We start from the raw sequence: 48,868 nt of genomic DNA, 5'->3' as shown, positions 1-48,868 counted from the left end.
ACCCACTCGGGCGCCACACCGGTCAACCGGGCACCGAGACCGGCGACGACCCCCGCACAACCGACAACCGCAGCCAAGTCCTCACTGGGCGACTCGGTACGCACCAGCTCCTCGATGTCGTCCAGCATCCGCGGCAGCCCGGCCTCCAGAGCGGTGACGATCTCGGTCACGTCAGCCCACCTTGGGGGTGGCCCGGCCACCGTGGTGGATGTACGGGGTGCCGTCGGCGAGTGTGTAGAACACGACCGGGACCCAGAGCTCGAATCCGGGCCGCTGCACGACGAACAGCCCGGGTTCGACGGGGTGCAGTTCGTACTCGTTCTCCGTGTCGGGGGCCAGTTCGGCCAGGGGGCCGGTGATCCGGTCCAGCATCACCAGGCCGCCGTCCCGCTCCACGATCTCCACCCGGCTGGAGAGCCGCTGGTACACGCCGACGTAGTCGGCGGGGTCCACCGCCACCGGCTCCGTGGCGGGCTCGAGGGTGGTGCGCATCGTCACCCCGGCCAGGTCCTGGACGATCTCGGCGTACAGGTCCCGGTAGAGACCGGAGGTGTCGCCGCCGTTGGTGAGCAGGCAGATCGCCAGCTCGGCCTCGGGCAGGACCCGCAGGTAGGCGCTCTGCCCGATCGTGTTGCCGTCGTGCCCGTACACCCGTTGTCCGTCCCAGGTGTCGAGGAACCATCCGAGCCCCCAGGCGTTGCCCAGGATGTACGGGTCGGGCAGTTCGACCTGCGGGGTCTGCATGGCGGCGACGGACTCCTCCGAGAGGAGCTTGGTGCCGTCCGCGGCGACGCCCTTGTCGAGGTGCAGTCGGACGAACTCCAGCACCTCGCGCGGTGTGGAGCAGATCAGTCCGGCCGGCCCGGCCGAACGCATCAGCCCCCACATGGGGGCCTGCGCCGGCGGACTCCCCAGGTGCCCGATGGCGGCGCGGAAGCGCAGCACCTCCTCCGGCAGGGTCGCGGTGTGCGTCAGGCCGAGCGGCCGGTACAGGCGCTCGCGCATCAGCTCGTCCCACTGGACGCCGGTGACGACCTCCAGCACCCGGCCGAGCAGGGTGAAGCCCGCGTTGCAGTACGACATGGTGGCGCCGAGCGGGTGGTTGGGGGTGGTGTCGCCCAGCAGCGCCACGTACTTCTCCAGGCAGTCGTCGCCCCGGCCGGTGTCGGTGAAGAGGTCGCCGTCGATGCCGCTGGTGTGGGTCAGGAGGTGCCGGAGCGTCAGCCTCTCAGTCAACTCGTCGGTGGCGAGCCGCAGTTCGGGGAGTACGGAGGAGACGGGGGCGTCCAGTTCGAGGACGCCCTCGTCGACCAGGGCCATGGCCACCGTGGTGGTCCAGACTTTGGAGATCGAGCCGATCTGGAAGAGGGTGTCGGTGGTCGCCCCGATCCCGGCCTCCGGGTTGGCCATGCCGATGGCGGTCTCCGCGACCAGTTCGCCGCGGTGCAGGATGCCGAGCGAGGCGCCGGGCACGGAGTGACGGGCGGCGAGTTCGGTGAGGCGGGCGGCCCAGCGGGCTGACAGCTCGGTGGTGTCGGTCATGTCGTGCTCCGATTCCGTTTCGTTCAGCGGTTGGTGTGCGTGGTGACCCATTCGATCAGCCTGCGGGAGTAGTCCTCCCGGTGCGATGGCCGGCCGTCGAGGAGGAAGAGGTGCGAGCTGCCGGGGTAGACGACCAGCCGGGCCGGTACGTCCCTGGTGCGCAGGGCGTGGAACCACTGTTCGGCCTGGCCGACCGGGCAGGTGTCGTCCGCGCTGCCGTGCAGGATCAGGGTGGGCGCGCGCACCGCGTCGGCGTGGCTGAGCGGGGAGAGTTCCGCCAGCCGGGCCGGGTCGCCGATCTCGTGCTCGGCGATCAGGTGTCCTTCTTCGGAGGTGCCGGCCATGCTCTTCAGGTCGACCAGGACGCCGCCCGGGACGACGGCGGCGAACAGGTCGGTGCGGGCGGAGAGCCAGCAGGTCAGGTAGCCGCCGTAGCTGTAGCCCGTGAGCGCGATCCGGCCGGGGTCGACGAGCCCCTCGGCGACGAGGGCTGCGACCGGTTGCAGGACGTCCTGTTCGTCCGTCTCGCCCCAGGCGCCCACCGCACCGGTGTAGAACGCCTCGCCGTAGCCGTCGCTGGCGCGGACGTTCAGCGTCAGGATCGTCCAGCCCTGTGTGGCCAGTTCCTGGTGGTAGAGGTGGACCGGGTCGGAGTGCGGGGCCCAGGCGTTGTGCGGGCCGCCGTGCACGTCCACCAGCAGCGGGCCGCCCGGGGGAGTGTCCGCGGCCCGGGTGATCATGCCGTGCACGACGGTGCCGTCCGCGATGTCGAACTCGCGTTCGGCGACCGGGTGGAGGGCGATCTCCGGAAGTGACCGCGCCATGTGGTCGGTGAGCCGCGCGGGCTGCTGCCCGGACGTCCAGTCGTCGAGGTCGAGCAGCACGACCTCGGCGAAGCGTGCCGCGTCGGAGACCACGACCGCCGCCCGTCCGGCCTTCGCGGAGACCGAGCAGCCACTGACGCCGGTGCCGACGGACAGTGGGGAGGCACTGATCCCGGCCGCACCCACCCGGTAGAGGCGGGTGGCCCCCCGGTCGCGGGCGCAGAACATGATGTCGTCGCCGTGGAACTGCGGCAGCGCGCCCGGGTAGCCGGGCCCGCCGGGCAGGACGTTGCGGTCCAGGGCTGCGCTGACCGGGACCGGGGCGGAGCCGTCCAGCGGCTGGCGCAGCAGCTCGGAGTGGCCGACGCCGAACGTGGTGCGGCCGACGACGAGCAGCGCGGATCCGTCGGGGTACCAGCTCACCGGGCCGGCGAGACCGTCGGCGGGGCCGATCCGGCGGGGCTCGGGCGTGTCCGTCCCGACCTCCACGACGTGGGCGGCCGAGGGGCCGAGCACCGCCGAGTCCGGGCCGGTCTGCGCGGGGTAGGCGAGCCGGGTGCCGTCGGGCGACCAGCTCGGCGAGCCGACGTGCCGGTCGTCGTGCGTGAGCTGTACGACCTCGCCCGATTCCACGTCCACCACGAACAGCTGCGTGCGGACCGGGCCGATCAGGCCCGCCCCGTCCGCCTTCCAGCCGAGGGCGTCGATGACGACGGGTGCGCTGTCCGCGCGCCGGCTCTCGGGGGCGGCGAAGGCGATGCGCGTCCCGTCCGGGCTCCAGACCGGTACGCCCGCCCCGGCAGGGCACCGTTCGGGGGTGATGAGCGGTACGGCCTCTCCGCCCTCGGCGGACAGCAGATGGAGTCGGCCGGCGCGCAGGAAGGCCAGTCGCGCCCCGTCCGGGGACCAGCGCGGCGCGGTGTCCGCCGGGCCGTGGGTGAGGCGCCGGGCCGGGCCGCCTCCGGCGCGTACCTCCCAGATGGAGCGGAGCACCCGGTCGTTCCCGGCGTCCTGCGTGGTCAGGGTGTAGGCGACGCGTTCGCCGTCGGGCGACAGCGCGGGGTCGCCGGGGATCTCGAACCGGTACAGGTCTTCGATTGTCAGCGGTCGGGTCATGACGCCTCCTCGGCGAGGGCAAGGTCGGGTACGCAGGAGATGAGGTTGCGGGTCGTCGGGTGCTCCGGGTGGTCCAGCACCCGGTCGGTGGGGCCGCATTCGACCAGGTGTCCGCCGTCCAGGACGGCGACCTGGTCGCAGAGGTAGCGGACGACCGCGAGGTTGTGGGAGATGAAGAGCATCGCGAAGCCCAGTTCGCGCTGGAGCCGGCGGAGCAGGTTGAGCACCGCGCCCTGTACCGACACGTCGAGGGCCGAGGTGATCTCGTCCGCGATCAGCACGGCGGGCCGGGCGGCCAGGGCCCTGGCCAGGGCGACCCGTTGGCGCTGGCCGCCGGAGAGGGCGTCCGGGGTGAGGGCGGCCCGTGCGGGGTCCATGCCGACGAGCTCCAGGTAGCGCGCCACCTCGGCGTCGCGTGCGGCACGGCGTTCACGGGCCGGGGCCCGCCGTCCGCTCCGCGCCCCGCTCCCCGTGCCGTTCCCGCTTCCATTCCCGTTCCCGTTCCCGCTTCCGCCGGACAGTGCCTCGGCCACGGAGGCGCCGACGGTCATGCGGGGGTCGAGCGAGGCGTACGGGTTCTGGAACACCAGCTGTACGGGGCTTCGCCCGCGCCGGCGGGGAGCCTCGCTCCCGTCGATCAGTATCTGCCCGGACTGTTTCGGCGCCAGGCCGACGACGGCCTTGCCCAGGGTCGATTTCCCGGACCCCGACCCGCCGACCAGTCCGGTGACCGTGCCTTCCGGCACCAGCAGGTCGACGTTGTCCACGGCGGTGAAACGGCCGTAGCGGACCGTGATCCCGCGCAGTTCGAGTGAGCTCATGAGGTGGCCCTTGCCGTGTGTGCCGTGGACGCGACGGGTCGGCCCGCCGCTGCCGTACCGACCGGGTACCAGCAGGCGACCTGCCGTCCCGGCCCGAGGTCCGTCAGTTCGGGGGTGTCTTCGTGGCAGCGTTCCCGGGCCCGTTCGCAGCGCGCCGCGAACGGGCATCCCGCGCCGGTCTCCCCCGGCTCCGGCGGCCTGCCGGGAATGGTGGCCAGCTCCGTGCCGCGGTCCGTGGTCATGGTCGGGACCGCCCCGACCAGTGCCCGGGTGTACGGGTGGGCGGCGCCGCCGAGGAGCTCGGTGACCGGGAGGTTCTCGACGACCAGGCCCGCGTACATCACCAGGACCCGCTCGCAGACCTGGGCGACGACGGCGAGGTCGTGGGAGATCAGCAGCAGCGCGGCGCCGGTTTCCTCGCGCACCTCGGCGAGCAGGTCGAGCACCTGTTGCTGGACCGCCACGTCGAGCGCCGTGGTGGGCTCGTCGGCGATGATCAGTTTCGGCTTCCCCATCAGCCCCATCGCGATGACGGCGCGCTGCCGCATCCCGCCCGAGTACTCGTGCGGCCGCTGCCGGGCCCGGTGTCCGGGGGTGGCGATACGGACGGCGCCGAGCCGGTCGACGGCACGCGCCGTGGCCTCGGCGCGGCTCGCTCCCAGGTGTACCTCGGCCACCTCGGCGAGCTGCCGGCCCACCCGCAGGGCGGGGTTCAGCGAGGCCATCGGGTCCTGGAAGACCATGGCGAGTTCGGTGCCGAGCCGCGAGTCCGCCCGCAGGTCGTGCCCGTCGAAGCCGAGGGCTCCGGCCGAGACCCGGCCCGGATGCGGCACCAGGTCCGCGAGCGCCAGCGCGCTCAGGCTCTTGCCGGATCCGGATTCGCCGACCAGGCCGACGGCCTCGCCCTTGCCGATGTCCAGCGAGATCCCGCGTACCGCCTGCCGCCCGCCGGGGAACGTCACCCGCAGGTCGCGCGCCCGGACCAGGGCACCGCCGTCGTGCTCGGCGGCCGGTTCGTCCGGTGTCACCGGCTGCTCCTGCGGTGCCGTCTCCGGTGCCTGTGGCGCCCGTCGGCCACCGGCCTGTGCGAGCGCCTCGCCGACCAGCCCGAACATCAGCCCCGTCAGGACGACGGCCGCGCCGGGCGCCAGGGCGGCCGCCGGATTCACGAAGATGCGGTTCAGCTGTTCGTTGAGCAGCCGCCCCCAGTCGTACTGCGGCGGCTGTACGCCCAGCCCGAGGAAGGAGAGGCCGGAGAAGGCGACCAGGACGCCGCCGGTCGCCTGGGTGGCGAACAGCACCGACGGTTCGGCGATGTTGGGCAGCAGATGACGTACCACCATCCTGAACCGGCCCACGCCGAGGATCCGGGCGGCCGCGACGTAGTCGGAACCCGCGATCGACGCCGTCAGGTTCTGTACCAGCCGCGCCATGGGCGGAACCATGGCCAGCCCCACCGCGAACACCGCGCCGGTGCTGCCCACCCCGAAGACCGTGGCGAGGAAGAGCAGGAACAGCAGCCCCGGAAAGGCCACCAGCACGCCCACGGTCGCGGTGATCAGCCGTCCGAGGCGCCGGCCCACGACCGCCGGGGCGACACCCAGCAGCAGCCCGCCACCGACGCCGATCACGGCGGCCAGCAGGGTGAGCCCCAGGGTCAGCCGGGTCGCCACCACGACACGGGCGGCGATGTCCCGGCCGAGCTGGTCCGTGCCCAGCCAGTGGGCGGCGCTGCTGCCCTGGTTGATCGCGTCCGTGTCGACCTGAGCCGCCCGGTCGCCGAGCAGCACGGGACCGAGGACGGCGACCAGCGCGACCAGCAGGCAGGCGGTGAGCGCGGTGACGCCGATCGGTGTCCGGAGGGTACGCCCGAGCCGGTGCCGCAGCGAGCTGTCATGGTCGTGATGAGGCATCGTCAACTCCCGCGGACGGTGGACTGGGGGTCGGCGACGGCCACGGCCACGTCGACGACGAAGGTGATCAGCAGTGCGGCCGCCCCGTAGACCAGCACCACGCCCTGGACCAGCGGATAGTCCTTCTCGGTGATCGCCTGGACGATCGTGGTGCCGAGGCCTGGCCAGGCGAAGACGTTCTCGACCAGCACGGTGCCGGCGAGCAGCGAGCTGAAGAGCAGGCCGCCCAGGGTGAGCGAGGAGGTCAGCAGATTGGGCAGCGCGTGCCGCAGATAGCGCAGCCGGGCCGGAAGCCGCTTCGCCCGCGCGGTCCGCATGTAGTCCTCGCCGAGCACCCGCAGCGCCTCCACCCGGACGATGCGCGACAGGGAGGCCGCCGGTACGACGGTCAGGGCCAGCACCGGTAGTACGTAGGAGTCCACACCGCCCCGCGAGGCGACCGGGAAGAGCGGCCAGGCCACCGCGAACGCCGCGATCAGGCCCACCGCCAGCAGGAATTCGGGCACCGCGCCCAGAAATCCGGTGACCCCGGTGAAGGCGAGTTCACCGCGCCGCCTGCGGCCGTCCTTGGTCAGCACCGCGGCCGTCATGCCGACGGGTACAGCGATCAGCAGGATCAGCGCGAACGCCGGAACGGCGATCTGCAGGGTGGCCGGCAGCCGGCCGGAGATGATGTCGGAGACCGGCATCTGCGCGCCGATCGACTCCCCGAGCCTGCCCTGGAGGAGATTTCCGACGAAGTCGGCGTACTGCTTCAGCAGCGACTGGTCCAGGCCCAGCGACTCCCTGCGGGCCGCGACCATGGCCGGGTCGGCCGTGGTACCGAGAGCGGCCCGGACCGGGTCGCCCGGAATCAGGTGGATCATCGCGAACGCGGCCGTGACCAGCGCCGCGAGCGAGACCAGCAGTCGCCAGGTGCGGCGCAGGAGGAATCCGGCCCAGGGGCTGCGGAGCCTCGCCCCCAGGGCGTCCGGGGTGGTCGTCGCCATCAGCCGGCGCTCCGGCGCAGGGTGCTCGGCACGATGCCGCTGCCGTCCACCTCGAAGGTGACGCCCTTTCCGTAGTACCGGTTCGCCTTGCTGACGATCGGCGCGATGTCGACGTGCTTGACCAGGGCGGCGTCGGCCGCTTCCCACAGGGGGCAGCCGGAGTCGCCGGGCTTGGCGGCGGCCCGGGCGATGAGCCGGTGGTAGTCGGGGTTGACCACGGAGCCGAAGTTGTTGCCCTTCGGCGGCGGCGGACCGTCGTAGAACTGGGTGAGCTGGTCGGGAAGTGTGACTCCGATGGGCGCCCAGGCGATGTCCCAGTCGCCGCCACCGAGCGTGCTGATGATGCTGCCGGACCCGGTGGGTTTCGCCGTCGCCTTCACACCGAAGGACGTCCACTGCTGGACGGCCAGTTCGACCGCCGAGCCGACCTGGGGCCCCTGGTTGGTCGCGTAGCTGAGCCCGACGGCGAGCGGCTTGCCGTCCTTGGTCCAGGTACCGCCGCTCTTCTTCCAGCCGGCCGCGGTGAGTGCGGCGGCGGCCTGCGCCGTGTCGTGGGCGGGGAGGTTGCCCGTCACCGTGTCACCGGTGCAGGGGGTGGGGGCGATCTCGCCGATGCCGGTGGCCGGCTTGCCCTTCCCGCCGGTGGCGACGCTCCCCAGCTGCTTCAGGTCCAGTACGGAGACCAGGGCCTTGCGCACCGCGGGATCGGCGGTCGGACGGCCGGCGGCCTGGTTGAACAGGAACTGTCCGAACAGCGCCGTGGAACTGCGGTACTTCACCTCGGCCGCGTCCAGTCGGTCCTGGTCGGCGCCGTTGATGAGGGCGACATTGATCTGACCGGCCATCAGGAGATTGGCCGCGGTCGACTCGTTGGCGACCACCTTGACCACCACCTTGCCGGGCATGCCCGCACCGGTGGACCCGTGGGGCCCCCAGCTGTACTTGTCCCGCTTGACGTACGTGTAGTGGTCGCCCGGAACCGCTTCGGTCAGCCGGTAGGGGCCGCTCGCGTTGGTGGCCCTGGCCAGTGCGGCCGGTTTCGCCAGACTGTTCTTGCAGAGCAGCGGCAGCAGCCGGGCCATCTGCACGATGAACGGCGCGGGCTTCGTGGTGGTGACGGTGACCGTCCGGGTCGCTTTGTCGGCCTTCGCCACGGCGGTGACGGGGACCGAGAGGCCGAGCATCGGCGACTGGTTCTTCGGATCGGCGATGTGGTTGTACTCGGCCGCCACGTCCTCGGCGGTCAGCGGCGAGCCGTCCTCGCAGGTGACACCGGAACGGATGGTGAACTCCGCCGAGGTGGTCGTGGCGGACCACTTCTCCGCCACTCCCGGCACCAGCGAGCCGTCGGCGTCGATGTGCACGAGCGTGTCGTACGCGAAGGAGTTCATCGCCAACGCGGTACTGACCAGCGCTGTCGTGGGGCTGAGGCTGCCGGGGTCACCGGCGACGGCGACAACCACCGTCGACCCGTCTCCGCCACCGGCGGACGTGTCGCCGCCGCACGCGGCCGCAGTGCCGACCAGGCCGAGCACCGTGACCACCGCGGCCGCCGTCCGGTTCCTGCGGGCCGTTCTGCTGCTGGTCTCCGTGCCTGCGGTGCTGGCCATGGTCACCTCCGGGGGAGCGGCACCCTGCCGCCGAGTGAGGGAACAGTAGGCAGCGGCGAACCGTCTCCGAATGGTGGCGCCGCACAAAAAACCGGCTCTCCGACGGTGCTCCGCACCGAAGACATACGCCCGGGTACAAGGACGGAGAGGTTCCGTCGGATTCCCGGACAGGGGCCGACGCCCGAACCGGCGGTTGATCCCTCGGCCGCCCCGGCGGTCGATCCGGCGGCCGGGAGTCCCTGAGTACGGATTCGCTCGAACGGCTCCCGCGGGAGGCGTCACGCCGTTCAGCCTTTGCCGGGACCGCGCCGGGCGGCGGGGCGGGGCGGAATGGGGCGAGGCGTCCCCGGATGTCTCGCCCCTCATTCCGTCACAGGCCGGCGTCGCGGTGGGGGTGCAGCCGTCGACCACGGTGAGTCGGACGCCGGTCAGTCGGCCGGAGGGCCGCCGGTCCGGCCTTCGGCGGGCAGGCGCGGCACCTGTCCCGCCAGGGCGAGGTCAACCAGCTGCCGCACCGTGTCGTCATGCACGGGAGCGGGCCGGAAGGACCGCCGGTAGACGAAGAACCCGTTCCAGAGGTCGAGCAGCGCGTCGGCGTCGATGTCCGCGGGGAGGTCGCCGCGGGCGATCCCGCGCTGCATGACGGCCCGGACCTGGTCCCGGCGCCGCAGCACGACATCGAGGAAGGACCGGAGGACGCCCGCTTCGTCGACTGCCGCCTCGGTCAGACACAACCGTGTGAAGGTGTCCCGGGCGCGGGTGAATTCGTCGATGTGGTCGAAGACGACGTGCAGTTCGGCGCGGGTGTCACCGAGGTCGGGAACGGCGCGTACGTCGGCACGGGCGACGAGCGCCTCGGCGGTCACCGCCGCCTTGTGCGGCCACCACCGGTAGAGGGTCTTCTTCGACACCTTCGCGCGTACCGCGATCTCGTCCATGGTCATGCCGAGATAGCCGACCTCGGCGAGCAACTCGTCGGCCGCGCCGATGACCCGGTCCCGGACGTCCTCGCTGCGGGGCCGGCCGACCGGTCGCTGAGTGATCTTAGCCATGGCATTCCATTTCGGGGCATGCGGCGCCGCACGTCAATGGGAAACGAATGGTTTCCCCGAGACGATGCCTCCATTGCCACCTCCTGGCTATTCTCCGGACGAACGAGTAGACATGGGATCGCTTGAGGAAACGGATAGTTTCCATTTTCGCATGCCTACTTCAGTGGAGGGGATCCCCATGCCCGCAGCCGACTCATCGCTCCGCGACCGCGTCGCCGCCCGCCTCGGCACGTACGAGGACCGGCTTCTGGAGCTCAGCCACGCCCTGCACGACGATCCGGAGATCTCGTTCGCCGAGACCCGGGCCGCCGAACGGCTCGCGGTACTGCTGGAGGACGCCGGCTTCGCCGTGAATCGCGCGGTGTGCGACCTGCCGACCGCGCTGACCGCCGAGTACGGCAGTGGCGACCTGACGATCGGGGTGTGCGCGGAGTACGACGCGCTGCCCGAGATCGGCCATGCCTGCGGACACAACATCATCTGCGCCGCCGGTGCGGGCGCGGCGATCGCGCTCGCCTCGGTCGCCGACGAACTCGGCTTCCGGGTGAAGCTGCTCGGCACCCCGGCCGAGGAGGAGGGAGGCGGCAAGGTGCTGATGCTCGAACGCGGCGCCTTCGACGACGTGACGGTGGCGATGATGGTGCACCCCTTCCCCGTGGACATCACGGACCCACGCGGCTCCAGCAACGCGGTCGGTCGCTTCGAGGTCACCTTCACCGGCCGGGCCTCGCACGCCGCGGCGGCCCCCGAGGGCGGGCTCAACGCCGCCGACGCGGCAGTCATCGCCCAGGTCGCGGTGGGCCAGCTCCGCCAGCAGCTGCGGGACGGGTACCGGGTGTCCGGGATCGTCCGTCTCGGCGGGGAACGCACGAACATCATCCCCGAGCGGTCGGTGCTCGAGTACGAGGTGCGCACCCCCACCGGCGGGGAACTCACCGACCTGCGGGAGCGGGTGCTGAACTGCTTCCGCGGCGCCGCGCTCGCCACCGGAACGGCCGTGGCCGTACGGCAGATCCAGCCCGACTACCTCGATCTGCGCCATGACCCCGCGCTGATGGCCTCTTACGCCCGCAATCTGCGCGCGACCGGGCGGGAGGTACCCGAGCCCGGTCCGGTACCGCAGGGCACGGGCGGCTCCACGGACATGGGCAACGTCACCCACGCCCTGCCCGCCATCCACCCCGGCCTCGGGGTGCTGGGCGCCGGTGGCATGCCGCACACCCGGCAGTTCGCCGAAGAGACCGCGAGCCCGGCCGCGGACGACGCGGTGCTCGACGGAGCACTCGCGATGGCATGGACCGGCCTGGACCTGGCCTCCGATACCGAGTGGCGGGCCCGCTGCGCAACCGCTCGGCACGGCTGACGCACGCAGGGCCCGGGGCAGGATCCGGGTTGTGCCGGGGCGTGCGATGCCGGCGTCATGACCGGTCGGCCCGAGCGATCGGAGATCTCCGTTGTTTGCCGATCCGGTCGGGACATGTCCGACCGGGACGGACCGGCCGTACTGCTGACTGCGTACCATCTGCAGACTCAGGTCGAGAAGGCGAGGCCGTCGCCGACGCGGGTGGGCTGCCGGAATGGAGTTCCCCGGGGTCGGGACGGCTTGATGCGGGGGCGTACGGGTCCTGGAGGAAGCAGTCCAGGCAGTGGGTAGGAAGAGCGGCACGCGCAAGCGGTACACGGCCGAGTTCCGGAAGGATGCCGTCGAGTTGGTCTGTTCCTCCGGGCGGACGGTGACGGAAGTGGCCCGGGAGTTCGGGGCAGCTCACTTGCTGGAAGCGGCCACCGCATCGGCCCGGCGAGTGCCTGCTCGGCCAAGGCCGGGCCCATCGTGTTCACCGCGCCTTCGGCGGCCCGCCGAGCACGAGGCGGTCCTCGCCCTGGCCGACGGCCCGGGCGGTCCGGCGGCGGCGGGCGAGGTGGGCGTCCCGGCGCGGGTTGCCGACCGCGTCCAGCAGCGACTGGTGACGGTCACGGCCGAAGCGCCAGAACGCGGGCCCGGCCGGGCCGTGCTCGCGCAGCAGGTCCAGCGTGGTCGCCACGATCGGGATGCGGCGGTCGTAGGAGCGGTAGCGGTCCTCGGCGAGTGGTGCGAGAGAGCAGGAGGCCGGAGGCCGGTATCGGACCAGGAAGTGTGTCACTTCCTTGACACACTTCGACGCGTCGGGCAGTGTGTCATGGAGTTGATACACATCGAGAGGGAACGGGGTCGGCCATGTCTGCTGCCGCTGAAACGGAAAGAGCATGGCGGGCGAGGCTGGACACTCCTGTGCGATGGGTCGGTGCGGCGTCCGGTCTGGCCGTCAACGCCCTGGTCTCCTTCAGCCCCGAGCCCGATGTGGATCTGCTGTACGGGTTTCCCGTATTCGGTCTGTGCGTCATGGGCGGTGTGTTCGCAGCGGATGTGGTCACGCGCCCGAGTCCTGGCCGGCTGCGAGTGGCCGAAGTGGCGCCGCGCCGGATCCGGGACCACTTGCCCCGATTCCTGACTGCCGCACTGGTCACGCAGGCTGTTGTCCTGACGGTGCTCCTGATCGTCGCCGCCGCGACGGGCTCGGAGGACGCCGACGGCCGTGCGGGACGGGCTCTTTCCGTAGCGTGCCCGAAGGGCAACCAACTGCTCTCGCCCTGGCCCGGCCCCTACTACGCCTGGCCGACCCTCGGCGGTCTCGCCCTCGGCACCGTCGCCTGCGCGTTGCTTCTGCGCCACGTCACCGCGCGGCGCGGGAGCGACGACCAACGCCGCACGAGCGTCCGGGCGGCGGTCGGCGCCTGGGGAGTGGTGGTGACCGCCCCTCTTTTCGCCGTATCCTTGACGATGGGCGCTGCGGTACTGAGCATGTCCTGCGCGGGCGGGATGAAGAGCGTGGCCCTGTGGGGGCTGGCCGTCACCGCTCTCACCTCCGCACTGACCGCGTCTCACTGTCTGGGAGTCCTGCTGCTGCCGCAGGCATACATCAAGGCTCGACCATGACGACAAACGGCATCAGCGTCAACGTCAACCAGGCTTCGCCTGTCCCGCCGTACGAGCAACTCCGCGCACAACTGGCGGATCTGATCTCCGTCGGTCGGCTGAATCACGGGGACAGACTGCCGTCCGTGCGCCAGCTCGCCTCCGACCTCGGGCTGGCCAACAACACCGTGGTGCGGGCATACCGCGAGCTGGAGACCGCCGGTCTGGTCAAGAGCCGCCGCGGCTCCGGCACTCAGGTCGTCGCTCCTGCGGCCACTGCCGACATCAAGGTGAAACTCGCGGAACACGCGCGCAGTTACGCGGCCGTGGCCAGGCAGCTCAAGGCCACTGACGAGGAAGCCCTCGCGGCGATCCGACAGGCTCTCGCGTGCCGCGATACGCCGTGACCCCGGAGAGGTGACCCCGGAGAGGGCCGGGGTCGTGTTTCAAAAGTCCCGTCCGCCCGGCGGGTCACGTGCCGGGGCCGGTTTCTGCGGGAAAGAGGGCGTCGGGTCGCGGTGTCCCGATCCGCACCGTCGCTTCTGCGGTGCGGATCGCTTCCTCGGGCTTCGTCCATGTCTCCTGGACGGTATCCAGGGCCTCGTGGAACGCTTCCAGGCAGTCGTTCCCCCGGCCCGTCAGCTCGTCGAACACCTCCTGGGCCACGTAGTCGAGCTCCTCCCGTTCCGGCCACTCATCGTCACACCACTCGCGCGGATGCCGTCCCGCCGGGGCCCGCACCTCGGCGACGTCGGCGAGGGCACCCGGATCGGCAAGCACCGCCCTGTACGTCCCTCGCCCCTGGGCCACCAGCCTGAGCGCGAAGCAGTCGAAGCCGTCGTCGGAGCACAAACCACTCTCGATCCGGCGCACCGCCCGCCACAGTGCGTCCGTGGCGACCGCCTCGCACGCGGCCTCCAGATGTGCCTGGAACTCCACTGATTCCGCGGCCGGCCGGGCCCGCAACTCCCCGCGCAGCCACTCCAGCCGTTCGTGCCGGTCACCGGGGCGACGGCCCAGCTCATCCATGAGCGCCCAGAAGGTCTTCTCGTCCGTGCCGCCCAGGATCGCAACCACCACTGACACCCCCGAGAGCCCCGTGCGAAAACAGCAGTGGCGGATCACGGAGCCTCGGGCTGGGGCTCCTCACCGTCGTAGGCCGCCAGTGCGGCCTGGCGGTATTCCAGCAGGTCGCCGAGGCCCTCGTGGGCCACGTGCTCCCGGGTCAGCGTCACCATGGCCCTGGCCTCGACCGAGGCCCATGCGTGCCGGGCACGCTTGTTGGCGCGGCGCCTGGTGTCGCTGCGCAGGAAGCCCGCTCCCGCCGCGAACCCGGCAGCGGCCAGAGCGGCAAGGGCGGCGGGAACGCGCACGTCCGCCGAGGCCAGTCCTGCCGCTCCCGCCGTGCCCGCGAGCAGGGCTGCGGGGAAACCGAGGGCGATGTCCAACTTGGCCCAGGACTCGGCCCGGCGGACGTGAGCTTCCCACAACGTTGTGCCGCCAGCTCGTGCAGCCGATCTTGCCGATGTGCGGCGGCAGATGAACGGCACCGGGTTCGGTACCGCTCGATGACCAGCCGCACCCCGGTCGCATCACCCGACCGCCGGACCGAACCTTCTCCGGAACCGCGAGCCCGGGACGGCCTTCACCGAGATCACCGCCCAGGAGGAAATCCTCCGGGCCCGGCCCCGCCGCACCGGGCACGACGGAACACTGGAGTCCAGCATCCGCGCCGCCCAGTACCGGGCCCGTACCGGGTACGGCCAGGCGCCACCACCGTGCCGGACCGAGCCCGGCACACAACCGCGACGCAACCCCCGGCACCGACCACGGACGCCTGACGCGGAGTACGCATATGCCCAGCGCAGGGCGGCCCCCTCCGGCTCACAGTCCAGGCCCTGATGCGCCTGACCGGCGAAGGCCAGGCCGACCTCGCCACCGGCACCGGCCCCGGCGGGACACCGGTTGGTCGGTCCGCGCAATCCTGCCCGCCCCCGGCGAGGAGACCCGTTGAGTATCCGCGTCCTGCTCGCCGACGACCAGACGATGATCCGCAGCGGCCTGCGCCTCATCCTGGAGGACCAGGACGACATCACCGTGGTCGGCGAAGCCGCCGACGGCGCCGAAGCGGTCGAACTCGCCCGCCGACTGCGCCCGGACGTGGGCCTGGTCGACATCCGCATGCCCGGACTGGACGGCATCGACGTCACCCGTGCCCTGGCCGGCCCCGGAATCAACGACCCGCTCCGGGTGGTCATCGTCACCACCTTCGACCTGGACGAGTACGTCCACGGCGCACTGCACGCCGGGGCGGTCGGCTTCGTCCTCAAGGGCGCCGCCCCCGCCCTGCTCACCGAGGCCGTCCGGGCCGCACACGCCGGGGACGCCCTGATCTCCCCGTCCATCACCCTGCGCCTGCTCCGCGACCTCGCCCCGGCGCGGACGGCGGCCGCGGCCCGGCCCGCCCGGCGTTGAGGCGCTCCACTGCCCATGAGGGCCACGCCGCAGCCGTCTGCTGCTACGGGCGACTCCTCCGCTTCACCACACAGGATCTCTCACAGGTTCTTACGCATGGACATCGACGACACTTCGTAGCCGCTGTGGCGGTACATTGCGATGGCCGCCTCGTTGCCTCCGACGACATCCAGGGCGAGCGCTGTCCTGCCCTCGTGAGCGACGAGTTCCTCGGCGGCCGCGAGGACGGCGGATCCGTATCCACGGCGTCGGAACGGCTCGAAGACGTTGACGTCGTACAGCCAGGCGGAGTCGGCGGTGCCCGACGCCTGACCCGGGTCCGGACCGATCCACGCGTTCCCCACCACCTCGCCCGATCCGTTCTCCGCCATCACGAGATGATGACCGGCCGTGTCGACGCCGTCAGGGAGGAACGTGGCCGTGCCGTGCCGTACCCGCTCCCGCGCCGGTTCTTCCGGCATGAACTTCCCGAGCACACGAACCGACTCGGATTCACGATGCTCAGCCGTCGCGTGATACTCCGCCGACGTCGGGAAGGCGCTCCCCGTCCGCGCGGCGGCCGACGTGCTCCTCGACCCGCTCGGCAGCCCGAACACGGTCCCCGACCACGGGGTCGGTGTCGGGAAGACCGCCGAGCGGATCGGCGGAGTCCTCGGCTGTCAGCCCGGAGCGCCGTGGCTGCCGATGCCCGGTTCAGGGGGAGAGAGGCCCAAGTCGGTGCGTCGGCGTTCCTCAAGGAATTCGATGCGCCGGGCCTGTTCGTCATTGATCACATCGCACACCCAGTCCCAGTGCAGCGCCACCCGGTCGCCGGCGGAGAGCCCGTCGAGCAGCGTCAGACCACCGGCCGAGCAGCGTACGGTCTCCTCCCGCCACGAGCCGTCGGTCAGCCCCGCGCCGTCCCAGCACAGAGGGCGTGACCGCACGGTCGCGATGTCCCTGTCGGCGGCCACGACCACTCCCGTACGGACCCGGCACTGGTCGAGCACGGACAGGGCGGTCGGATGGCCCACCGACCGCAGCATCGGGGCCCACGGATACACCTCGAACACCTGGAAGCTGTGATGGGCCAGGGCGCGCCGCCCGGCGTCGCGCCAGGTGCCGCCGCGCTGTCCCCGGAACCGGTCGGTCATGCGCTCCACCAGGGCGGCGGGATCGGCCCGGTCCAGCAGCTCGTTGCCGATCCAGTACGCCTCGACCACCCGTACGTCGAGCGGGTCCGCCAGGCCGGCCGTCTCCGCGAGGAACTGGAGATAGCACCAGGCCCCCTCGAACTGCCGAGCCCGCCGCTCGATGTCGGCGGTCGCGTCACGGCGCAGAAGGGCCGACGCATCGGCGGGGCCGCAGTAGCCGAGCTCGTTGGGCGGGTAGGCGTATCGCGCGAACAGCAGGGCGCCCTCGGCACTCACTCAGCAGATCCTCGGTAGTTGTTCGCCGATCGGCAGCCCGATCACCCGGCTCCCGCCCAACCCCGTCTTCGCCACGACCATCCCGGCATGATCCGGAACACAACTGCCGATCCTGCAGGCGGACCTGCCCAGGGGATGGGCCCGCATGGCGGCCAGCACCCGGTCCGCGTCCTCCGCCGGGACGATCGCGATCAGTTTGCCCTCGTTGGCCACCTGGAGCGGGTCGAGCCCCAGCAGGCTGCACGCGTCGCGCACCGTGGGCGGCACGGGAAGCAGCCGCTCGACCAGTTCGATGCCCACGTCCGAGGCGCGGGCGATCTCGTTCAGCGAAGTCGAGACGCCCCCGCGCGTGGGATCCCGGAGCACATGGAGGTCGGTACCGGTGGCGAGCATGGCGGCGACCAGTCCGTGCAGCGCGGCGGTGTCGCTCTCCACCGTCGTGCCGAATTCGAGGCCCTCCCGGCAGCTCATGACGGCCACACCGTGCACGCCGATGTCGCCGCTGACGAGCACCGCGTCGCCGGGATGAGCCCGGCGCGCGTGGATGTCGACACCGGGAGGGATCACGCCGATGCCCGAGGTGTTGAGGTAGACGCCGTCACCACTGGCGTGCTCCACGACTTTCGTGTCCCCGGTGACCAGGCGTACGCCGGCGTCCTCGGCGGCCCGGCCCACGGCCTGTGCGATCCGGCCGACGTCGCTCAGCGCGGTGCCCTCCGCGAGAATGAAGGCGGTGGACAGGAACAGGGGCGTCGCACCCGACATGGCCAAGTCGTTGACCGTGCCGTTCACCGCCAGATCACCGATCGATCCTCCGGGGAAGAACATCGGCTTCACCACGAACGAGTCCGTGGAGAAGGCGAGGCGGGTGCCGGATCCGACCGTCAGGACGGCCGAGTCACCGAGGTCGGCGGAGGCCGCGGCACCGTACGCGGGCAGGAACAGGTGCTCGATCAGCTCACCGGACATCGCACCGCCGCCCCCGTGCCCCATGACGACGGACGGGATGTCCCGCAGCGGGACCGGGCAGGTCCACCCCTCGAATTCGAGGTCGGGCACGTCGTTCGCCACAACGGTCATGTCCTGCATCGCGTCAGTCACTTCGCATCGACCAGTTCCAGGCGGCGGTGGGTGTAGTACGCGGCACACGCGCCCTCGGACGACACCATGGTCGCGCCGAGCGGGTTCCTCGGCGTGCACTCCTTGCCGAACGCCGCGCACAGATGCGGCTTGATCAGGCCCTGGAGAACCTCGCCCGAGCGGCAGAGCGACGACTCGGCGGTGTGGATGCCCGTCACGTCGAACCGCTGCTCCGCATCGAACGCCCGGTACTTCCCGGAGAGCTTCCAGCCGCTGCGGGGAATCATTCCGATGCCGCGCCAGGTCCGGTCGGTCACCTCGAAGACATCGGCGAGCATCTCCATGGCGGGCACATTGCCCTCCGCGCGCACGGCCCTGGGGTAGGCGTTCTCCACCTCGTGCCGACCCGTCTCCAGTTGGACAACGGTTCGGCGGATCCCTTCGAGGATGTCCAGCGGCTCGAAGCCGGTCACCACGATCGGCACCTTGTACTTCCGGGCCAGCGGCGGGTACTCGGCCGTTCCCATCACACTGCACACGTGGCCCGCGGCGAGGAACGCCTGCACCCGGCAGGTCGAGGACTCCATGATCGCGGCGATCGCGGGCGGCACCAGCACGTGGGACACCAGCAGCGAGAAGTTCCGCACCCCGAACCGCTGGGCCTGGTACACCGTCATGGCGTTCGCGGGGGCGGTGGTCTCGAACCCGATCCCGAAGAAGACGACTTCGCGGTCGGGGTTCTCCCGGGCGATCCTCAGCGCGTCGAGCGGCGAGTACACCACGCGTACGTCGCCGCCGGCGCTCTTGACGGAGAAGAGGTCCTGGCTGCTGCCGGGCACGCGCAGCATGTCGCCGAACGAGCAGAAGATGACGCCGGGTCGGGCGGCGATCGCCAGCGCCCGGTCGATGGTCTCCAGCGGGGTGACGCAGACGGGACATCCCGGTCCGTGGATCATCTCCACGCTGTCCGGCAGCAGTTGATCGATGCCGTGCCGGATGATCGAGTGGGTCTGGCCGCCGCAGACCTCCATCAGCGCCCACTTCCGCGTGGTGGCCGCGTGGATCTGGTCGATCAGCTTCTTCGCGACATCGGGATCACTGAACTCGTCGAGGTACTTCACCGGTCGGCTCCTTCGGGAGAGGCACCCTGTCGGGCTGCGTATTCGAAGCCGTCTCCGAACTCCTCGGCCAGGATGCCGAGCCGCTCGAAGTCGGCGAGGGTGTCCAGGGCCGACCGTTCGTCGAGGCGCTGGATGGCGAATCCGACGTGCACGATGACGTACTCACCGACTGCCGCATCGGGGATGTACTGGAGGCACACCTCCTTGCGCACCCCGCCGAAATCGACCTCGGCCATCACCGTGCCGTCGACTTCGGCGGTGCTGAGGACACGCCCCGGAACAGCCAGACACATGGTCTCTCTCCTCTGTGGATCCCTCTTGAGGTACGGCGGTGCGGTCGTGCGGCGGCGTCATCCCGATGCGGCGATCATGAGCTGGCCGAGGGCGATCCCGCCGTCGTTCGGGGGAAGCAGGCGCGGCCGCAGGACGGTGAAGCCCCGCTCGGTCAGGCCGCGTTGCGTGGCTTCGAGCAGTACGGCGTTCTGGAAGACGCCGCCGCCCAGCGCCACAGTGCCGAGGCCGGTGCGCGAGCGGCAGAGGTCCGCGAGGCGGGTGGTCAGAGCGGCGACGGCGGTGTGGAAGCGCACGGCGATCAGCCCGGCCGGAACGCAGTCCCGCACGTCGGACACCACGGCCCGAATGACCGGACCCGGATCCGCGACGGCGGGTTCCTCCCCCTTCCCGGGCCGGATGCCGAAGCGGTAGCCGCCCTCCGGTGCCGCAGGACCGGCTGCCGCGGTACGGGCCAGCCCTTCCAGTTCCATGGCCGCCTCCGCCTCGTACGCCACCACGTGCCGGACGTCGGCCAGGGACGCGACCGCGTCGAAGAGCCGGCCCATGCCCGACGTGGGCACGCAGCCGAATCCGGTGGCGAACTGATGGGCCAGCACGTCGCGTTCGGCAGGCGGGCAGGCACGGACCGCAGGCATGTCGTCGGCCCAGGGGATGCCGGCCGCGTGCAGATGCGCGAGGGCCATCCGGTACGGCCGCAGCACACTCGCGTCGCCTCCGGCCAGCGGAACGTAACCCAGGTGCGCGGCCCTGCCGAACGACGCGTAGCCGGCCACCAGGACCTCACCGCCCCAGGCCGCCCCGTCGGTGCCGTGGCCGGTGCCGTCGAAGGCGATGCCGATCACGCGCTCGTCCGCGCCCAGGCCGTGCTCCGCCATCACGGACGCGATGTGCGCGTGGTGGTGCTGCACGGTGCGGACCGGCCGCCCGGCCGCGTGGGTGCGAGCCCAGCCGCCGGAGTGGTAGCCGGGGTGGCGGTCGGCCACCAGCCGGGTGGGCGCCACCCCGGTGAGGTCCTCCAGATGCTTCTCGGTCCGGGTCAGAGCGCCGACCGTGGAGAGGTCGTCCATGTCGCCGATGTGCTGGCTCAGCCAGGCGTAGCGGCCCTCGGCCAGCGCACAGGTGTTCTTCAGGTCGGCGCCCACGGCGAGTGTCGGGGGCACGTCGAAGGGCAGTGCGAGTGGCAGCGGGGCGTATCCGCGCGAGCGGCGCAGCGGCAGCTCGGCACCGGCGGCCCAGCGGCTGACCGAGTCGTCGCACGGCACATGAATGCGCCGGTCGTGCCGTAGCCAGGCATCGACCAGCGGTGCCAGAGCGGTCAGCGCGTCGCCGTCGTCGGTGACAATCGGCTCGCCCGACAGATTGGCCGACGTCATCACGAGCGCGTCCGGGCCCGGCGGGTCGTCACCGATCCCGAAGAGCAGGACGTGCAACGGGGTGTAGGGCAGCAGCAGTCCGAGGTGGGGGCTGCCGGGTGCCACGGCGTCGGACACCCCGGCCCCGGTGGCGAGACGGGGGAGGAGGACGATCGGCCGGCGCCCACCGCTCAGCAGCTCCTCCTCGTCAGCCGTAGGAGTCACCAGCCCACGCGCGACGTCGAGGTCCGGCACCATCACCGCGAACGGTTTGCCACCGCGCCGCTTGCGCCGGCGCAGCTCCGCCACGGCCGCGTCGTCGCGGGCGTCGCACACCAGGTGGTAGCCGCCGAGGCCCTTGACCGCGATGATCCCGCCCTCGGCGAGAAGCTTCCGCGCGGTCCGCAGCGCGTCCGCGTCGTGCGACGGGAGCACGCCCTCCTTGCCCACGAGTTCGAGCCGCGGTCCGCAGTCGGGACAGGCGATCGGCTGGGCGTGGAAGCGCCGGTCGTGCGGGTCCTCGTACTCTGCCCGGCAGGCCCCGCACATTTCGAAGTCCGCCATGGTGGTGGCGGCGCGGTCGTACGGAAGGCCGGTGACGATCGTGAACCGGGGGCCGCAGTGCGTGCAGGTGATGAACGGGTGGCGGTAGCGCCGGTTCGACGGGTCGCTCAGCTCCTCCAGGCAGTCGTCGCAGGTGGCGATGTCGGGCGAGACCAGCGTCCTGGCCCGGCCGGACGCGCTGGACCGCTCGATGGTGAAGCCCGTACCGCCGCGCGTCGGCTGTTCGCTCGTACGCACGTCCTCGACGACCGCGAGCGGTGGGGCGTCGGCGCGAAGGCGGCGACCGAACTCCTCCACGGCCCCGGCCGTTCCCTCGACCTCGGCGAGCACCCCGTCGCCGGTGTTCGTCACCGAGCCCGTGAGCAGCAGCTCCGAGGCGGCGACATAGACGAAGGGCCGGAAGCCCACCCCCTGCACGACACCGCGCACCTCGAATCTGCGCCGGATCCGCTGCTCCCGGCCGCGGCCCATCATCTCCAGTCCCGACAGGGCCTCCCGGGCCTTCGTCCGGTCGATGAGCTCGACGGCGAAGCCCATGTGGAGAAGCACCCAGTCGTCGCGACCGGGCGCCTCGTCGAGCATGCCGATGTTGACGCGGCGCCTGGCGCCCTCCACGTCCACCAGAGCCAGCTGGCCCGCATACCCGTCCACGATCTCCACGACGCGGCCAGGAATGCCTAGACACATGATCAGGATCTCCGGGGTTCGGCGCTGTTCACGGACGCGGTCGGTACGGCGGGCACGAGCTGCCGGACCAGGGTGTGCACTGCCTGCATCGCCTCGGGCACCGCGCTGTCGACGGCTTCGCTGAGCCCGATGCCCTCCTCTACCCCGGCGGGTGTGCAGCCGACGAGGTAGGTGAGCGGAAGCGTACCGCCCAGTTGGTCCAGATTTGCCAGCACAGAAACCGGATTCATCCCGTGGGCATCGAATTCACCCGAACCGAGGTCCTCCACACCGATGCGGAGCACCGTCACCTCCCCGGGGGCGCCGCCCCCCGGGTACGCGTCGACCAGAACGAGTGCGTCGTACCCGTCGAGCAGGTCGTACGCGAGGTGCATGCCGCGGATGCCGTAGTCCACCACCCGGACCCGCGGGGGCATCCCGCCGTCGCGGGCCAGTCGGCGCACGACCTCCGGGCCGAAGCCGTCGTCGCCGAGGAACAGATTGCCGATGCCCGCGACCAGCACCCGGGCGGTGGTGTCAGGTTCCTTCGCCATCCTCGGCTCAGCCGCCCCCGGACTGGAGGTCGGGTGATTCCGGATCCTGGGCCCTCTCCGGCTGCACGGAGGTGTCGGAGCGTTCGTCCGAGGTGCCCGAGGGGCGGTCGGCCGGCCCGCCCGAAGGCCGGTCCGAGCCGGTGCCGCGGGATCCCTTCGGGCCCCGTTCCTCCTGCGGCTCCTCCTGGACGTCGCTGCTCTTCTCCGGTGTGTCCGCCATGGGGTGCTCCTTCATCACTTCACTCGGATCGGAATTCACATCGAACGGATGCGCAGGTAGCGGCGGATGTCGGGGATCGATCTGATCCCCACCGCCACGGCGACGAGCGCCACGGCCGCGGCCGCTCCGGTGGTGATGATGCCCAGGGTCTTCACGATCGGTTCTCCTCACGGTGCTGCGCCGTTTCCTCGACGCTCAGGGGTGTCAGCTCGTCGGGCGCGAAGTAGAAGTAGCGGCCGTACCAGTCGTGCAGGTCCGACGCGGGGTCGTCGACGAGGACCAGGGCGATGTGCGTACCACCGTCCACGTCCGACAGAACCGCCGTCACCCGGGCCACCCGGCCGGCGAAGAACAGGTCCTGCGCGTCCGCCCTCCGGGAGGGGTGGACGCGGACCAGACTGTCCTTGGCCACCCGGACCCCGTCGATCACGACCGTGTCGCTCCCGGGCCGTACCGAGGCGTCGGCCGCCGGGTCCCACCAGGGGGCGCCCGCGGTGTCGAAGGCGGCGGGTTCCACATCCCGGACGTCGGCCGCCGGGCCCACGGAGGGCGCGGGCTGCGGCGGGTGCGAGTCGCGCAGCAGGCCGTGCAGCTGCTGGAGGTCGGCGGGCGACATGCCGTCGCACCGGTCGATGATCTCCCGGGCCCGGGGGTCGGTGGCCCTGGCCTCCGCCTTCTCCTCCTCCGTCATGGTCATCACGCGGAGGGTCAGGATCTCGTCGATCTCGGTGGAGTCGAAGAGCGCGCCGGGGCTCTGCTCGGCGACCTCCGGGTGGTCATACAGGATGATCGGCGCACCGAGCAGGGTGTCCGTCGTCCCCTTCGGTCCGGCCAGCACTGGCCAGCACCTGCGCTGCCGGCAGCGGCCGGCGGCCGCCGCCGCCCCGGCGGGCGGTTCGAGCAGCGAGACGAACTCGGCTTCGTGCGCCCGCAGCAGCAGATGCGCGCCGATCAGCGAGGACCGGATCGCGGCGTCCTTGGTGGCCGCGGACTCCGGATGCTCGTTGCGCACCACCACCGAGAGGCGCACATATCCGTTGTCGACGACGGCCCGCGTGCGCACCCGGACCGCCAACGGCAGCCGCCGTCGCACGATCCGGCCCACCACCACGCCCCGTGCGTCGGTCACCGGCTCGGTGTCCTCGCCACCCGGGACCTCGTGGACGGCGTCCGCCACCTCACCCAACGGCAGAGCGGTCAGCACGACTTCACGCTCGACGGCCTCGTCCCAGGACATCACCGGCACCCCGTCGACGACGAGCTGCTCGACCGGTGTGTCCGCCCCGTCCTCGCCCGTGCCGCGCACCTCGCGGACCTGGAGCTGGAGGAAACGCAGATGCACGGTGACGGCGGCCGGCCCGCCGTGCGGCGCCAGCAGGCACTGCATCTCCATCTCCGGCTCCTCGCCGAAACTCGCCGCCGTGGCGTGCGGCGGGCCGAGGACCCCGAACTGCCAGCGCGACCGGTTCTTGTGCGAGCTCGCCCGGTACGGGTACAGGAGGTACCCCTCGTACAGGACGGCGTCGGCGATCGAACGCACCTGGTCAAGACTCACCGGACCACCTCGTCGTGCTCGGCCAGGAGGGCCCGGACCGTCTCGTCCCAGCTGATCAGCCCGCGTCGGGCCCGGAAGTCCGCGAAGCGTGCCAGCACCTCGTGGTCCAGCCGGATCCATCCGGTGTTCGGGTAGTGCGCCGCCATCATGCGCCGCCACACCTCGACCGGCATCGGATGCCGGGCCTCGCAGTCCCACGGCACCTGCTCGACCCCGAAGCCCTTGCTGCCGCGGGTGAAGACCGTGCCGGAGAACATCAGGACGAGAGGCACCGAACCCTCGCCCAGGGCGTGCAGATAGCGGGAGCCGATCACGTCGAAGTCGTAGGTGCAGGGCAGGGCGAGATCGACCTCGGTCGCACCGCTGAACCCCTGCACAGTGGTGTCGCAGCTCATCCACTGGAACGGTTTGAGGGTGTCCGTCCAGCGGTTCCGGCAGCCGAACAGCGCCACCAGGCCGCTCTGTTCGGCCTCGTCGTAATGGCGCCGCTGCGGCTCGATGCGGACCTGGCAGTGCAGCGCGATGGCGTGGATCCGCCGGCCCGTCCGCTCCTCGATCCGCAGCCGCGCGGTCAGCTGCGGTGCGGCCGCGTACGGCTCGGCGACGACATCGAGCACGGAGAACGCGAAGTCGTTCACGGCGCCCCGATCCCCGCGGCGGGCCGGCTGCGCTCCGCCACCCGCGCGAAGAAGCCGTCCATCGCGGCACGGGCCTCGGTGCCACCGTCGAACCCGCGCCACAGCGAGCGCAGTTGTCCCACCAACTCGTAGCAGGCGTCGATCGGCACGAGATGGCATGAAGCATCGCTCCGGGCCGTACGCCGGATCAGCAGCGCCTCCACATCCGGACGCAGCACGGCGAGCTCCGGGCTCGACTCGACGACGGCCGCCCAGGCGTCCAGCGGCAGTTCCGACTCGGTGGCCCCGGCGGGCCCGGGATAGAACGCGACCATCCGGTCCTGGACGGAGTTGCGGAACAGGAAGGCGAGCCCCACGGGAATCTGCAGCTCGTCCCAGGCGCGACCGTCCACAGTCAGCCCGGCGAAGTGCAGATACCGCTCGGGGACCGACCGGTAGCGCAGCTTTGCGTTCTCGTCGGTGAACAGCAGGTAACAGGACCGACAGCAGCACATCAGGGCGCGGCTGTCGAGGTTCACCACATGGGAGTGGCTCTCGCCGATCGGTTCCGCACACATCTCGCAGCGCTCACCGGCGGGCGGCCTCGGCCGGTTGCGCCTGAGCCGCAGCAGGGTGGAGGCCGGCGAGGCGGAACGACCCGTGGCGATCACGGCGCCACCGCCGCGGGCACCGCCACCGAGACCGCGGCACCGTCGGACAGCAGGGGCAGCGGAGCCAGGTGCACACCGTCCCCGTCGAGGCAGATCCCGGCCCGCCGCACGTCGTAGTGCGCACGGCACCCGGCGCAGCGCAGGACCGCGTCCCCGGACCGTCCGCCCAGCCGCCGCGCCAGCGTGGCACCCTCGAACGGCCGCTCGCAGCGTGCGCACCGGTCCTCGAAGGCGAAGAGATCCGCGCCCACCCGACAGGCCACCACCGGCATCCTGCCGACATCGAACCGGGCCACGGCACCGGACTCCAGCCCCGACAGCTCCGGCACGACCTCCCACGAGGCGCCGTCGTCGCCGGCCGTCCCGGACTCCGCGTGCAGCCGGGCGAACAGCGAGTCCACCGGTACCAACGGCCCCGCCGCCCCGGCGTCCTCGTCGGCCGCGGTCTCGACCTCGATCGAGGTGATCTCCGGCGCCGCCGCCTCCACCGCACCCTGCACGGCCAGCCTGAGCGTGACCGAGGACGACGGGCAGCCGTCACAACTGCCCAGCAGCCTCAACCGGACGGTTCCCTCGTCGGTGACGGCGAGCAGCTCCACATCACCGCCGTGCGAACCCAGATACGGTCGTACGCTCTCCAGCGCCCGCTCGACCCGGGTCTCCACGCCGTACGGATGCAGCCCGTGGACCAGCAGGACGCCGGCCACCAGCTCGTCGTCGGCCAGGGCGGCCAGGACGTCGTCGTCCAGCCGCCCCTGTTCGTGCACCAGGTCGAGCAGCCGTTCCAGCCCGGCACCGTAGAAGTCGGTGACGAGCCGGACCAGTTCCTCGCTGCGCTCGCGGGCGACCGTGCCGCCCGAGCCGCTGGCGGCGATCAGGGTGTCGATGCGTTCACCGGTCGTCCGCCAGTCGGGCGCGGCCGTGGACTCCTCCCGCGCCATCACTCACTGCCCGCGGACTGGGTGGGGGAGTGCAGGAGCTCCAGCTTCTTGCCCTCGCCGAGATACATGTGCACACCGCAGGGCAGACAGGGGTCGAAGCTGCGCACCGTGCGCATGATGTCGATGCCCTTGAAGTGCTCCCGGTCGTTCTCCTCGAAGATCGGCTGGCCCTGCACGGCGTCCTCGTAGGGGCCGGGCGTGCCGTACGTGTCACGGGGGCTCGCGTTCCACGGAGTCGGCGGGTACGGGTGGTAGTTGGCGATCTTGCCGTCCCGGATCACCATGTGGTGGGAGAGGACACCGCGGACCGCCTCGGTGAACCCGCAGCCCACGCCCTCCTCGGGCACCTCGAACTTCTCCCAGGTCTTGGTGTTCCCGGAGCGGATCTCCGTGAGGGCCTTCTCCGCGAAGTGGAGCGCGCAGGCGGCCGCGTAGGCCTGGAAGTAGCTGCGAGCCCGGTTGCGCTCGATGGTGTTGCTCCACTTCGGGACGTGCCACTCCAGCTCCACCGGCCCCTTGAGGGCGGTCTTGGGGAGGTTGATCCTGACGCTGTGACCGGTGGCCCGGACGTAGCCGATGTCGACCAGACCGGCCAGCGCGGTGGTCCAAAGCCGTGCGAGCGGCCCGCCGCCCGTGTCGAGCGCCAGGTAGTCCTTGCCGTCGAACCACCGCGGTGACATGACCCAGCTGTACTTGTCGTCCAGGTCCCGCTTCTGCGGCTGCGGGTTGGTGTGCTGGTTCCACGGGTGGCGCCGGTCGACCGGATTGCCGAGCGGGTCGTGGGAGACGAAGGTCTCCTGTTCGTCCCAGTCGTTGTAGTACGACGAACCGAGCAGGATCCGGATGCCGAGGTTGATCTTCACCAGGTCGGTGGTGACCAGCTTCCCGTCGACGACGACACCGGGGGTGACGTACATCTTCCGGCCCCAGTCGGTCATGTCCTTGTACTCGAAGTTGCAGTGCTCCGGGTCCTGGAAGGAGCCCCAGCAGCCCAGCAGGATGCGCCGGTTGCCGACCTGCTCGTACCCCGGCAGGGCTTCGTAGAAGAAGTCGAAGAGATCGTCGTGCATCGGCACGACCTTCTTCATGAACTCGACGTACCGCTGGAGGCGGGTGATGTAGTCCGTCATCAGCTGGATGGTCGCCACGGTGCCGACCCCGCCGGGATAGAGCGTGGAGGGGTGCACGTGCCGGCCCTCCATCAGGCAGAACATCTCCCGGGTCATCCGGCTGACCTGGAGCGCCTCGCGGTAGAACTCGCCGGTGAACGGGTTCAGCGATCGCATGATGTCGCCGATCGTCCTGTATCCGTGCGCGTCGGCGTGCGGGGAGGGGGTGCGGTTGGCCTGTTCCAGTACACCGGGATTGGTCTCCGCGACCATCTTCTCGCAGTAGTCGACCCCTACCAGGTTCTCCTGGAAGATGTTGTGGTCGAACATGTACTCCGCGGCCTCGCCGAGATTCACGATCCATTCGCCGAGGTGCGGTGGCTTCACCCCGTACGCCATGTTCTGCGTGTAACAGGAACACGTGGCGTGGTTGTCACCGCAGATTCCGCAGATGCGACTCGTGATGAAGTGCGCGTCCCGGGGGTCCTTTCCCTTCATGAAGACCGAATAGCCCCGGAAGATGGAGCTGGTGCTGTGACACTCGGCGACCACCTTCTGCTTGAAGTCGATCTTCGTGTAGATGCCCAGGCTGCCGACGATCCGGGTAATGGGGTCCCATGCCATTTCGACCAGGTCGTTCTCTCCCCGGCCGCTCCCGGCACCCTTGTGCTGCGTCGCGGTCATTGCGCCGCCTCTGCTTTCTGTCCATTGCGGTGATGTACGCGGTCACTCACCAGGTGCGTGTGGCGCCGGTGGTGAGTTTCTTGCCGGGCTTTCGCCATTTCGGTTCGCGGTCCAGGGCGTGGGTGGTGAGATGGCGCAGCCGCCGTATCGTCGCCCCGTAGGGTCCGACCGCGTTGGTCGAGAGCTTTCCTCCGGGGGGCTCGTCCATGAACGGCATGAACTTGTCCGGGAACCCGGGCATGGTGCAGCCGATGCAGATGCCACCGACGTTGGGGCAGCCGCCGATGCCGTTCATCCAGCCGCGCTTGGGCACGTTGCACTTGACCGCGGGGCCCCAGCAGCCCAGCTTGACGATGCACTTCGGCGAGCCGTACTCCGTCGCGAAGTCGGCCTGCTCGTAGTACCCGGCCCGGTCGCAGCCCTCGTGGACCGTCGACCCGAACAGCCACGTCGGCCGCAGCGCGTCGTCGAGCGGGATCATCGGGGCCTGGTCGGTGGCCATGTAGAGCAGGTAGGTGAGCGTCTCCGAGAGGTTGTCCGGCTGGATCGGGCACCCGGGGACGCACACGATCGGGATGCCGGCTCTGGACTTCCAGTCCCAGCCCAGGTAGTCGGGAACCCCCATCGCGCCGGTCGGGTTGCCCGCCATGGCGTGGATGCCGCCGTACGTCGCGCAGGTGCCGACCGCGACGACCGCGGTCGCCTTCGGAGCCAGCCGGTCGAGCCATTCGCTGGTCGTCACGGGCTGGCCCGTGGCGGGATCATTGCCGAACCCGCACCAGTAACCCTCGTCGTGCAACCGCTCGTTCGGAATGGAACCCTCGACCACAAGAACGAACGGTTCAAGTTCTCCTCGATCGGCTTTGAAGAACCATTCGAGAAAATCATCGGCACCACCGTTCGGACCGCATTCGAAATCGATGAGCGGCCAGTGGACGGAGACCTGTGGAAGCCCTGGCAGGGCGCCGAGCGCGATTTCCTCGATACTCGGCTGCGTGGCTGCGGTCAGGGAGACGGAATCGCCGTCACAGCTCAGTCCTGCGTTGATCCACAGCACATGGATCAGTGTGTCCTCCGCCTTTACCGATTCCTCTGTCGGCATGGAAGTGCCGCCTTTCAGAATGACGGCCCACCGGCCATCGGCCCCCCACGGGCATGTATGCGCACATTGCTACCATCACGCCTCGAATCGCGGGCACCGGCAACAGGGGGATTCGCCGCCCCGCCACGTCATCGGGGCCCGAATGACGGCATACGGTGGGCCGCTCGGGTGGTCCGGGCGGGGGACCGGTCCTGTCGGGCGGCGCCATGGTCCTCCCGTGGCCCTACGGTCGGAGCCACCCGCGGAAGGTCGAGGCACCGGTGCACGAGCTGGCCATCACACAGAGCGTCGTCGACTCGGTGTGCGAACGCGCCGGGGGGCGTCCGGTCCGATCGGTCCGAGTCCGCGTCGGCGTGCTCACGGCCGTGGTGCCCGACTCGATGCGGTTCTGCTTCGGCCTGGTCACGGAGGGAACGGCCGCCGAGGGGGCGCAGTTGGAGATCGACCAGCCACCCGGCGCCGGCCGCTGCCGCACCTGTGCCGTCGAATTCACCTTGACCGACCTGATTCTGCTGTGTCCCTGCGGCAGCGCGGATGTGGAGATCACATCGGGACAGGAACTGCAGATCGTTTCCATGGAAGTGGGCTGAACCATGTGCGGTACCTGCGGCTGTGCCGAGGAGGCCGGTGGGACCAGGATCGTGATGCTGCGGGAGGATGGTGCACCGGACCACGCTCATCCGCATCCGGACCGGCACCCTCATCCGCACGAGTGCCGTCAGCCGGGTGGAGCGGGTGGGACCGTCACCATCGAGCAGAAGGTACTCGCCAAGAACGACCTGCTCGCGGAGCGCAACCGGACATGGATGACCGACCGCGGCGTCGTGGCCGTGAACATGATGAGCTCGCCGGGCGCAGGCAAGACAACCCTGCTGGAACGCACCGTCACCGACCTCGGCGGCCGTCGGCCGGTGGCCGTCATCGAGGGCGATCAGGAGACGAGGCTCGACGCCGACCGGATCAGGCGTACGGGCTGCGCCGTGGTGCAGGTGAACACGGGGGCGGGATGCCACCTCGACGCGGAGATGATGAGGGACGCCCTCACGGCGCTGTCCCCGGCCGAGGGATCGCTGCTCATGGTGGAGAACGTCGGAAACCTGGTGTGCCCCGCCCTGTTCGACCTGGGGGAGCGCAGCAAGGTCGTGATCATCTCGGTCACCGAGGGCACGGACAAGCCGTTGAAGTACCCGTACATGTTCGCCGCTGCCGACCTGATCCTGATCAACAAGTCCGATCTGCTGCCCCATGTCGACTTCGACGTCGAGCAGTGCGCGCAGCACGCGCGCTCGGTGAACCCGGACGTGCGCGTGCTGACGGTCTCGGCGACCACCGGCGAGGGCCTGGCCCACTGGTACGACTGGCTGGCGGAGCAGCGGTAGCCGCCCCGCCGCCGCACCGCGGTCAGCCCCGGGGGAACGGGGGCTGCGGGACCGCGGTGGCGGACGCCGGGCGTTCCTTGCGGACGAAGGCCCGGCGCAGCCCGTGGTACGGGTGGTGCGGGTCCGCGAAGATGCGATGCATGCGGACGAGTTCGGCCTCCCGGTACGGGGCCAGGTCGACCCGGTCCCGCTCCTCCTTCTTCGCGTGGATCCGGGACTGCGTCGCGGGCAGGGCCGCCAGGCGGGTCGCCAGGGCGCCGACCTCCGAGTCGAACGACTGGGGTGCGCACGGGATCACCCTGTCGACCAGCCCGAGCCGGTGCGCCGCGGCGGAACCGACCGGCAGGGCGTCCCGCATGAGCCGGTCGGCCGCCGCCGCCCCCACCCGTCGCGGCAGTGTGTACGTCCAGTACTCCGATCCGTACAGCCCCATCAGGCGGTAGTGCGGATTGAATACCGCACCCGCCCTGCACCACACCTCGTCGGCGGCGAGGGCCAGCATCACCCCGCCCGCCGCGGCGTTCCCGGCCAGGGCGGCGACGACGAGCCGGTCCGTGGTCGTCAGCACCGCCTCCACCAGGTCGTCCATGGCGTTGATGTTGGCCCAGGACTCGGCACCGGGATCGGCCGCCGCCTCGATCACGTTGAGGTGGATGCCGTTGGAGAAGAAGTCCCGGCCACCGCCGACGACCAGCACCGAGGTGGGCCGGGAGCAGGCGAACCGGTAGGCGCGCAGCAGGCGTCGGCACTGCTCCGTGCTCATCGCGCCGCTGCGGAACGAGAACGACAGGAAGCCGGTCCCGGCCTCCTCCCGGTAGCCGATCTCGGACCAGGCGTCGTCGTCCCCGGTCCGGTGCAGCGGAGCCGGCCGCTCGGGCACGGCGGACAGCCGCCCGGCCAGCGCCGAGGTGGCGGGGAGCTTGAAGGTGGCCGGACCTCCCGGCGCCCGCCGTGGCCGCAGCTCGGGGATCCACACCGCGCCGTCGGTGGTCGCCCGGCAGATCGCACCGTCCCGGGTGGCCACCACATCCCCCGGACGCCCGCTCAGCCGGGACTCGGGATGCCCGCCGTGCAAAAACCACTCGCCGCCCAGCAACTCGTCGAGCACACCGGGCCGGGAGTCCGCCGCCCTGAGTTTGCGGACCACCGTCGCGGTGGAGTCCGACCCCCAGTCGATGCGGCGCAGTGGCTGGCGGAACAGGGGGCGGCAGCCGCCGCCGGAGGCCTGCGGCACCGGGGTGTACGTCCCCGACGCGAAGCGTCCGACCGCCAGAAGCACCGCCTCCACGGCGGCGTCCGAAATCTCGTTTCGGTACAGGTCGCTCTTGCCCACCGGGGGCAGCGGACAGGTCGCGGACGCCCAGACGTCGCCCGCGTCCATCTCCGCGTTCGCCTGAAGCACGGTGACGCCCCAGCGTTCCGCTCCCTCGTGGACGGCCCAGTCCAGGGAGGAGGGACCGCGGTCGCCGACCGGCCCAGGATGGACGACGAGGCAGGTGTGGACCGACCAGACGTCCCTCGGGATCGCGGTCTTCAGGTACGGCGCCACGACAAGGTCCGGGTGCTCCCGGCGGACGGCTTCCCGGACCGGGTCTTCCTCGTGCGCGAGTTGCACGGCAACGCAGTGCCCGTGGTCCCTGAGCTCCGCCTGGACACGTTGGGTGAGACTGTTGAAGGCGCTTGCGACAAGCAGGATGTGCACGGCGATCTCCCGATGGCTATGGTCCGTCCTGAACGAGCGTGAGCGCGGGTTCTCGCCCGGAGGGGCTCACCCAGCGGGAACATGCCGGGAATTCACCCGAAGCGCACAGAGCGGATAGAGCGGACAGGGAGCCGACCCGCTGCTTCGCCTGCCGAGTTCACAGCGGCGGACCGGCCCGCTGTCCTGTCCGGGCGCCACGGGTGGTTGGCACCGCCGGCTCATGTCCGGCAGCGACACATCGGTTTTGCGGGTGTCACGCGCGCGGCACCGAGCCGGGCCGCTGAGGCTGATCCTTTGAAGCGGACACTCTGATAAAGGATCTTGATGGTCCGGGGAGAGGGTTCCAGGCGGGACGCAGATCTCCGTATCCGTCAGTTCTTCAGGACGGCTTCGCCCACTTGAAGAACTGGCGGATTCTCACCGAGCTCCGTACCGACCCCGACCGTGCCACCCACCTGTCTCGCGCGCTGCTCGTTCTGACGAACATCGAGGCCGCTACCGACGGTTGATCTCTACCGCGGGCAGTCCACGATCAGCACATGCCCCGGAACGGCGTCACCGGGCCGGGGTCGGCTGGGTGAGGTTCACCGCGTTGCCGTCGGGGTCCTGGATGTGGGCGACGCGCTGTCCCCACGGCATGTCGTCGGGGCCGCCGCGGACCGAGCCGCCCAGCGCCTCCACCCGGCCGAGCGTCTCGTCGACGTCGTCGACACCGATGCTGAGCAGGATCCGTGGCGCCGCCCCGGTCCCCGGGTTCGCCTTGACCACCAGCCCGAGGTCGGTGTCGCCGATGCGCAAGCCGATGTAGAAGGCAGGGCCTTCCGCCGGTACCCGGAAGATTTCCTCGGCGCCGAACAATTTCGTATAGAAGCCGAGCAGAACGTCCTGGTCGGCAGTAATGATCACCGGCTGGATGGTGGACATGGCACTCCTGTCGAGAACGGTCGTGTCGCCGGGTAGACCGTTCGAGGACGGTGAACTCATCGGCAAAACCACCCCGCCGGACGATCTGCAACACGGACTGCCGCCCACGACCAGCACGAGCACCCCGAAACGAGGCAACGCCACCCCGCTGACCAGCCACTTCAAGATGGCGGAGCTTCGATGGAGTCACCGGGGCGCGTCGTTTGCGGCGTGAGGTCGAGCGCGGGTTCTGGCGCGAGATCGCCAAGGGGCTCCTGGGCGAGGAGGGCGCTGCTGAGGGCGCAAGGAGCCGGAGTCCATGGGACAGGGTGTCGGCCGGGCCGTGCTCCGTCCACGATCTCCCGCGGCCTCCGCCGCAGCGCGGCGACCCGCGCGGGCAAGCCGGACTGCCGTGCCTCGGTCGCGCGGTGGAGAGCGGACCTGCCGGCGCTTCGTCCGAAGGAGGTGAAGCCCGTCGCGCATCAGCGACTGCGCGCACATGTGCAGGAGAAACCGTCGGGCCACGCGCACCGTCTGCGGAGCCCTTGGTGCAGGGGCCCGGGACGGAGCGTCGGAAGGGCCGCGACAAGCCGTATCGCAAGGACCGGGAGTGGAGGCCGGCTGCGCCGATGTGGTGTGCGTCAACGACGCCCGACAGGTGCCCGCGCACGGTGCCTGCCCGCGGCCGGGTACGGGCAGGCCTCGGCAACTGCCCGTCCGCAGTGGCACCCCGGTGACGGGGGAGGATGCCCGGCCAACCGCCGCTCCCGCTCGGGACCCGATCAGTGAGGCAGGGGCACACCTTCCCGCCGGCCCGCCATCCCGAGATCCTCGATTTCGGCCACGTGCCCGGCCTTCGGCGTCACCAGGAACGCTGCTTCCCCGACAGCCCCTCACCTTCGCTGCGCCGACCCGTGGTGCGCCAGGGCCCGTGCCACCAGGGCGGCGGGCTCGGGGCGCGCCTGCAGGGCCTTCAGGATCAGCATCCACCACCGGTGCAGCCGGTCGGGGAGATCCTCGTGCTCCGCCATCTCCTCGGTGAGGTCGTACAGCCCGAAGAACGAGCACACCAAGGTGGTGGCGGTGCCCGACGGCTCGACTTCGTCGGCCAGTTCGCCGTCGTCGCGCGCCTTGGCCAGAAGGCGAGTGGCGGCAGCCGTCCAGACGGCGAAGGGAGCGGGTATGGCGACGTCGATGGTGCGGCGCTCGGCCCACAGCCGCGCGCCGGCCCGGGTCATGACGTCGTCGCGCAGTGCCTTGGCGATATCGAAGCTGAGGGCGACCAGCTTCTCCAACGGCGGTATCCCGGGGGCGGTATAGCGGTCGTTCAAAATCGGCCAGGACGCGAACTGTTCGCGCACCACCGCCAGTGCGAGCTTCTCCTTGCTGGAGTAGTGGAAATAGACGGCCCCGCTGGTGCGCCCTGAAAGGTCACTGATCTCATTGATGCTTGTCCGTGCGTACCCTTGTTCAACGAAAAGGTGTGCTGCGGCTTCCAGTAGAGACCTTCGCGTTGCACGCGCCCTGTCCTGCATGCGTTTTCCGCCCTCGTTCGTCAGTTCGCATTTCCTTGACCAAGGAAAGTCGTGCGCCGTGGCGCACACACGGCGCTCCGCGCCGTTAATGCTTGGAGATTATTATTGTTCTCGGGTCGTACGTGAGTGCGGTCGATCCCGAAAATTCGTTCCCCGTCGTTGCTGCCTGTGTGGGCGCCCGTCTTCGTGGTTCAGAATCTACAGTCAACTCCCCTTGGTTCCGCTTGAGTTGGGGGGAGAGTTTCTGGCGCGCCCGTTATCGGTTGTCGCGCGCGCATCGCGAGTACTGGGTAATGGGTGTTCCGTCAAACACTCAAAATGATGATTGCGCCCACTTGGCCAAGGAATTAACGTAGTCATCACGATGTTTCTGGGGGTCATCCGGAGAAAATCGGACGACGTCCTTTGCCGGAGGACCCGGAGACGAGGCATCGGCCTTCACGCGTGGTCGAACGGGAGCTCGTTCGACAGTGCGCACTCTCTGCGGCCAGGCGCGCCTCTCCGCAGCGCCCTGCTTCCTACTGCGAGCACCAACGACGCGGGGTGGCGCGCTCTTTCGAGAAGGGCAGGTAAATGTCACCTCGTCGCATCTTCATCTGGTTCCCAGCCGCCATCGTCTTCGACTGTGACGGCACCCTCGTCGATACCGAACGACACTGGCAGGACGCGCGCAGCCGGGTCTTCGGAGAGTTCGGTCTGAAACCCCGCCCAGGCTTCGCTGATCGGGCCAGGGGCGTGCACTACGCCGAGTGCGGCAGCCTCATGGCCAGAGAGGCCGGAAAGCCGCAACTCGCCGACGACATGACGCACGCACTCCTGAGGCAATTCACGGCGCTCGTCGCCGAAGACCCCGTGACCATGCCGGGCGCGGCGGCACTGGTCCGCCTCGCCGCCCACCACATCCCGCTCGCGGTCGCCAGCAACTGCCCGTTGGACGTGGTCGAGTCCACCCTTGCCCGGGTCGGCCTGCTCAGCTACTTCGCCCATGTCGTCGTCGCGGGTGACGGGCTGCTGCCGAAACCCCATCCCGACGTCTACGCCACCGCGGTCCGCCTGTGCGGCGTGCGGCCCGAGGACGCGATGGCGGTGGAAGACTCGGTCACCGGGGCCGAGTCGGCCCGGAGAGCCGGTATGCGCGTGCTCGGCGTGGGACCTCGACCGGCCGCAGAAGAGGCTGACCAGGCCGACCTGTGGCTGCGTACTCTGGCTGATCCGGAACTCCAGGCATGGGCCCATGCCTGGAGCGGACGGGACGGCTGAGATGCCTTGAGCATCCTCCGGCCCGGCGGGGTGACGCGCGAGGAGCACCACGAGCCGTGCGCGCGGGTCGTCCCTGCCGAGCCGGAGAAGGCCATCACCGCGGTGGAACCGGCGCAGGAGCCGGGACATCGGGTGGGCGACTTCCTTCCCCTTTCCCTCACCGGCTTCCCAGTCCTCCTGTCCGCGCGGGCCGCACGGGCTCCTGCGCGGCTCGACCAGCGGGGGCGCGACCTCGTCATCGCCTCCTTGCCGGTGGAGGAGGGGCTGGGACTGATGGGCTGCTCGGGGCCTCCGACTGCGGCCCGGCGGTTCAGCCGGCCTCGCCGGGGCACTGGGGCCGGGCAGGCCGGGCCGACTGCGGCGCCGGTGCGTTCGTCTTGCGTACCGGCTGGAAGTAGTGGGTCAGCGCCCAGGTGCCCACGCGGTTGCCGGCCCGGCAGCCAACGATGTCCGCCGTACGGGAATGGATGCCTCCCCACACGCGGGCATTGATCATGTCCCTGTTGACGTCGTCAGCGGACTCGTAGAGCCGGGTGGTGCCGGTGATCTCGGAGGGAATGTAGAGGTCGGGACGTGAGGTGCCGAGGACGCCGGTCACGGCGCGCATCACTGCCGCGGCGACGGTCGTGTGGCCGGCGACGTAGTCGGGATGGGGCGGTGTGACGAGCAGTGGCTCCCAGGCCGGGTCCGCCGTCGTCGCGGGGTTGCCGTCGGTGTCGGCCAGGCGGATGCCGCTGATCGGCCTCCAGAAGGCGTAGTGCAGCTTCGCGTCCCATGCGGTGATGACGGCGTCGGTCGCCGACGCGTTCGCTGCGGCGAACAGCCGCGCCGTGGTGGCGGCGCCGAGCCCGTGCCGGGCGGCGTGGTCCCGCAAGGCCGTCTGGACCTGCACCACCAGGTTGCCGCTGAAGAAGAGGGCGGTCTCGGTCTGCTGCGGGGTTCTGCCCGAGCCGGTCTTCGACCCCATGGTCTTCAGCTCATTGACGTCGTGGGCGTACCGGGCCGAGGGGAGCGCGGGCGGCCTGCCGGGGCGGAACTGTTGCGGGGAGGTGAGCAGCAGCGGGCGGAGCTCGGCGAGCCAGGTGTCGATGAAGGGCTGATGGGCGGGCGGGGTGGGCCTCCAGACCCCGGGAGCGGGCGGCGCGGTGAAGGGCACATCCGCGAACCGGCCGTCGTTCTCGCGGAGTTCGACGATGTGGGCGGCGGCGCGCTTTCCGAAGGCGACACCCTGGTCCTTCGCAGGGCCCTCGGGAATCCCGGAGAGGGAGTCGGCGTAGGCGGCGTCGAGCTCGCTCTTGAAGGCGGAGAAGTAGGTGAGCAGCACGTCGTGAGCCGCCGTTGCGGCCGCCGCCGCGGAGGACGCGGTGGCGGGGCCGCGTTCCCGCCACTCGTACGGGGCGTAGCCACCCTCGATGCCGACCACGGCGTTGTAGACGGCGACGGAGACGAACCCGTGCCAGATGGCGCTCTGCCCGGAAGGGCGGGCGCCCAGGTCGGCGCGGATCGTCTCGGTGGCGATGGCGTTCCAGTCACGAACCACGGCCGCCGGGTCCGAAGCAGTTGCTCGGCGGGGGTCGGCGGCGCTCGGGCCGGTCATGGCCGTGAGCCCGACGAGGGCGAGCATCGCGACGGCGCCGATGACCTTCCGGATACGTGAACGCGGAGTAGGAGCAGGAGTAGAAGGAGGTGGAACAGGGTGGTTCTGCCGCACAGCGCACTCCCTTGGGTTGGTTCACCCGGATTAGCAGCGGGCGGGAGCGCGATCAAGATCAATTGCCGTGACCGGGGCGTAGCGAGCCGAAGGAGGCGGGCTGCGTAGTCTGTATTGCCCTGTGAGGTCGGGTGACACCGGGGTGGTTGCTGAGGTTTCAGGGTGGGGGGCGGTGGGCCGATGGCCAGGCCCGTGGCGGTGAGGCAGCCGTCGACCAGGTGGGGCCGGAGCCGGATTCTGCGTGACTCGCGGCGAAGAGCGAGGTCGAGGTCGTCGGGTGTGCTGAAGGCGGTGTGGCCATCGGTTACGGAACACCGAGTTCGAAAAGGCCGTAGCCCGCGTACGAGCCGGACGCCAGGGCCGCGATGCCGAGGAGCATGAGCTGGTGGGTCGGGCTGAGGCGGCGCAGGGCGAGGGCGACCGGAAGAAAGAGCGGGAAGAGGGGGAGCAGGTAGCGGGAGACGTTGCCGAATATCTGCTGGCTGCCAAGGACGAGGACAAGGGTGAGAACGGTGTAGACCACCAGGACGGCCGGGGGCCGCAGCCGGATCAGCAGCGGAAGCAGCGCGATCGCGAGCAGGACCACACCGACGCCGATCAGGTCCGCGAAGGGCCGGGCGGAGAGATAGTCGAAGTGGCCCACCGGGACGGATGTGAGGACGTCGAGGGTGTGTCGGCCGTAGTCCCACTCGTGGGCCCAGGCATCGGACTGAAGCCTGAAGTAGCCGCTGTAGTCACCCATTCGGTGTCCCACCCAGCCGAGATGGGCGAGGAGGCCGAGCGGGGCGACGGCCATCGCGGTCACCGGACGCAGGATGCCGTCCCGGCGGTGGTGGAGCGCGAGCAGGGCCGCGACGACGACGGCGCCGATCAGCGCCGCGGCGGTGGGCCGGTTGAGCCCGGCCATACAGGTGAGGAGACCGGCGGTGAGCCAGCGGCGACTCAGGACGGCATGGCAGGCCCAGACGGCCAGGGCCACGTAGAGGGAGTCGGAGTAGACCGCCCACTCCACACCGGAACCGGGCCAGACGGCCCAGAGTCCGGCCGCGGCCAGCCCGGCCCGTCTGCCGCCGAAACGTTCGGTGATGGCGTAGATGCCCAGGGCGGCGGTCAAGGAGGCGACGACGGAGACCAGCAGGCCGGCGCCGTACGGGCCGAGGCCGGTGAGCTCGGAGACCAGCCGCATCAGCGCCGGGTAGAGCGGGAAGAACGCCGCCGAGTTCTCTTCGAGGGTGATCGGGCCGGTGGCGCCGGGGATCGGGACCAGTCGGGGGTCGTACCCGTGCACGGCGATCTGCTGGTACCACCAGCCGTCCCAGCTGGCCAGGACGTCCCACGGGTGGGCACCGCCGCCGAAGCGCGGGTTCTTCGTGCGGTAATCCCCGGCGGAGTGCAGCAGCCACATGAAGACGGCGAAGCCGATCAGCTTCAGCGTGCCGTAGACGGCCAGTACGGGGCCGTAATGCTCGACTGCGCGACGCAGCCGGCTCCGGCGATCGGGGCCCGTCCCGGCGGACTGCTCGGACAGCCTCGCGTTCCAGCTCCGGCTGCTGGTCCCGGTCGTACGAACGACGGTCTTGATCATGCGCGGAACACCCGCGCCCGGAAGAGCAGGAACCGCAGCAGCACCGCGGCCAGGCCGGCGGCGAGGAGCACGGCGAGTTCGGCGGCCTGGCCGGCCGAAGGCATCGCGTGGTGCAAGGCGGTGAGCGACCCGCCGGTGATCGCCAGACCGACCAGGAGAACGGACAGCCCCCTGCCCTGGTGGCGCAGCACACCGCCGCGGCCATGGAGGCCGAAGGCGAGCCGTCCGTTCACGGCCGTGCTGGCGACGGCGCAGACCAGCAGCGCGAGTGCATTGGCGGCCTGGGAGCCGGCCACTGGGCGCAGCCATGCGTAGAGGAGCAGATGTACGAGGGTGCTGACGGCTCCTGCGGCGGCGAAGCACAGGAGTCGGGCGGCGAGCCCGCCCCGCGCGGCGGCGCCACCGCCGCGGAGCGATCCGCCGGGCGGCAGCGTGCCCCGCGCCAGTGCCCCGCCGATCCTGGCGACGCCGCGCAGGTCGGCCAGTGCCGTGGCGAGGATGTCGACCCGGGTGTCGGGATCGTCCACCCAGTCGACCGGCACCTCATGGATGCGCAGCCCGGCACGCTCGGCGATCACCAGCAGTTCGGTGTCGAAGAACCACTCCGAGTCCTGTACGAGGGGCAGCAGTTGCTCGGCCACATCACGCCGCACCGCCTTGAATCCGCACTGCGCGTCCGAGAAGCGCACGGCGAGGACGGAGCGCAGGAGGACGTTGTAGCAACGCGAGGTGATCTCTCGCTTGGGGCCGCGCACCACCCGGGAACCGGGAGCCAGGCGGGTGCCGATGGCGATGTCGGAGTGGCCGGAGAGCAGAGGGGCCACGAGCGGCAGCAACGCCGTCAGCTCCGTGGACAGGTCCACGTCCATGTACGCGAGCACGGGGGCCGACGAGAGCGACCAGGCCGTACGCAACGCCCGGCCGCGCCCCTTCTCGGCCAGTCGAAGCCACTGTGCTTCGGGCAGTTCGTCTGCCAGCCGGGCGGCGATCCGTGGGGTGCTGTCCGTACTGGCGTTGTCGGCGATGGTGATACGGAACGGGTAGGGGAAGGTCTCGCACAGGTGCGCGTGGAGCCGCCGTACGCTCGGCTCCAGATCTCTCTCCTCGTTGAACACGGGTATGACCATGTCCAGGACGGGCTCCGGACGGTGTGCCGCCACTGATGCGCGGTGCGGCAGCCGACTCAGGTTCTTCAGGGCGACTGGACCTTGACCGATCATGCTTGATCCTCTTTGTGACTTGGTACGGGGCAGGCCGAAGGCACTCGGGGCGACGGTGCGTCACGGGGTGACGAGCGAGGACGAGACGGTCAACGGCTGGTTCCGCGCGGTCGCCGTACCCGAAGGCGGGGCCGAGGTCGAGGGCGGCGGCGAGCCCTCCGTGCTTCCCGGCGCAGTCCCGGTGGCCGTGGCCGTGCTCCCGGTCGTGGCCGGCGGCGCGATCGTGGCGGTCCCGTCCGGCGGTGCGGGGGCGGTGGAGGTGCCCGAGGGAGAGGGCGTACTCGGGGACACGTCAGGTGTTGCGGGCGGGGCGGAGGTCGGCGGGCTCGTCGTGGGCCGTGGGCCGGGGTGGCCGGGCTCGACCCGGGTCGCATGGCCGGGCAGCAGGGACAGCCCGGCACTGAGGCCGACGACGGCCAGGACGGAGCCGACTGCCCTCCGCGCGGCGCGTCTCCGATGGCGGACACGCACCCTTGCCCAGAGACGTTCCCGGTGCTTCGGCTCGAACGGTGCGGGCGCCGTCTCGGTGTCGCGCATCATCTGGGCCAGCTGCCGTTCGAAGTGATCCATGGGGTTCTCCTTCACCGCACCGGCTCGTTCACGTTGCCCAGGAGCTGCCTCAGCCGAGCCACTCCGCGTGTGGCATGGGACCGAGCCGTGCCCACCGGGCACCCGAGCACCTCCGCCACCTGCCCCTCGGGCAGGTCCTGGTAATAGCGCAGCACCACCGCCACCCGCTGCTTCGGCGACAACTGGGCCAGCGCGGCCTCCAGCCGGGAACGCTCCACCACGTCCGCTGACACATCGCCGGCAACAGCCGTCTCGGGCAGCTGCTCGACGGGGCGTTCACCCCACCAATGCCGTTGTCCCGAGCGTGCCGCCGCACGCATCATCACCTTGCGGACGTACGGCTCCGGTGCCTCGTCCGCGACCTTGGGCCAGACGAACCAGAGCTTGACCAAGGACTCCTGCAACAGGTCCTCGGCCCGATGCCGATCGCCTCCGACGAGCAGACGCGCCAGGTGGATCAACACCGACCACCGGGCAGCCACGAACTCGTCGAACGCACGGGCTCGACTCTGCTCCATCCGCACTGTCCCTGTTCTCGCCGGTCGCCTACACCCTGTAGAAGGCACTGGGAGGCGGCCCACGATGCACCTGCGGACCATGATCTGGATCACAGTCACATCGACCGCAAGCGTCTCGGGCCGCAGCCGGTTCCCGTGTCTCCGGGTGGGAGGACGGCCCGGTAGGCGCCACCCGGCTCCGCAGCCACCCGCTTACGCAACCGCAGGTCACGATGGCGCTGCCTGGGACGACACACCGTGGAGCAGAATCTCGCCCGAGAACGGTCCCCGGGACTGCCGGCTCAGAACGAGTCGCCGTGCCAGTGGGTTGCTCCCGTGGCCTGCAGCGTGGCGCGTATCGACTCCGGCGGGGCGAGGAGCGGGCGGGCCATGCCCACCGTCCGCGTCCGCTCCCGGGCCTGATCCCGGGCGAGAAACCGGGGCAGGGCAGCGCGGACGGCCGGGTCCTCGGGGAGGTGGGACCGGCCGACTGCGGCGCCCGCCGCACGGGCCCGGCGGGCCACCGCGGCGAGCAACTCACCGAGGGCCGCCGGTGCGGCTTCCGCCACCGCGCACTCGCGGACCTCGACGGCCTCGCCGATGTGCCGGGCCACGGTGTAGCCGAGCGCCGTCCCCCCGTCGTCCTCGGCGATCAGCCACTCGGCGCCGGGGCCGTACCAGGCGGGCACGCGGTGGATCCAGTCGTCGGCCGTCCGCATCGCGGTGAGTGGGCGTGCGGCGTTGAATCCGGCGTGCAGTTCTGCCAGCCGCGGGGCGTCGGCCGGGGTGGCCGCACGGATGCGGAAGCGGGGCTCGGGTGGGCCAACAGTGGTGAGCGGGCCCTCGGTCCAGGAGGTGCGGAAGCCGGTCCACCCCGAGCGCTCGTAGACCCCGGGGGTGGCCGTGAACAGCAGGGACCATGCGCAGGATTCGGCGGTCATGGCCTCGGCGGCAAGGGCGAGCAGTCGGCGAACCAGGCCCTGGCCCCGTGCCTCGGGGCGGGTGGCGACATTGCCGATACCGCCCACCCGTTCGACCCGGCCTTGGGCGTCTCGGAGCTGCCGCGGCACGTAGCAGACGACGGCGTCGACCGTGTCACCGCGCGCGGCCACGAAGGTCCGCCGGTGGCGGTCGGGGTCCAGGGCGTGCAGCGCCGGGAGGTGCGGGGCGTCGAAGCAGATCGCCCATAGTGCGTGCACGGCTGCCTCGTCGGCCGGGGCGAGGGTGCGCAAGGTGTGTGTCATGACGTCAAGTTTCTTTCTGTGTCCACCCGGTCACCGAAGGGTGGCGGGGCTGAGCGTCGTACGCCGCGTACGCGGCGGGGCTGAGCGCCGCGTCGACGACACCGGGCCACGGCGTACGGTCGCCGTGGCCCGGTGTCCGTGCGTGGGTGTCACCCGCGCCTGGTGCGCTGAAGGCTCACCGCGTCGACGTATCCGGTCATGAGGTTCCACGCGGACGAGTACAGCGAGACGCGGACCGACGCCGTACCGGGCGGAGCCGTACCACTGGCCTGCGTGTCGATCCAGCGCCGCTGGTCCACGCCGCGGAGCGGTGCGCTCGCCATCCGGCCGACCGGCCGGCCGGCCCTGTCGAGGAAGCTCAGCAGCAGCACCGAGTCGTCGGTGCTTCCGTCCTCGATGTACACCTTGGCACGGGCCCGGTAGTACGCCCCCGCGGTGGCCGGCACCGGCTCACCGGTGAGCTCCGCCGACGCCTCGGGGCCGCTCCGGGCCGCATCGACGATCTTCATGCTGCGTCTGCCGGTGTACGCCCGTTCCTGGGAGAGGGTGAACAGGGTGCCACCGCCCTGCCACCCCGGGACGGCACCGCCGTCCAGCCGCGCCACCTCGAAGCCGGCGTTGTGGACGGCCACCGTGCCGACCGGGCCGCGGCGCACCGGGATCATCCGCAGCCGGGACTCCGCCGTCTTGCCGAGGAAGTAGATGTTCTCGTGGCCGTCGGAGTCCCGGGCCAGGGTCATGAAGGCGACCTCCTCGTCGTAGTCGCCGAGTGTCACGTGGTCCATGGTCCTGGGGTCCACAACGGTGAGCTTGCCGGCCAGGGTGGTGTACAGCAGGCCGTCGGCGCCCCAGCGGAGGTAGACCGGCCGCCACATGCCGTAGTTCTTCACCTCGGGGTAGACGTTCTCGTACTTGACGACCCGGAGGGTGTCCGGGTCCATCGCGAACAGGAATCCGTCGGCCGCGCCCCACAGCAGGCCGTCGCGGCCGAAGCCGAGACCGCTGATCATCTTCGGGCTGTCGAGGCCGGGGAGGTCGAGGGTGAGCTCCTTGACCTTGCGTTCGCCGGCGACATCCCAGACGAACATCTTGGCCTCGGACTCGGTGGCTTCGGTCCCCAGACCGCCGTGGACGGTGGTGGAGCCGTAGATCCGTCCGCCGCGCTGGGCGAGCCCGGCGACGCTCTGGTTGTGGACGATGTCGGGGTAGGTCTTCTTCTCCCCGTCGGCGGGGTCGTAGATGGTCAGCGCGCCGCCGAGCTTCCCGTAGTCGGGGATGGAGCCGATGAGCAGCTTGCCGTCATGGGCCTTCATCACGTACGGCCGGTCCTGTTCGGAGCCGAGACGGAACTTCTCGGAGACGGCCGGGGGCGCCGCGTCCAGCTTCGCCGAGGAGATGACGCCTCCGGGGTAGATGCCGAAGTACATCGTGTCGCCCAGGCCCGCCATGCCCTCGGCCTGGCCCATCGGGAAGCGGGTGGTGCGGCCGGTGCGCGGGTCGAAACGGGACCCGGTGCCGCCGGGGTAGCCGCTCATGAACAGCGTGCCGTCCGGCGCCGCCTCCAGGTTGTGCAGCGGGTTCGGCGCGCCCTGCATCACCGAGGGCAGAGCCTTGCTGCGCCGTGAGGCGATGTCGAAAGCGGTGATCCTGCCGCCCGACTGCAGGGTGACGAGCGAGGTCCCGGGGAGGTCCGGATCATTGAGCGGTATCCAGGCGGCACCGCGCAGCGAGGTACCGAAGGCGATTCGGGTCGAGCGGGACTCCAGCGTCGCCGTGTCGATCTCGTACAGCTCGCGGTTGTTGGTGACGTACACCTTCCCGTCCCGCGACTGAAGCTGGTTGAAGGAGAAGACCCCCGCGTCCGAAGGCGTGTTCTTGCCGACGGACTTGTCGCTCCACTTGCCGGCGCCGAGGTCGTAGAAGAGCAGCTTCATCTGCGGATCGGCGAACTTGACGAACAGCCAGCCGTCGACGACCGCCATGTCGTAGGCGAAGGGCACCTGTCGGGGCTCCACTCCGAGGAGCGCCGGGACCTGGTCGGAGATCTTCGTCTTCGTACCGGTGGCGGTGTCGAGCCGGATGACGTCACCGACGGAGCCCACGCCCGCGTAGACGGATCCGTCGTGGTAGGCGAGGGAGCGCACGTACTGCTGGCCGGGCACCATCTGCCCGTAGTCGTGGAAGGCCCTGCTCCGCGGGTCGTACCTGAACACCTTGCCGTTGGGGAAGGTGCCGATCCAGACGTTGCCCTCCGGGTCCGTGGCCATCGACCACAACGACTTCTCGCCCGGAACGGTGCCGAGTTTGCGCACTTCCTTGTCGGCCGGGCCGTAGCTCCACAGCTCTCCCGTCTGGCCGCCGGTGATGGCGGCGATGTAGACGGTGCCGTCGGGGCCGATCGCATGCCGCCAGGACTGCTGCACGCCGGGCAGCGTGAACGAGCGCAGCAGCCGGTTGTCCTGGACGTCGATGACGTTGAAGATCGCGTTCTCGGCGGAGACCGTCGCGTACATCGTGGGCCGGCCGTCCTCCGTGCCCACCACGGCGTCGTTGACGGAGACCGTCTCCTGCTGGACGCCGAGGTCGGCCTCGGGGCCGAACCACGTCCGGTCCAGTGCCGATTTGCCGGCGCCACCGCCCCGGGCCGCGGCCAAGGGCGCGGGACCCGCGATCAGGACGGTCAGGGCGAGCAGCAGGATGAAGAGCGGTCCAGGGGGTTTTCGGGGCACCGCGTCCCTCCAAGTTATGAGAGTCTTCCAAATAAGTGGTCGTTTTGTTCGCGAGTCCGAGCGGCATCTGCGCCATCTTGGCGCTTGACCGCCGCAATGTTTTCGTGGACTCTCTGATTAATCACGATGGCCGAAACGACGTCAAGAGGAGTACATGAACGCATCCCGACCCGCCGGCGGTGACTTGGCGCAGCTGCGTCGGCTCAACGCGTTCGGCGCGCTGCGGGCGCTGAGAAGCGCCGGCGCGCCGGTGACGCTGACCGAGCTGGCCACGCTCACCGGTCTCTCCCGCGCCTCGGCGGAGGACCTCGCCACCGAGCTGACCGACCAGGGGTGGGCGGCCGAAGTCCCGCCCGCGCCCGGCGCGGTGGGGCGGCCGGCCCGCCGTTACCGGTTCCGGGCAGAGTCCGGTCATGTCTTCGGGCTGGACATCGGTGCCCACAGCGTCCTCGCCGTGCTCGCCGACCTCTGCGGCACGGTCGTCACCACGGCCCGCCGAACGGTGCCGCCGGACATCCGGCGCGCCGACCGGCTCGCCGTCATCGGCGAGGTGATGACCGAGTGCCTGGACGACGCGGGGATCGACGCCCACCGGATCTGGACGATCAGCGCCGGCACCACCGGCGTCGTCGGCCCGGAGGGAGAGGTCGTACTCGCGGGAGCGGCCGCCGACTGGACCGGTGTACGGCTCGCCGAGCACCTGGACGAACGCTGCGCCGGGGCGGTCCTGGTGGACAACGACACCCGGCTGGCCGCACTCGCCGAGCAGCGCCTCGGTGCGGCACGGGACATCGAGGACGCCGTCTACATCCACGCCGGTCTCGGCCTCAGCGCGGCGCTGATCATCGGCGGCCGGGTGCACCGGGGATACAGCGGCGCGGCGGGCGAGATCGGCAGCTTCCCCGTCACCCCCTGGGCGACCGCCGCCACCCGCCTGGCGTGTTGTCCCGCCGTCCCGTCCGACGTACCCCCGCGGAACGCCGCCGCCCATGTGCTGGCCGCCGCCCGCCGGGGGGACACCGTCGCCGTGCGCGCCGTCGACCGCTACGCCAGCGACGTGGCCCTCGGCCTTGCGGCCATGGTGCTGACCGTCGACCCGCAACGGGTCGTGCTGGGCGGCGGACTGGCCCAGTCCGCCGACGTCCTGCTCCCTCGCCTCCGTAACCGTCTGGAGCCGCTGTGCATCCGGGTCCCCGATCTCCAGCCGTCCTCGCTCGGCGACGACCGGGTCGCGCTCGGTGCGATCTGGCGAGCCGTCGAGCACATCGAGACGACATATCTCGCGCACAACCGGCGGCCCACGGCGGCGCGCCCGTGAACGGCCGTTCCGGACCTCCCGCCATCACCCGGGCAGCCCGTGCTCCGGATCGCGGAGACCACCGCGAGGTCCGCCCTCCGGCTTTCGGGCGGCCCCGGCACGCACCGTACGCATCAGCAGCCGGCCCCTGTCGGTTCTCCGTACCCGGCAACCGTTGACGGCTTCGCGTCCAGGCATCGCCGCGGGAGACGTCTCCCGGCCCCACCGCACGCCTTGCCGGTCGCGTGCCTTTCCTCCACCTCCAGGGAGCTCTTGGGAATGTCCATGCACCTTCCGATATCCGATCGGCCCGTCCGCGTGGCCCTCGTCGGCGCCGGCAACCGCGGCCTCACCTATGCCGCGTGGATCAAGGCCCACCCCGAACGCGCCCGCCTCGTGGCCGTGGCCGATCCCCGGCCGGCGGCCCGCGCCGCAGCCGGGGCGGAGCTCGAGTTCGACGACTGGCGGCCGCTCGTCGAGGGGGACGCCGTCGCCGACGCCGTCATCGTCGCCACCCAGGACCGCAATCACGTCGAGCCCGTCCTGGCACTGGCGCGGGCCGGGTACGCGATCCTCGCCGAGAAGCCACTGGCACCCAGCGAGGCCGAGACCCGCACCCTCATCGAGGGCGTGGAGAAGGCGGGCGTACTCTTCGCCGTCTGCCATGTCCTGCGCTACACCCCCTACACCGACCTGGTGAAGGAGGTTGTCGGCTCGGGCGTGCTGGGCGAACTCGTCAGCGTCGAGCACCTGGAGCCGGTCGGCTGGTGGCACTACGCGCACTCCTACGTGCGCGGGCCGTGGCGCAGCGAGAAGGACTCCTCGCCGATGCTGCTCGCCAAGTCCTGTCACGACCTGGACTGGATTTCCTACATCACCGGCGAGCGCATCGAGCAGGTCGCCAGCTTCGGCGGGCTCAAGCACTTCCGGCCCGAGAACGCCCCGGCCGATGCCGCGGAGCGCTGCCTGGACTGCGCGGCCGAGGACGGCTGCCCCTACTCCGCGCTGAAGCTGTACGTGCCGACGCTGCGCGAGAAGGGCGCGGTCTGGCCGGTCACCCACGTCACGGACTCCACGGACGAGACCGAGCTGCTGACCGCGCTGCGCGAGGGCCCGTACGGCCTGTGCGCCTACCGCGTCGACAACGACGTGGTCGACCACCAGGTCCTCGCCATGCAGCTGTCCGGCGGCATGACCGCGACGTTCACCATGGTCGCCTTCACCGAACAGACCGACCGCCAGACCCGGATCTTCGGCTCGCACGGCTGGCTGATCGGCGACGGCAAACGCGTCACCGTCCACGACTTCCGCACCGACGAGGTCACCGTCCACGAGGTCGAGACGAGCGGTTCCAACGCCGCCGAGGGACACGGCGGCGGGGACACGGCGTTGATCGAGGCCTTCGTCCACGCCGTCGCCACCGGTGACCCGGCCGCGGTCCGCTCCGGCACCAAGGCCACGCTCGGCAGCCACCTGGCGGCCTTCGCCGCCGAACGCGCCCGCCTCACCGGCTCCGTGCAGAGCGTGCCGACGCGCTGATTCACGTCCCCGAACAACACCGTTCCCCGCTCATCCCCAGGAGGTTTCCGCTCATGTTCCGTATCGCCCGTCGCCGCCCGAGACCCCGCGCCGTCACCGTGCCGCTGCTCTCAGCCGCCCTCGCCACCACCGTCCTCGCAGGCTGCGGATCCGGGACCGACGACGACACCGTCACCATGTGGACCTACCCGGTCATCTTCGACGAGGCCAAGAACAAGGCGTACTGGGACGGCCTGGTGAAGGCGTTCGAGAAGGAGCACTCGGGTGTGAAGGTGAAGGTGGAGACCTTCCCGTGGGCCAACCGCGACACCGCGCTGGCCACCGCGATCGCCTCGGGCAAGGGCCCGGACGTCGTCTACCTGATCCCGGACCAGCTGCCGAAGTACGCCAGGAGCATCGTCCCGGCCGACGAGTACATGCCGGCCGACGCCAGGTCGGACTACACCGACTTCGCCCTGAAGTC

At 70.7% G+C, this 48,868-nt stretch carries 44 protein-coding genes and 2 pseudogenes; 12 read left to right on the top strand and 34 right to left on the bottom strand.

Translation table 11 applies throughout. The features are described 5' to 3' along the window. Window positions 1–171: 171 nt before the first annotated feature. The 7 genes from ABZZ04_RS33995 to ABZZ04_RS33965 form a co-directional block, all read right to left on the bottom strand. A complete protein-coding gene (locus ABZZ04_RS33995; protein WP_356936081.1) occupies window positions 172–1,542 on the bottom strand; it encodes a serine hydrolase domain-containing protein in 1,371 nt (456 codons plus the stop codon). 23 nt (window positions 1,543–1,565) lie between these two features. Then, window positions 1,566–3,482, bottom strand: coding sequence for a S9 family peptidase (locus ABZZ04_RS33990; protein ID WP_356936080.1), 1,917 nt, complete (start codon window positions 3,480–3,482; stop codon window positions 1,566–1,568). Then, window positions 3,479–4,303 (bottom strand): ATP-binding cassette domain-containing protein, encoded by an 825-nt coding sequence (locus ABZZ04_RS33985; RefSeq protein WP_356936079.1) that lies wholly within the window; start codon window positions 4,301–4,303, stop codon window positions 3,479–3,481. Before ABZZ04_RS33985 ends, ABZZ04_RS33990 begins: the two co-directional genes overlap by 4 nt. Then, complete coding sequence (locus ABZZ04_RS33980; RefSeq protein ID WP_356936078.1) at window positions 4,300–6,216, bottom strand: dipeptide/oligopeptide/nickel ABC transporter permease/ATP-binding protein; 1,917 nt, start codon at window positions 6,214–6,216, stop codon at window positions 4,300–4,302. Before ABZZ04_RS33980 ends, ABZZ04_RS33985 begins: the two co-directional genes overlap by 4 nt. 2 nt (window positions 6,217–6,218) lie before the next feature. Beyond that, the gene (locus tag ABZZ04_RS33975; RefSeq protein ID WP_356936077.1) at window positions 6,219–7,205 is read right to left on the bottom strand and encodes an ABC transporter permease; all 987 of its coding nucleotides are present in this window, start codon (window positions 7,203–7,205) and stop codon (window positions 6,219–6,221) included. Next, on the bottom strand, window positions 7,205–8,815 hold the full coding sequence (locus tag ABZZ04_RS33970; protein ID WP_356936076.1) for an ABC transporter substrate-binding protein: 1,611 nt from the start codon (window positions 8,813–8,815) through the stop codon (window positions 7,205–7,207). The genes ABZZ04_RS33975 and ABZZ04_RS33970 overlap by 1 nt, the downstream gene beginning before the upstream one ends. Window positions 8,816–9,243: 428 nt before the next feature. Then, window positions 9,244–9,867, bottom strand: coding sequence for a TetR/AcrR family transcriptional regulator (locus tag ABZZ04_RS33965; RefSeq protein ID WP_356936075.1), 624 nt, complete (start codon window positions 9,865–9,867; stop codon window positions 9,244–9,246). A 178-nt stretch (window positions 9,868–10,045) separates the two neighbouring features. Here ABZZ04_RS33965 and ABZZ04_RS33960 point away from each other — a divergent pair, with 178 nt between their 5' ends. Then, on the top strand, window positions 10,046–11,230 hold the full coding sequence (locus ABZZ04_RS33960; protein WP_356936074.1) for a M20 family metallopeptidase: 1,185 nt from the start codon (window positions 10,046–10,048) through the stop codon (window positions 11,228–11,230). 283 nt (window positions 11,231–11,513) lie between these two features. Beyond that, window positions 11,514–11,615: pseudogene (locus ABZZ04_RS33955) on the top strand (transposase); the annotation flags it as partial. A gap of 87 nt (window positions 11,616–11,702) precedes the next feature. On the opposite strand, the gene ABZZ04_RS33950 reads toward ABZZ04_RS33955, so the two are convergent. Then, the gene (locus ABZZ04_RS33950; protein ID WP_356936073.1) at window positions 11,703–12,008 is read right to left on the bottom strand and encodes a hypothetical protein; all 306 of its coding nucleotides are present in this window, start codon (window positions 12,006–12,008) and stop codon (window positions 11,703–11,705) included. A gap of 128 nt (window positions 12,009–12,136) precedes the next feature. Here ABZZ04_RS33950 and ABZZ04_RS33945 point away from each other — a divergent pair, with 128 nt between their 5' ends. Next, window positions 12,137–12,841, top strand: coding sequence for a hypothetical protein (locus ABZZ04_RS33945; protein WP_356936072.1), 705 nt, complete (start codon window positions 12,137–12,139; stop codon window positions 12,839–12,841). Further along, entirely contained in the window at window positions 12,838–13,227 is a 390-nt protein-coding gene (locus tag ABZZ04_RS33940) for a GntR family transcriptional regulator (RefSeq protein ID WP_356936071.1), read from the top strand. Before ABZZ04_RS33945 ends, ABZZ04_RS33940 begins: the two co-directional genes overlap by 4 nt. Before the next feature lie 64 nt (window positions 13,228–13,291). On the opposite strand, the gene ABZZ04_RS33935 is transcribed toward ABZZ04_RS33940, so the two are convergent. Beyond that, window positions 13,292–13,906, bottom strand: coding sequence for a DUF4240 domain-containing protein (locus ABZZ04_RS33935; protein WP_356936070.1), 615 nt, complete (start codon window positions 13,904–13,906; stop codon window positions 13,292–13,294). Window positions 13,907–13,941: 35 nt separating this feature from the next. Continuing rightward, a complete protein-coding gene (locus ABZZ04_RS33930) occupies window positions 13,942–14,310 on the bottom strand; it encodes a hypothetical protein (RefSeq protein ID WP_356936069.1) in 369 nt (122 codons plus the stop codon). A 520-nt stretch (window positions 14,311–14,830) separates the two neighbouring features. Between ABZZ04_RS33930 and ABZZ04_RS33925 the strand changes: the two are divergent. Continuing rightward, window positions 14,831–15,250, top strand: a pseudogene (locus ABZZ04_RS33925) (response regulator transcription factor); the annotation flags it as partial. 125 nt (window positions 15,251–15,375) lie between these two features. Here ABZZ04_RS33925 and ABZZ04_RS33920 read toward each other — a convergent pair. The 14 genes from ABZZ04_RS33920 to ABZZ04_RS33855 form a co-directional block, all read right to left on the bottom strand. Continuing rightward, complete coding sequence (locus tag ABZZ04_RS33920; RefSeq protein WP_356936068.1) at window positions 15,376–15,891, bottom strand: GNAT family N-acetyltransferase; 516 nt, start codon at window positions 15,889–15,891, stop codon at window positions 15,376–15,378. A 63-nt stretch (window positions 15,892–15,954) separates the two neighbouring features. Then, window positions 15,955–16,704, bottom strand: coding sequence for a DUF6390 family protein (locus ABZZ04_RS33915; protein WP_356936067.1), 750 nt, complete (start codon window positions 16,702–16,704; stop codon window positions 15,955–15,957). Continuing rightward, window positions 16,705–17,793 (bottom strand): hydrogenase expression/formation protein HypE, encoded by a 1,089-nt coding sequence (hypE, locus tag ABZZ04_RS33910; protein WP_356936083.1) that lies wholly within the window; start codon window positions 17,791–17,793, stop codon window positions 16,705–16,707. Window positions 17,794–17,801: 8 nt separating this feature from the next. Next, the gene (gene hypD / locus ABZZ04_RS33905; RefSeq protein ID WP_356936066.1) at window positions 17,802–18,905 is read right to left on the bottom strand and encodes a hydrogenase formation protein HypD; all 1,104 of its coding nucleotides are present in this window, start codon (window positions 18,903–18,905) and stop codon (window positions 17,802–17,804) included. Next, window positions 18,902–19,198 carry a HypC/HybG/HupF family hydrogenase formation chaperone gene (locus ABZZ04_RS33900; RefSeq protein WP_356936065.1) on the bottom strand — a complete coding sequence of 99 codons (297 nt, stop codon included), beginning with the start codon at window positions 19,196–19,198 and terminating at the stop codon, window positions 18,902–18,904. Before ABZZ04_RS33900 ends, hypD begins: the two co-directional genes overlap by 4 nt. 57 nt (window positions 19,199–19,255) lie before the next feature. Beyond that, window positions 19,256–21,802, bottom strand: coding sequence for a carbamoyltransferase HypF (hypF, locus tag ABZZ04_RS33895; protein WP_356936064.1), 2,547 nt, complete (start codon window positions 21,800–21,802; stop codon window positions 19,256–19,258). Between the two features lie 2 nt (window positions 21,803–21,804). Beyond that, the gene (locus ABZZ04_RS33890) at window positions 21,805–22,335 is read right to left on the bottom strand and encodes a hydrogenase maturation protease (RefSeq protein WP_356936063.1); all 531 of its coding nucleotides are present in this window, start codon (window positions 22,333–22,335) and stop codon (window positions 21,805–21,807) included. Window positions 22,336–22,342: 7 nt separating this feature from the next. Further along, the gene (locus tag ABZZ04_RS33885) at window positions 22,343–22,555 is read right to left on the bottom strand and encodes a hypothetical protein (protein WP_356936062.1); all 213 of its coding nucleotides are present in this window, start codon (window positions 22,553–22,555) and stop codon (window positions 22,343–22,345) included. Between the two features lie 151 nt (window positions 22,556–22,706). After that, window positions 22,707–24,110, bottom strand: a complete 1,404-nt coding sequence (locus ABZZ04_RS33880; RefSeq protein WP_356936061.1) for a hypothetical protein — start codon at window positions 24,108–24,110, stop codon at window positions 22,707–22,709. Beyond that, the gene (locus tag ABZZ04_RS33875; RefSeq protein ID WP_356936060.1) at window positions 24,107–24,748 is read right to left on the bottom strand and encodes a DUF6084 family protein; all 642 of its coding nucleotides are present in this window, start codon (window positions 24,746–24,748) and stop codon (window positions 24,107–24,109) included. Before ABZZ04_RS33875 ends, ABZZ04_RS33880 begins: the two co-directional genes overlap by 4 nt. Continuing rightward, window positions 24,745–25,398 (bottom strand): DUF5947 family protein, encoded by a 654-nt coding sequence (locus tag ABZZ04_RS33870; protein ID WP_356936059.1) that lies wholly within the window; start codon window positions 25,396–25,398, stop codon window positions 24,745–24,747. Before ABZZ04_RS33870 ends, ABZZ04_RS33875 begins: the two co-directional genes overlap by 4 nt. Further along, a complete protein-coding gene (locus ABZZ04_RS33865; protein ID WP_356936058.1) occupies window positions 25,395–26,339 on the bottom strand; it encodes a NifU family protein in 945 nt (314 codons plus the stop codon). The genes ABZZ04_RS33870 and ABZZ04_RS33865 overlap by 4 nt, the downstream gene beginning before the upstream one ends. Then, window positions 26,339–28,132, bottom strand: a complete 1,794-nt coding sequence (locus tag ABZZ04_RS33860; protein ID WP_356936057.1) for a nickel-dependent hydrogenase large subunit — start codon at window positions 28,130–28,132, stop codon at window positions 26,339–26,341. Before ABZZ04_RS33860 ends, ABZZ04_RS33865 begins: the two co-directional genes overlap by 1 nt. Window positions 28,133–28,178: 46 nt before the next feature. Further along, a complete protein-coding gene (locus tag ABZZ04_RS33855) occupies window positions 28,179–29,234 on the bottom strand; it encodes a hydrogenase expression protein HypE (RefSeq protein ID WP_356936056.1) in 1,056 nt (351 codons plus the stop codon). Window positions 29,235–29,494: 260 nt separating this feature from the next. Here ABZZ04_RS33855 and ABZZ04_RS33850 point away from each other — a divergent pair, with 260 nt between their 5' ends. Then, on the top strand, window positions 29,495–29,824 hold the full coding sequence (locus tag ABZZ04_RS33850) for a hydrogenase maturation nickel metallochaperone HypA (RefSeq protein WP_072486396.1): 330 nt from the start codon (window positions 29,495–29,497) through the stop codon (window positions 29,822–29,824). Between the two features lie 3 nt (window positions 29,825–29,827). Next, window positions 29,828–30,613, top strand: coding sequence for a hydrogenase nickel incorporation protein HypB (gene hypB / locus ABZZ04_RS33845; RefSeq protein ID WP_356936055.1), 786 nt, complete (start codon window positions 29,828–29,830; stop codon window positions 30,611–30,613). A 22-nt stretch (window positions 30,614–30,635) separates the two neighbouring features. Here the strand turns inward: hypB and ABZZ04_RS33840 are convergent, their stop codons facing one another. Both ABZZ04_RS33840 and ABZZ04_RS33835 read right to left on the bottom strand, forming a co-directional pair. Then, window positions 30,636–32,315 (bottom strand): enoyl-CoA hydratase-related protein, encoded by a 1,680-nt coding sequence (locus ABZZ04_RS33840; RefSeq protein WP_356936054.1) that lies wholly within the window; start codon window positions 32,313–32,315, stop codon window positions 30,636–30,638. A gap of 555 nt (window positions 32,316–32,870) precedes the next feature. Beyond that, on the bottom strand, window positions 32,871–33,239 hold the full coding sequence (locus ABZZ04_RS33835; RefSeq protein ID WP_356936053.1) for a VOC family protein: 369 nt from the start codon (window positions 33,237–33,239) through the stop codon (window positions 32,871–32,873). Between ABZZ04_RS33835 and ABZZ04_RS33830 the strand changes: the two genes are divergently transcribed. Further along, a complete protein-coding gene (locus tag ABZZ04_RS33830; protein WP_356936052.1) occupies window positions 33,238–33,453 on the top strand; it encodes a hypothetical protein in 216 nt (71 codons plus the stop codon). The genes ABZZ04_RS33835 and ABZZ04_RS33830 overlap by 2 nt on opposite strands. Window positions 33,454–34,111: 658 nt before the next feature. On the opposite strand, the gene ABZZ04_RS33825 is transcribed toward ABZZ04_RS33830, so the two are convergent. Continuing rightward, a complete protein-coding gene (locus tag ABZZ04_RS33825; protein ID WP_356936051.1) occupies window positions 34,112–34,753 on the bottom strand; it encodes a ScbR family autoregulator-binding transcription factor in 642 nt (213 codons plus the stop codon). A gap of 573 nt (window positions 34,754–35,326) precedes the next feature. On the opposite strand from ABZZ04_RS33825, the gene ABZZ04_RS33820 reads away from it, so the two are divergent. Further along, on the top strand, window positions 35,327–36,013 hold the full coding sequence (locus ABZZ04_RS33820; RefSeq protein ID WP_356936050.1) for an HAD family phosphatase: 687 nt from the start codon (window positions 35,327–35,329) through the stop codon (window positions 36,011–36,013). Between the two features lie 310 nt (window positions 36,014–36,323). Here ABZZ04_RS33820 and ABZZ04_RS33815 read toward each other — a convergent pair whose 3' ends face one another. The 7 genes from ABZZ04_RS33815 to ABZZ04_RS33785 form a co-directional block, all read right to left on the bottom strand. Further along, window positions 36,324–37,553 carry a vanadium-dependent haloperoxidase gene (locus ABZZ04_RS33815; protein ID WP_356936049.1) on the bottom strand — a complete coding sequence of 410 codons (1,230 nt, stop codon included), beginning with the start codon at window positions 37,551–37,553 and terminating at the stop codon, window positions 36,324–36,326. Window positions 37,554–38,028: 475 nt separating this feature from the next. Next, a complete protein-coding gene (locus ABZZ04_RS33810; RefSeq protein WP_356936048.1) occupies window positions 38,029–39,309 on the bottom strand; it encodes a glycosyltransferase family 39 protein in 1,281 nt (426 codons plus the stop codon). Next, window positions 39,306–40,436 carry a glycosyltransferase gene (locus ABZZ04_RS33805; RefSeq protein ID WP_356936082.1) on the bottom strand — a complete coding sequence of 377 codons (1,131 nt, stop codon included), beginning with the start codon at window positions 40,434–40,436 and terminating at the stop codon, window positions 39,306–39,308. The genes ABZZ04_RS33810 and ABZZ04_RS33805 overlap by 4 nt, the downstream gene beginning before the upstream one ends. Window positions 40,437–40,589: 153 nt before the next feature. Continuing rightward, complete coding sequence (locus tag ABZZ04_RS33800; protein ID WP_356936047.1) at window positions 40,590–41,099, bottom strand: hypothetical protein; 510 nt, start codon at window positions 41,097–41,099, stop codon at window positions 40,590–40,592. A gap of 11 nt (window positions 41,100–41,110) precedes the next feature. Continuing rightward, window positions 41,111–41,617, bottom strand: coding sequence for a SigE family RNA polymerase sigma factor (locus tag ABZZ04_RS33795; protein ID WP_356936046.1), 507 nt, complete (start codon window positions 41,615–41,617; stop codon window positions 41,111–41,113). Window positions 41,618–41,898: 281 nt separating this feature from the next. Further along, window positions 41,899–42,840, bottom strand: coding sequence for a GNAT family N-acetyltransferase (locus ABZZ04_RS33790; RefSeq protein ID WP_356936045.1), 942 nt, complete (start codon window positions 42,838–42,840; stop codon window positions 41,899–41,901). Between the two features lie 149 nt (window positions 42,841–42,989). Continuing rightward, a complete protein-coding gene (locus tag ABZZ04_RS33785) occupies window positions 42,990–45,569 on the bottom strand; it encodes a hypothetical protein (RefSeq protein WP_356936044.1) in 2,580 nt (859 codons plus the stop codon). A gap of 154 nt (window positions 45,570–45,723) precedes the next feature. Here ABZZ04_RS33785 and ABZZ04_RS33780 point away from each other — a divergent pair, with 154 nt between their 5' ends. From ABZZ04_RS33780 to ABZZ04_RS33770, 3 genes are all read left to right on the top strand, one after another. After that, window positions 45,724–46,887: an ROK family transcriptional regulator gene (locus ABZZ04_RS33780; protein ID WP_356936043.1), complete on the top strand. Its 1,164-nt coding sequence runs from the start codon at window positions 45,724–45,726 to the stop codon at window positions 46,885–46,887. A 258-nt stretch (window positions 46,888–47,145) separates the two neighbouring features. Next, on the top strand, window positions 47,146–48,405 hold the full coding sequence (locus tag ABZZ04_RS33775) for a Gfo/Idh/MocA family oxidoreductase (RefSeq protein WP_356936042.1): 1,260 nt from the start codon (window positions 47,146–47,148) through the stop codon (window positions 48,403–48,405). A 53-nt stretch (window positions 48,406–48,458) separates the two neighbouring features. Beyond that, on the top strand, window positions 48,459–48,868 hold a 410-nt coding region (locus ABZZ04_RS33770), incomplete at its 3' end, for an extracellular solute-binding protein (RefSeq protein ID WP_356936041.1).

It is taken from the genome of Streptomyces sp. NPDC006435 (assembly GCF_040612315.1).
In the GTDB taxonomy this organism is placed as follows: Bacteria; Actinomycetota; Actinomycetes; order Streptomycetales; family Streptomycetaceae; genus Streptomyces.
Note: the sequence above shows the minus strand (reverse complement) of the source record. Positions and strands in the feature narration are given on the sequence as shown.

Bases quoted from the DNA above. Each gene is read 5' to 3' on its own strand.
- ABZZ04_RS33995 (WP_356936081.1), bottom strand. From the start codon at position 1,542: ATGACCGACACCACCGAGCTGTCAGCCCGCTGGGCCGCCCGCCTCACC.
- ABZZ04_RS33990 (WP_356936080.1), bottom strand. From the start codon at position 3,482: ATGACCCGACCGCTGACAATCGAAGACCTGTACCGGTTCGAGATCCCC.
- ABZZ04_RS33985 (WP_356936079.1), bottom strand. From the start codon at position 4,303: ATGAGCTCACTCGAACTGCGCGGGATCACGGTCCGCTACGGCCGTTTC.
- ABZZ04_RS33980 (WP_356936078.1), bottom strand. From the start codon at position 6,216: ATGCCTCATCACGACCATGACAGCTCGCTGCGGCACCGGCTCGGGCGT.
- ABZZ04_RS33975 (WP_356936077.1), bottom strand. From the start codon at position 7,205: ATGGCGACGACCACCCCGGACGCCCTGGGGGCGAGGCTCCGCAGCCCC.
- ABZZ04_RS33970 (WP_356936076.1), bottom strand. From the start codon at position 8,815: ATGGCCAGCACCGCAGGCACGGAGACCAGCAGCAGAACGGCCCGCAGG.
- ABZZ04_RS33965 (WP_356936075.1), bottom strand. From the start codon at position 9,867: ATGGCTAAGATCACTCAGCGACCGGTCGGCCGGCCCCGCAGCGAGGAC.
- ABZZ04_RS33960 (WP_356936074.1), top strand. From the start codon at position 10,046: ATGCCCGCAGCCGACTCATCGCTCCGCGACCGCGTCGCCGCCCGCCTC.
- ABZZ04_RS33940 (WP_356936071.1), top strand. From the start codon at position 12,838: ATGACGACAAACGGCATCAGCGTCAACGTCAACCAGGCTTCGCCTGTC.
- hypE (WP_356936083.1), bottom strand. From the start codon at position 17,793: ATGCAGGACATGACCGTTGTGGCGAACGACGTGCCCGACCTCGAATTC.
- ABZZ04_RS33900 (WP_356936065.1), bottom strand. From the start codon at position 19,198: ATGTGTCTGGCTGTTCCGGGGCGTGTCCTCAGCACCGCCGAAGTCGAC.
- hypF (WP_356936064.1), bottom strand. From the start codon at position 21,802: ATGTGTCTAGGCATTCCTGGCCGCGTCGTGGAGATCGTGGACGGGTAT.
- ABZZ04_RS33890 (WP_356936063.1), bottom strand. From the start codon at position 22,335: ATGGCGAAGGAACCTGACACCACCGCCCGGGTGCTGGTCGCGGGCATC.
- ABZZ04_RS33885 (WP_356936062.1), bottom strand. From the start codon at position 22,555: ATGGCGGACACACCGGAGAAGAGCAGCGACGTCCAGGAGGAGCCGCAG.
- ABZZ04_RS33865 (WP_356936058.1), bottom strand. From the start codon at position 26,339: ATGGCGCGGGAGGAGTCCACGGCCGCGCCCGACTGGCGGACGACCGGT.
- ABZZ04_RS33860 (WP_356936057.1), bottom strand. From the start codon at position 28,132: ATGACCGCGACGCAGCACAAGGGTGCCGGGAGCGGCCGGGGAGAGAAC.
- ABZZ04_RS33855 (WP_356936056.1), bottom strand. From the start codon at position 29,234: ATGCCGACAGAGGAATCGGTAAAGGCGGAGGACACACTGATCCATGTG.
- hypB (WP_356936055.1), top strand. From the start codon at position 29,828: ATGTGCGGTACCTGCGGCTGTGCCGAGGAGGCCGGTGGGACCAGGATC.
- ABZZ04_RS33830 (WP_356936052.1), top strand. From the start codon at position 33,238: ATGGCACTCCTGTCGAGAACGGTCGTGTCGCCGGGTAGACCGTTCGAG.
- ABZZ04_RS33835 (WP_356936053.1), bottom strand. From the start codon at position 33,239: ATGTCCACCATCCAGCCGGTGATCATTACTGCCGACCAGGACGTTCTG.
- ABZZ04_RS33825 (WP_356936051.1), bottom strand. From the start codon at position 34,753: ATGCAGGACAGGGCGCGTGCAACGCGAAGGTCTCTACTGGAAGCCGCA.
- ABZZ04_RS33820 (WP_356936050.1), top strand. From the start codon at position 35,327: ATGTCACCTCGTCGCATCTTCATCTGGTTCCCAGCCGCCATCGTCTTC.
- ABZZ04_RS33810 (WP_356936048.1), bottom strand. From the start codon at position 39,309: ATGATCAAGACCGTCGTTCGTACGACCGGGACCAGCAGCCGGAGCTGG.
- ABZZ04_RS33805 (WP_356936082.1), bottom strand. From the start codon at position 40,436: ATGGTCATACCCGTGTTCAACGAGGAGAGAGATCTGGAGCCGAGCGTA.
- ABZZ04_RS33800 (WP_356936047.1), bottom strand. From the start codon at position 41,099: ATGGATCACTTCGAACGGCAGCTGGCCCAGATGATGCGCGACACCGAG.
- ABZZ04_RS33795 (WP_356936046.1), bottom strand. From the start codon at position 41,617: ATGGAGCAGAGTCGAGCCCGTGCGTTCGACGAGTTCGTGGCTGCCCGG.
- ABZZ04_RS33790 (WP_356936045.1), bottom strand. From the start codon at position 42,840: ATGACACACACCTTGCGCACCCTCGCCCCGGCCGACGAGGCAGCCGTG.
- ABZZ04_RS33780 (WP_356936043.1), top strand. From the start codon at position 45,724: ATGAACGCATCCCGACCCGCCGGCGGTGACTTGGCGCAGCTGCGTCGG.
- ABZZ04_RS33775 (WP_356936042.1), top strand. From the start codon at position 47,146: ATGTCCATGCACCTTCCGATATCCGATCGGCCCGTCCGCGTGGCCCTC.